General features: G+C 71.2%; 39 protein-coding genes (1 of these 39 only partly in view). 17 read left to right on the top strand and 22 right to left on the bottom strand.

Features of this window, described 5'->3' with window-relative positions:
- Positions 1–327: 327 nt before the first annotated feature.
- Both ACZ52C_RS37795 and ACZ52C_RS37790 read right to left on the bottom strand, forming a co-directional pair.
- The gene (locus ACZ52C_RS37795; RefSeq protein WP_469079064.1) at positions 328–2,424 is read right to left on the bottom strand and encodes a sulfatase; all 2,097 of its coding nucleotides are present in this window, start codon (positions 2,422–2,424) and stop codon (positions 328–330) included.
- 191 nt (positions 2,425–2,615) lie between these two features.
- On the bottom strand, positions 2,616–3,656 hold the full coding sequence (locus ACZ52C_RS37790; RefSeq protein WP_469079063.1) for a LacI family DNA-binding transcriptional regulator: 1,041 nt from the start codon (positions 3,654–3,656) through the stop codon (positions 2,616–2,618).
- Positions 3,657–3,958: 302 nt separating this feature from the next.
- On the opposite strand from ACZ52C_RS37790, the gene ACZ52C_RS37785 reads away from it, so the two are divergent.
- A complete protein-coding gene (locus ACZ52C_RS37785; protein WP_469079062.1) occupies positions 3,959–4,975 on the top strand; it encodes a trypsin-like serine peptidase in 1,017 nt (338 codons plus the stop codon).
- The gene (locus ACZ52C_RS37780; RefSeq protein WP_469079061.1) at positions 4,972–7,371 is read left to right on the top strand and encodes a TCP-1/cpn60 chaperonin family protein; all 2,400 of its coding nucleotides are present in this window, start codon (positions 4,972–4,974) and stop codon (positions 7,369–7,371) included. Before ACZ52C_RS37785 ends, ACZ52C_RS37780 begins: the two co-directional genes overlap by 4 nt.
- Positions 7,372–7,382: 11 nt before the next feature.
- Here the strand turns inward: ACZ52C_RS37780 and ACZ52C_RS37775 are convergent, their stop codons facing one another.
- The 6 genes from ACZ52C_RS37775 to ACZ52C_RS37750 all read right to left on the bottom strand — a co-directional run bounded on the left by ACZ52C_RS37775 (position 7,383) and on the right by ACZ52C_RS37750 (position 16,497).
- Positions 7,383–9,803 carry a hypothetical protein gene (locus tag ACZ52C_RS37775; protein ID WP_469079060.1) on the bottom strand — a complete coding sequence of 807 codons (2,421 nt, stop codon included), beginning with the start codon at positions 9,801–9,803 and terminating at the stop codon, positions 7,383–7,385.
- Positions 9,804–10,052: 249 nt separating this feature from the next.
- Positions 10,053–11,864, bottom strand: a complete 1,812-nt coding sequence (locus ACZ52C_RS37770; RefSeq protein ID WP_469079072.1) for a glycoside hydrolase family 43 protein — start codon at positions 11,862–11,864, stop codon at positions 10,053–10,055.
- A 20-nt stretch (positions 11,865–11,884) separates the two neighbouring features.
- On the bottom strand, positions 11,885–12,829 hold the full coding sequence (locus ACZ52C_RS37765; protein WP_469079059.1) for a carbohydrate ABC transporter permease: 945 nt from the start codon (positions 12,827–12,829) through the stop codon (positions 11,885–11,887).
- Complete coding sequence (locus tag ACZ52C_RS37760; protein ID WP_469079058.1) at positions 12,829–13,713, bottom strand: carbohydrate ABC transporter permease; 885 nt, start codon at positions 13,711–13,713, stop codon at positions 12,829–12,831. Before ACZ52C_RS37760 ends, ACZ52C_RS37765 begins: the two co-directional genes overlap by 1 nt.
- An 11-nt stretch (positions 13,714–13,724) precedes the next feature.
- The gene (locus ACZ52C_RS37755) at positions 13,725–15,065 is read right to left on the bottom strand and encodes an ABC transporter substrate-binding protein (RefSeq protein ID WP_469079057.1); all 1,341 of its coding nucleotides are present in this window, start codon (positions 15,063–15,065) and stop codon (positions 13,725–13,727) included.
- A 418-nt stretch (positions 15,066–15,483) separates the two neighbouring features.
- Entirely contained in the window at positions 15,484–16,497 is a 1,014-nt protein-coding gene (locus tag ACZ52C_RS37750; protein WP_469079056.1) for a hydroxyacid dehydrogenase, read from the bottom strand.
- Positions 16,498–17,129: 632 nt separating this feature from the next.
- Here ACZ52C_RS37750 and ACZ52C_RS37745 point away from each other — a divergent pair.
- The 7 genes from ACZ52C_RS37745 (at position 17,130) to ACZ52C_RS37715 (ending at position 28,629) form a co-directional block, all read left to right on the top strand.
- Positions 17,130–18,479, top strand: a complete 1,350-nt coding sequence (locus tag ACZ52C_RS37745; protein ID WP_469079055.1) for an extracellular solute-binding protein — start codon at positions 17,130–17,132, stop codon at positions 18,477–18,479.
- Positions 18,476–19,495: a carbohydrate ABC transporter permease gene (locus tag ACZ52C_RS37740; protein ID WP_469079054.1), complete on the top strand. Its 1,020-nt coding sequence runs from the start codon at positions 18,476–18,478 to the stop codon at positions 19,493–19,495. Before ACZ52C_RS37745 ends, ACZ52C_RS37740 begins: the two co-directional genes overlap by 4 nt.
- 14 nt (positions 19,496–19,509) lie before the next feature.
- The gene (locus ACZ52C_RS37735; protein ID WP_469079071.1) at positions 19,510–20,370 is read left to right on the top strand and encodes a carbohydrate ABC transporter permease; all 861 of its coding nucleotides are present in this window, start codon (positions 19,510–19,512) and stop codon (positions 20,368–20,370) included.
- Between the two features lie 68 nt (positions 20,371–20,438).
- Entirely contained in the window at positions 20,439–22,232 is a 1,794-nt protein-coding gene (locus ACZ52C_RS37730; RefSeq protein ID WP_469079053.1) for a putative Ig domain-containing protein, read from the top strand.
- 17 nt (positions 22,233–22,249) lie between these two features.
- Entirely contained in the window at positions 22,250–25,603 is a 3,354-nt protein-coding gene (locus ACZ52C_RS37725; protein ID WP_469079052.1) for an alginate lyase family protein, read from the top strand.
- Between the two features lie 55 nt (positions 25,604–25,658).
- Positions 25,659–26,912, top strand: coding sequence for an alginate lyase family protein (locus ACZ52C_RS37720; protein ID WP_469079051.1), 1,254 nt, complete (start codon positions 25,659–25,661; stop codon positions 26,910–26,912).
- Positions 26,913–27,045: 133 nt separating this feature from the next.
- Entirely contained in the window at positions 27,046–28,629 is a 1,584-nt protein-coding gene (locus tag ACZ52C_RS37715) for a carboxylesterase/lipase family protein (RefSeq protein WP_469079050.1), read from the top strand.
- 21 nt (positions 28,630–28,650) lie between these two features.
- Here the strand turns inward: ACZ52C_RS37715 and ACZ52C_RS37710 are convergent, their stop codons facing one another.
- On the bottom strand, positions 28,651–29,406 hold the full coding sequence (locus tag ACZ52C_RS37710; RefSeq protein ID WP_469079049.1) for a GbsR/MarR family transcriptional regulator: 756 nt from the start codon (positions 29,404–29,406) through the stop codon (positions 28,651–28,653).
- A 236-nt stretch (positions 29,407–29,642) separates the two neighbouring features.
- On the opposite strand from ACZ52C_RS37710, the gene ACZ52C_RS37705 reads away from it, so the two are divergent.
- From ACZ52C_RS37705 to ACZ52C_RS37695, 3 genes are read left to right on the top strand one after another with little or no spacing between them, the layout of a single operon-like run.
- Entirely contained in the window at positions 29,643–30,314 is a 672-nt protein-coding gene (locus ACZ52C_RS37705; RefSeq protein WP_469079048.1) for a DUF4097 family beta strand repeat-containing protein, read from the top strand.
- 41 nt (positions 30,315–30,355) lie between these two features.
- On the top strand, positions 30,356–31,324 hold the full coding sequence (locus ACZ52C_RS37700) for an ATP-binding cassette domain-containing protein (protein WP_469079047.1): 969 nt from the start codon (positions 30,356–30,358) through the stop codon (positions 31,322–31,324).
- Positions 31,321–32,133 (top strand): ABC transporter permease, encoded by an 813-nt coding sequence (locus tag ACZ52C_RS37695; RefSeq protein ID WP_469079046.1) that lies wholly within the window; start codon positions 31,321–31,323, stop codon positions 32,131–32,133. The genes ACZ52C_RS37700 and ACZ52C_RS37695 overlap by 4 nt, the downstream gene beginning before the upstream one ends.
- 85 nt (positions 32,134–32,218) lie before the next feature.
- Here the strand turns inward: ACZ52C_RS37695 and ACZ52C_RS37690 are convergent, their stop codons facing one another.
- Positions 32,219–33,295, bottom strand: a complete 1,077-nt coding sequence (locus tag ACZ52C_RS37690; RefSeq protein ID WP_469079045.1) for a LacI family DNA-binding transcriptional regulator — start codon at positions 33,293–33,295, stop codon at positions 32,219–32,221.
- A 93-nt stretch (positions 33,296–33,388) separates the two neighbouring features.
- Entirely contained in the window at positions 33,389–34,342 is a 954-nt protein-coding gene (gene mmuM / locus ACZ52C_RS37685) for a homocysteine S-methyltransferase (RefSeq protein ID WP_469079044.1), read from the bottom strand.
- A gap of 137 nt (positions 34,343–34,479) precedes the next feature.
- Here mmuM and ACZ52C_RS37680 point away from each other — a divergent pair, with 137 nt between their 5' ends.
- The gene (locus tag ACZ52C_RS37680) at positions 34,480–35,871 is read left to right on the top strand and encodes an amino acid permease (protein ID WP_469079043.1); all 1,392 of its coding nucleotides are present in this window, start codon (positions 34,480–34,482) and stop codon (positions 35,869–35,871) included.
- A 240-nt stretch (positions 35,872–36,111) separates the two neighbouring features.
- On the opposite strand, the gene ACZ52C_RS37675 is transcribed toward ACZ52C_RS37680, so the two are convergent.
- Positions 36,112–38,232 carry an autotransporter gene (locus ACZ52C_RS37675; RefSeq protein WP_469079042.1) on the bottom strand — a complete coding sequence of 707 codons (2,121 nt, stop codon included), beginning with the start codon at positions 38,230–38,232 and terminating at the stop codon, positions 36,112–36,114.
- A 253-nt stretch (positions 38,233–38,485) separates the two neighbouring features.
- On the opposite strand from ACZ52C_RS37675, the gene ACZ52C_RS37670 reads away from it, so the two are divergent.
- Both ACZ52C_RS37670 and ACZ52C_RS37665 read left to right on the top strand, forming a co-directional pair.
- Positions 38,486–39,559, top strand: coding sequence for a glycoside hydrolase family 43 protein (locus tag ACZ52C_RS37670; protein WP_469079041.1), 1,074 nt, complete (start codon positions 38,486–38,488; stop codon positions 39,557–39,559).
- Between the two features lie 11 nt (positions 39,560–39,570).
- Positions 39,571–40,983 (top strand): RICIN domain-containing protein, encoded by a 1,413-nt coding sequence (locus tag ACZ52C_RS37665; RefSeq protein WP_469079040.1) that lies wholly within the window; start codon positions 39,571–39,573, stop codon positions 40,981–40,983.
- A gap of 7 nt (positions 40,984–40,990) precedes the next feature.
- Here the strand turns inward: ACZ52C_RS37665 and ACZ52C_RS37660 are convergent, their stop codons facing one another.
- Positions 40,991–42,673, bottom strand: coding sequence for a rhamnogalacturonan lyase B N-terminal domain-containing protein (locus ACZ52C_RS37660; protein WP_469079039.1), 1,683 nt, complete (start codon positions 42,671–42,673; stop codon positions 40,991–40,993).
- A gap of 192 nt (positions 42,674–42,865) precedes the next feature.
- Between ACZ52C_RS37660 and ACZ52C_RS37655 the strand changes: the two genes are divergently transcribed.
- Entirely contained in the window at positions 42,866–43,912 is a 1,047-nt protein-coding gene (locus ACZ52C_RS37655) for a rhamnogalacturonan acetylesterase (RefSeq protein ID WP_469079038.1), read from the top strand.
- Between the two features lie 333 nt (positions 43,913–44,245).
- Complete coding sequence (locus tag ACZ52C_RS37650) at positions 44,246–46,003, top strand: DUF2264 domain-containing protein (protein ID WP_469079037.1); 1,758 nt, start codon at positions 44,246–44,248, stop codon at positions 46,001–46,003.
- Here the strand turns inward: ACZ52C_RS37650 and ACZ52C_RS37645 are convergent.
- The 9 genes from ACZ52C_RS37645 to ACZ52C_RS37605 form a co-directional block, all read right to left on the bottom strand.
- The gene (locus ACZ52C_RS37645) at positions 45,948–47,357 is read right to left on the bottom strand and encodes a hypothetical protein (protein ID WP_469079036.1); all 1,410 of its coding nucleotides are present in this window, start codon (positions 47,355–47,357) and stop codon (positions 45,948–45,950) included. The genes ACZ52C_RS37650 and ACZ52C_RS37645 overlap by 56 nt on opposite strands.
- 60 nt (positions 47,358–47,417) lie before the next feature.
- A complete protein-coding gene (locus tag ACZ52C_RS37640; protein WP_469079035.1) occupies positions 47,418–47,990 on the bottom strand; it encodes a TetR/AcrR family transcriptional regulator in 573 nt (190 codons plus the stop codon).
- A gap of 92 nt (positions 47,991–48,082) precedes the next feature.
- A complete protein-coding gene (locus tag ACZ52C_RS37635; protein WP_469079034.1) occupies positions 48,083–49,402 on the bottom strand; it encodes a jacalin-like lectin in 1,320 nt (439 codons plus the stop codon).
- A gap of 127 nt (positions 49,403–49,529) precedes the next feature.
- On the bottom strand, positions 49,530–50,114 hold the full coding sequence (locus ACZ52C_RS37630; protein WP_469079033.1) for a hypothetical protein: 585 nt from the start codon (positions 50,112–50,114) through the stop codon (positions 49,530–49,532).
- 90 nt (positions 50,115–50,204) lie between these two features.
- Complete coding sequence (locus tag ACZ52C_RS37625; RefSeq protein ID WP_469079032.1) at positions 50,205–53,111, bottom strand: glycoside hydrolase family 2 TIM barrel-domain containing protein; 2,907 nt, start codon at positions 53,109–53,111, stop codon at positions 50,205–50,207.
- A 19-nt stretch (positions 53,112–53,130) separates the two neighbouring features.
- Complete coding sequence (locus ACZ52C_RS37620; RefSeq protein WP_469079031.1) at positions 53,131–54,033, bottom strand: carbohydrate ABC transporter permease; 903 nt, start codon at positions 54,031–54,033, stop codon at positions 53,131–53,133.
- Positions 54,030–54,995, bottom strand: coding sequence for a carbohydrate ABC transporter permease (locus tag ACZ52C_RS37615; RefSeq protein ID WP_469079030.1), 966 nt, complete (start codon positions 54,993–54,995; stop codon positions 54,030–54,032). Before ACZ52C_RS37615 ends, ACZ52C_RS37620 begins: the two co-directional genes overlap by 4 nt.
- A 23-nt stretch (positions 54,996–55,018) precedes the next feature.
- On the bottom strand, positions 55,019–56,281 hold the full coding sequence (locus tag ACZ52C_RS37610) for an ABC transporter substrate-binding protein (protein ID WP_469079029.1): 1,263 nt from the start codon (positions 56,279–56,281) through the stop codon (positions 55,019–55,021).
- Positions 56,282–56,529: 248 nt separating this feature from the next.
- On the bottom strand, positions 56,530–57,671 hold the 3' portion of the coding sequence (locus tag ACZ52C_RS37605; RefSeq protein ID WP_469079028.1) for an ROK family transcriptional regulator. 154 nt of this gene lie beyond the right edge of the window; only the last 1,142 of its 1,296 coding nucleotides appear in the window; the start codon falls outside the window, past its right edge; the stop codon is at positions 56,530–56,532.

The following is a 57,671-nucleotide window of genomic DNA, read 5'->3' as shown; positions in this document are numbered from 1 at the left end:
GGGCGCGGGCGTGGTCCACGGTCCACGCGGATCCTCTGCCGGAACACCTCACCCCTCGGCCTCCGGGCCGCCCCGAGGCTCTCCTCGGGGCGGCCCGGAGGCCAAGGGCCGTGAGGTGACAGCTGCGGTCGCCGCAGACGCCGCCCTGCGACGACGGTCATGCTCGAATCAGCACAGGAAAGCAGGGCATCTCCAGGGTGGTGGACACGCCGTCACTGCGCGCCCGGCACTTCGAGAAGCAGCTGGGCCGGCAGGAGATGTTGGTCCCGGAGCTCGCACGGCGTCACACCGGGAAGTCGGCTTGCATTCGGTGCCTTTCCCGGGGGCTCAGGACGTACCGCCGGGCTGCTGCGGCCCGAACGCCGTCATGAAGCGGTCACGGAACTTGTCCATCCGCCATGTCGGCGTGGAGTCGGCGGGCTTGAGCCCGTCCGTCCAGCCCCAGTCGGCGATCTTCTCCAGCACCTCGGGGTCCTTCGCGACGATCGACACCGGCACGTCGTGGCTCGGATTGTCGCCGGTGACCGTCTTGTTGGGCTGGTGGTCGCCGAGGAAGACCAGCACGGTGTCCTCGGAGCCGTACTTCGCGACGAAGTCGACGATGCTGGTCACCGAGTACTGGATGGACTTGCGGTACTCGTCCCGGACGGCGAGCGGATCCTTCCAGACCTCCGTCGGGTCCTTGCCTTCGGCCTTCTGGAGGGAGTGGTAGACCGAGCCGTCGCCGATCTCCTTCTCGGGGATCGTGCTCGGGATCGGCGCCCACGGGTTGTGGCTGGAGGTCAGGATGATCTCCGCCATCATCGGCTCCCGGCCCTTCCTGCCGTGCTCCAGCTCCCGGAAGGCCTTCAGCGTGTACTGGTCGGGCATGGTGGACCAGCTGAACTTCGGCCCCTGATAGCCCAGTTGGTCGGAGTCGTAGATGTGGTCCAGGCCGAAGTACTTGCCCTCGGGCCACGCCATCTGGGTGCCCGGCACGATACCGACCGTGCGCCAGGCGCCCGTGCGGCGGAACGCCTCGGTGAGGGTGAGCCGGTCGCTCGCGACGAGGTTGTTGTACCGCGACTGGTTCTTGATCCACAGACCGGACAGGAAGGTGGAGTGCCCGAGCCAGCTGCCGGCGCCCGTGATGGGGGAGCGCAGCCAGCCGCTCCGCGAGGCGTATCCGGCGTCCTTCAGCTCCTGCGTCTTCTGCGCGAGGGTCTCACCGAGCGGTTCGCCCATCCGCGGGTCGTCGATCGCGGAACGGCCGTAGCTCTCGATGAACGTGATCAGTACGTCCTTGCCGCGCAGTCCCGTCAGCAGCTGGTCGGGCGGTACGTCGGCGAAGGCGTCCACCGCGGCCTGCTTACGGAACGCCTCGCCGTCCTTCAGGCCTTCGCTGACCGCCTCGATCCGGTTCTCCACAAGGGTGGCCGCGCTGTGCGAGGCGACGGGGACGTCGGATATCTCCAGCGTCAGCGTCGAGCAGGTGATCCACGCGGTGCCGAGGACGAGGAGCGTACGGCTCGTCGTGTGCCGGTTGCGCACCATCAGCCGGCTCAGCCGTACGACCGCGAGCGTCATCAGCACGGGCAGCGCCAGCGCGAGCACGATCACGCCGACGGTCGCGGCCTGGGCGGCCGCCCCACCGAGCGAGTCCTTCATGAACGACTGCGCGTCGTCCAGCAGGATCCAGTCCAGCACCAGGTCGAACGGCCGGTCCAGGGTCCAGTACGACCCCATGTCCAGAGCCTTGACGATCGTCAGCAGACCGAGCACCACGCCGACCACCACGACCGCGATCCGCCGCGCCCTCGCGGGCAGTACGAGCAGCAGACCCGCCGCGAGGATGCCCTCCGCCGGGATCCGCAGGAACCTGCCGGGGTCCAGCTCCGTGATGTCGTTCGGCACGACGAGCGCGAACAGCACGAGCAGGAGAGCCAGTCCGGTCCCGGCCCAGGCGCCCCCACGCGCGACCCGCGGATGCCGCGAACGCCAGCCGGGGGAGGGGGAGGCGGATGCGGTGAGCTGGGGTTCGGGGTCGCGCTCGGGCTTGGCCTCGGAATGCGGCTCGGGCTCCGACTTGGCCTCGGGATCGGGCTCGGGCTCGGCATCGGGCTCCCGGCCCGACGGGGGTTCGGGAGCGGCCGCTTCGGGGTCCGGGGTGGGCTCCTCGGACTTCTCCGGCTCCGGCTTCGACTCCGGCTCGGTCTCGGCCGTTTCCGCCTCCGGCTTCGTCACCTGGGCCCCGGCCCCGGCGCCGGACGTGCGCTCCTCGGGTCTCTCCGTCGCGGCCTCGGCCTCGGGCGTTCCCCCACCCGGTTCCTCCTGCTCGGTCTCCACGACCGCGTCCCGTTGCGGAGGGGCGACGTCCTTCGGGGCCTTGTCGTCGTCCGGTGTCGGAGTCGGTCCGGGAAGCTGTGGAGAGCGTATGTGCGACAACCCGAAGGTCCTTCCCTGTGGAGCATGTGGAGCTCAGTGCTGGTGGTGCGGAGTGGGCCGGGGGCCGCGGGACCGCCGGGACACCCGAGGGGACATCCCTATGCGTACGGTCCCACGACGCCAACCGTTCACCCGAACTCAGGTCCTCCGCAACCAGTTCACCGAACCCCGGCGCACCCGGCCCCACCGGCTCACGCCGAGCGCGGCGCCCCCGTGCTGGCCCGCTCCACCAGCCGCGTCGACAACTCGGTGCGCGTGCCCTCCGGCCGGTCGCCCTCCATCATCCGCACCAGCAGCCGTAGCGCGGTCTGGGCCATCTCCGAGAGCGGCTGACGGACCGTGGTCAGGCCGGGCGTCGTCCAGCGGGCCTCGGGAAGGTCGTCGAAACCGACCACGCTGATGTCGTCCGGCACCCGCAGCCCCCGCTCGGCCAGCGCCTCGTAGACCCCGAGGGCCATCTTGTCCGAGCAGACGAACACGGCGGTCGGCGGCTCGGGGAGGTCGAGCAGCTGGAGCATGCGGTGCCGGGCGGCGGCCTCCATGAAGTTGCCGTAGCGGACGTACTCCGGCCGGTACGGGATGCCCGCGGCCGTCAGCGCCGAGCGGTAGCCCGCGACCCGGGCGCTGCTGCACATCTTGCGCCGGTACCCGGCGATCACGGCGATCCGTTCGTGCCCCAGGGACAGCAGGTGGTCGGTGGCCGTCGTCCCGCCCTGCCAGTTGGCCGCGCCCACGGACACCACGCCGGGCGGGGGCTCCAGCACCGGGTCGATCAGCACGAACGGGATGCGGTGCTGGGTGAGCCAGGAGTACTGGGCGGGGGAGAGTTCGGCCAGGTTGAACAGGACGCCGGCCGAGCCGCGGGCGGTCAGCTTGTCGAACCAGCCGCGTTCGGGGCGGGCGCCCCGGGTACGGGTGAGGCCGGCCGAGACGACGACCTCCAGGCCGGCGTCGTGGGCGGCCTGTTCGACGCCGTGCAGGACGGCGCCCGACCAGGAGCTCTCCAGGGAGTGCACCACCAGGTCGACCATGCGCGGCGGCTTCGACGCCTCGAACCGGGGTCTGCGGACATAGCCGAGCCGGTCCAACGCCTCGGTGACCCGGCGCCTCGTCTCGGGGGCCACGTCCTCCCGGCCGTTGACGACCTTCGAGGCCGTGGGCACGGACACCCCGGCCTCGCGTGCCACCACCGCCAGCGTCGGCCCGGCCGTCGCGCTCCCGCCACGCACCATCGCGACTCCACCTCTCAGGGCCCGTCCCGAGGGCCGGTGAAATTTTCGAACAGCGCTCCGCACACGACCGGATCCCGAGCCGCGTAGCAAGCGCTTCCTACGTTAAGCCCAACTCAACACGGCGGGAAGAAGCGGGGATTCAGAGGACCGCCTCAGCCAAAACTTTCGAAACCTCGAACAAGCCGGGGCCTGTCGGGGCGTTCATGCCGCACGCTGGACCGTCGGGAGCGAACGGGACATAGCGCGCTCCCTCGGCCAGTAGCGTGGCTGTCCGACCGGTCCGGCACCAGGGGGAGTTCCACATGCTCTACACGCAGATCTTCGCCGACACTGAGGTGAGAGACGAATTCCTCGACCGCTTCGAGGAGATCAGGGACGCGTACGCGGCCTCGGGGGGCCTGGAGAGCGTGGGAGGGCTGGAGGGCCTCCTGAGCGTGGACCGGGCCGCCGCCGGCGTCCAGCGGATGATCGAGGGCACGTGGCAGCGCGACGACAGCGGCTTGGAGGCGATCGTCAGACGGTTCGGCCGCCCCGTCTACCTGGTCCAGCGCGACACCGTGGCGGCGAACGCGGACGCACCCGACGGCCGCGCGGAGAGCCAGGTGGTCGCCGCCCGGGTGAAGGCCGCCCGGGACCGGCTGGGCGGCGTCCTGCCCAGCGTCGGGAGGGTCGATCTGCGCAACCACCGCCTGGACTGGGTGGGAACCGCGTGGATGGTGGCGGAAGGACTCCTCGTCACCAATCGCCACGTGGCGCGGGAGTTCGCGGAGCCGAGCCAGGGCGGCTTCGCGTTCCGGGCGAGCCCCATGGCGCGGGTGCACGCCTATGTCGACTGGTACCACGAGCACGGCCGGCAGCAGGAGTCCCGGTTCAAGGTGACCGAAGTGGTCTGGATCGAACCGGACTCGTCACCGTGCGACGCCGCCCTGCTGCGCGTCGCCCCCAAGGGCGAGGAGGGCGAGTCCCTGCCCGCGCCGATCCCCCTGACGAGCGGTGACGACGGTCTGACCCTGGGGCGTTGGGTGGGAGTCGTCGGCTACCCCGACACCGGCCGGCACGACGACCCCGAGGACCGGCTGCGGATCTTCGACGGCATCTTCGAGTGCAAGCGGATGGCACCCGGGCAGCTCATCTCGTTCCAGGGTGAGCGCTGGATCCACCACGACGCGACGACACTCGGCGGCAACTCCGGATCCGTCGTCGTCGACCTGGACACGGGCCAGGCACTGGGCCTGCACTTCGCGGGCCTGCCGAAGAAGCGCAACTACGCGGTGCGCGCCCGGGACGTGGCCCGGCTCGTGCGCGAGCGCGCTTCGTGAACGGGGCGCGGCCCGCTCCGGACGCCGGGCTCCAGGCCATCACCGAGCCCACCTCCGGAATGCAGTCGGTCCAGCAGTCCAAGGCGATTCTCACCGAGGCCGAGCAGCAGGTCGCCCGGCTGGAGCACCGTGGGGTCCCGGTGGCCACCGGATTCCTGGTCGGGCCCGGCCTCCTGCTCACCGCGGGACACGCCGTACGGCTCGGCCTCGGGGCGTGCGGCGCCGAACCGGTGAGCGGAATGGTGGCTGTCTTCGACCACGGTGCCGACACGGGGCACCCCCTCGCGCGGCACGGTGTGCGGATCGCGCTGGCCGCGCTGCTCGACTCCAGTCCACCCGCCATGGACGACCCGGTGCCGGACGGCGTACCCACCGAGGAGGACGGCCTCGACTTCGCCCTCGTCCGGCTGGAGCGGCACCCGCCCGACGTGCTGGACCCGGTCGGCGTCCGGCGGCCGAGGGGCTACTACGGGCTGTCCCCGGACGAGTACACCTTCGGCAGCGGCACCCTGAACGTGTTCCACCACTCCCTGCGGTCGGACCCCGACCACGGGCGCAGCAGACGGGAACGTCTCAGCGCGGACGGCCGGCGCCTCCGGTACCAGGGCGCGAACACGCTCGAAGGCTCCTCGGGCAGCCCCGTCGTCACCGGCGACGGCCGCCTCGTGGCCCTGCACCACGGCTACCGGGGCAACGAGAACGAGGCCGTCCCGACCCGCCTCATCGCCGAACGCGTCCTGGCCGGACCGCATGCCGCGTTGCTGCGCCGCGCCCTCGACGCGCTGCGGCACCACGCCCGGCCGCAGTACCCCGCCGCAGCCGGTGCCACGGCTGTCGGTGGGGCCATGGGTGCCCTGCTCGGCCCCTGGCCCGCGCGCGCGACCGCGGTCGGCCTCGACGGAGAGCCCGTGCGCGCGGCCGACGCCCGGGAGACGGCCGAGCACTTCCGGACGGCCGACCCACGACGCGCCCTCGGCGTCGAGCCGGTCGTGGAGGCCGCCCGGGCGATGGACAGGACCGCCGGGGACGGGGCGGCCACCGCGGCCGTGCTGGCCGCGGCCCTGATCCGGGAGGCCGCCGACCGCTGTACGGCGGGCGCCGACCCAAGAGAGGTCGCCCGCGGTGCGGTCGAGGCGCTGGCACGGGCCCGTGAGGCGTTGTCCGGCCTCGTCGAACCCTGCACCCGACTCGGCGCCGTCACCCGCGCGGCGACCGCGGACCGGCACCTGGCCGACGCCGTCTCGGCCGCCGCGTCGCTGGCGGGTCCGAACGGCATCCTCGTCTGTGAGCCCGGTGTGACCCGCACGGTCGAGACGCCCGTCGTCCGCCAGGGCCTGCGGTTGCCGGCCGGACACGCGTTCCCGTACACCACCGTCGCGGGAGCCGATCCCTGGACGCGCCGGATCCGGCTCGTGCGGCCGTACGTCCTGCTGCTCGACTGTGTGACGGGCGACGGGGAGGCATTCGCCAGGCTGCGCGGCCGGATCGGTGCCGAGGGCAGTCCGCTGCTGATCCTGACCACCGCCGACACCTCTGATCCCCGAGCCGATCTGCTGCGTGCGCTGGGCGACCCGGCGGACGGTCCCGTGCCGACGGTCGTCCGCGTCGCCTCCGTCGCGAACCGCCACCACCGGCTGCGCGCGCTGGCTCTGCTGACCGGGGCCACCGCCCTCACCGAGGACTCCCAAGTGCTCCCGGGCACCGCCTGGTTCGACGTCCTGGGCCGCATCGACCTGGCGCTGGTCTCCGCGCGGGAGACGGTACTCGTGGGCGGCCAACGGGATCCGGCGGTACTGGACCGATGGATCGCCGCCGCTCCCGCGCGGCGCGCCATGGCCGACTCCGACGAGGAACGGGAGGCCCTGGACGAACAACTCGCCTGGCTGACCTCGCGCGCCGTGACCCTCGCCGTCGGCGCGGAGACGGCCGATGAACTGGCACCGCGTGCGGCCGCCGCGCAGCGGGCCGCCCGGGCGGCCCAGGCCGCGCTGCGCTCGGGCACCGTGCCCGGCGGCGGACACGCGCTGCTCTGTGTCCGTGCAGCGCTCCCGTCCGATTCCGGGTCGGCCGGCACGGACGTCGTACGGGCCGCGCTCGCCGCTCCGTTCCGGCTGCTGGCGTCGCGAGCCGGGGTCGACCCGGTCGAGATCGAACGGCTGTGCGCCGAGCCCGATCCCGGTCGACTCGCCCGCGAGCGGCCGTTCGCCGACCTCGACGGAGACCGACCGTATGGGGACGACCTCGACGGAGTCCGTCCGCACGGGGCCGACCTCGACGGGGAGGGCCCGGACGGAAACGGCCCGGACGGGGACGGCCCACGGGACGCCGTCGAGATCCTGGATCTCGCCCTGGAGACGGCGGCGAAGGCCCTGGTGGTCTTCCTCGACACCGCCTGACGCCTCGTCGGCTACGGCCGGGCCCTCGCGTCGGCGTAGACCCGGCTGAGGTGTTCCTGCACGTCCTTGTGCCGGAACTGGTAGACACCGCCCACCTGCCGCAGCGCCGACACCCGGTGGGCGTGTTCCAGGAACCCCATGAGATCGCGGGGCAGGTCGCCGCGCAGCCACAGCCAGGCCCGCGCGACGAGGTAACGGGGCCAGGTACGGACGGCGATGGGCACCCACAGCGTCAGGACCACGAAGAGCACGGTGCCCTCGACGACCTGTCCGGGCGCGTACGGGAAGGTCGCCATGACCCAGGCCATGCCCAGGCCGAACAGGCCCGCGATCACCAGCCCCCACCCCGCGACCAGCCTCCGGTCCCCTCGCAACAGGATTCTCGGTGACGTGGCGTCGTCGGCGGGAGCCGGTGCCTGGAGCCACTTCAGGAAGCCCGACAGGGCCCCCAGGAGCAGCCCCGGCAGTGCGAAGGCGAGCATCGCGGCCAGCACATAGGTGGGCCGGTTGAGCCGCTCCCAGTTCGACGAGGCCGGCGAGCTGGTGGCCCGGTACGAAGCCCAGTACAGCAGCCCGAGGACGGCTCCGGCTCCGAGACCGATCGCCGTCCCGCCTCCGATCCGGCGGAGGAACCCGGTACCCCGGCGGAACCAGCGTGGCCCGCGCACCGGCCCGCCCGCACCGAGCAGCCCGGCGGGAACGCCGACGATCAGACCGAAGATGATGGCGACGAGGAACCCGACAGCGGGCCCTTCCGTGAGGGCGGCGAGAAATCCGATGGCTCCGCCCATCGGTACCCCGACGGCGAGAGCCGTGGAGGTCCGCCCGAAGCGCGGTTCCGCCGGGCCGCTTCCCGGCTCGTCCGGAGCGGACCTCGCCGACGCGGCGAGCGCGTGGAGAGAGCGGTCCAGCCACGCCGCCACCCGGTCCGGCCCCCACCAGGACAGGAGCATCCCGCCGACCAGACCCGCCACGCCCAGCTGGAGCGCCGCCTGCGCGCCGGTGCTCGCGTTCACGGCGGACGCGGTGGCGACCCCGCCGGCCACCGCCGCCAGCAGCCCGAGAAGCAGGCCGTAGACGGCGTGGTGGAGCGCCCCGCTCAACTCCCACCAAGCCAGGTCGGTCCGGTCGCGGCTCTCCAGATGGTGGGCCAGGAAGGACAGATGCCGCCGGGCCTCCGGCCATACGTCGGGTGCCAGACGGTGGTCGAAGAGGACCCGCACCGCGTTGTCCAGGATCGTGGTGCGCACCTCGGCCGGGTCGGACCGCAGCAGCCTGACGAACGGTGTCTCCTCGTCCGTGTCCGCGTGACTGTACAAGTCGGTGAAGAGAGTCGCCGTCAGGGGTGAGGCCAATGCCTCGCCGAGTGCCGCCAGCAGCTGGGGGCTGGCCTCCCGGGCCGAACCGGTGAGAGCCGCCGCCTCCACCTGCACGGTCCAGCGCCTGCCCACCTGGGCGGCGGCGACCTGACCGGCCGCGGCCCCGGGCGTGAGCAGGGACCAGCTCGGCCCGTCCAGCGGGGCGGCCCGTGTCCGCGCCGCACGCACCTCGTCCTCCAGCACGCCCCAGCCGTGCTCCAACCGGTCGAAGAGGTCGGCCCATTGCTCGCGGCCCGGCCCCCCGCGTCCCAGACTGTCCCGCAGGTACGCCATGACATGGGGGAAGGCCAGTTCGCGCGCCTCGGTGACCGACGCCCCGTACAGCACCGGGCCGCTGCTCAGAGCACGCTCGTAGGCTTCGGTGCGGCAGGCGAGGATCACCGGCAGGTCGCCGGAGAACGCTCGGCGGATCCGGCCCAGCACGCGCACGAGCCGCTGTCGCGGAATCTCGTCGAGCCCGTCGAGGCAGGGCAGCACATGACCCGTGCGCAGCAGATCGCGGGCGGACCCCGCGGAACCCACCTCCGGATACTCGGCGGCCAGCCGCCCGGCCAGCCAGTCCAACAGCTCGTACCGGCGTGGATCGTAGGAACTCAGCGAGAACAGGACGGGGACGGGATCGACGGCTCCCGCCGGGCTCGGGTTCTGCTCGCGCACTCGGCACAGCTCCAGCAGGAACAGCAGGAGCAACGTCGACTTGCCCGAACCGGCGGGCCCGACGACCACCAGCCGCTGCGGGGCGAGCGCGGTGAAGGACTCGACGAGTCCGGCCATGTCCGCCGTGCTGCCGGTGAGTCCGCGGGTCCGGCCGTCCGACAGCCGGGGCGGGGCGGGCGCCCACTGGGTGTGCAGCAGCCGGGGCCGCCCCGGGTCGGGAGTGAGGCCGCGCTTGTCGGCCTCCGCCGCCCAGTCGCGCCGCACGGAGGCCTGGAGCCGCTCCAGCAGCTCCGCGCGCCGCTGGTCGGTGAGGTGACCGTCCCGGCCCCAGCCCAGCAGGCGCCCCAGCAGAAGCAGGCCCCCGACCCCGAGGACCAGGACGAGCAACAGTTCCATGTCTGCCGGTGCCTCCCGCTTCGTCCCGCCGGTGGGCTGCGGAGACGCCCCAAGGACACTACTGGCGATATCAAGGCGTTGTCCGCCTCTCGGGCATCTGTGACGTACACACCTACGGCAGTTGTATGACAAGCGGCTGAGCATCACGGCCGAGGTGGGGAGGTGGGGTCCGTCTTGCCTACACCTGCGCTGCGTGGGCGCGCTCGGGGAAGCGCCCACGAGGAACCCCCGTACCCGCGTCCCCGCCTGTCACTCCGCCCCGCACACCAACCGGAACCCGCTGAAGTCGGCCGTGAACTCCGCCGCGACCAGGTCCTGGGCGTGGATGCCGGCCAGGGTGCCGGTGAAGCGGAGCCTGGAGCCGTAGTCGTCGGAGAGGTGGGTGAAGTCGAGGGGCGGGCCTATGGGGGTGCGCAGGCCGTCGCTGAGGTACCAGAAGCGGGCCTCCGTGCCGTCGATGCTCGCCCCCAGGGTGATCGGCCGGCCCGGTTCGACCTCGACGACGGCCATCTGCCGGGCACCGTCCTCGTCGCGCTCCAGGAGACTGAGCACCGTACGGCCCTCGCCCCGCCACTGCTGGCCGCGCTGCCGTTCGCCCTCGGGCTCGGCCCAGGTCAGGTCGAGGCTGAGGTAGGACGCGGTGTTGTACCGCAGGGTCAGGCCCGCCGCCTCGCCGAAGGTGCGCGGCCGGGCCTCCAGGGTGACCTCCACCTCCGCCCGGTGCTCGGTGAGCCGCTGCGCCAACACACTCTGGTCCCACAGCGACTCGGGCCCCTGCCGGCCCCGCAGCCGTATCCAGCCGGGACGGGCACCCGTGTCGACCCACGAGACATCCGCCTCGGCCCGCAGAGTGCTCCAGGGCCAGGCAATGGCAGCGGAGGCCGCAACGGAAGCCGAAGCCACAGCCGGAGCGGGAGTTGCAGCCGGAGCGGGGGTCGGAGCGGGGGCCGGAGTTGAAGCCGGAGCAGTCGCCGCAGCCGCAGCGGAGGTCGAAGCCGAAGCCGGAGCCCCAGCCGGAGCCGCAGTCACCGCCCCAGCCCCAGCCCCAGCCGGAGCCGCAGTCACCGCCGCAGCCCCAGCCCCAGCCGGAGCCGCAGTCACCGCCGCAGCCCCAGCCGCAGGCGCACTCGCGGCCGGTATCCTCACCTCCACCTCCGGGTGCCAACCCCCCTGCCGCAGCCGGGGCCAGCCCTGCGCGTCCCAGGTCACCGCCTGGATCGCGGTCTCGCGGCCCAGCGTGCAGCGGATGCCCCGGTCGGTGTGGAGGGGGCGGGCGGTGAGGTGGCTCAGGAACCACTCGCCCGTCGGGGTCCGGACCAGTTCGGCGTGTCCGGCCTTCTGCAACGGCACCTTCGGGTCGTCCCGCGTCGTCAGCAGGGGCACGTCGTCGAGTACGTACGGCCCGGTGAGCGCGCGGCTGCGCGCCACCCGGACCCCGTGCTCGACCCCGGTGCCGCCCTCGGCGAGGACCAGATAGAACCAGCCGTCGCGGATCAGGAGCTTCGGACCCTCGATCAACCGGTCGTGCTGGAGCAGCAGATGAGTGTGGCCGACGGACCGAAGCGTGGTGCGGTCCAGCTCCGTCAGGACGATCCCGGCGAACCGCTCGCCGCCGGGACGGTGGTCGCTCTGCATGTTGAGCAGCCAGAGCCGGCCCTCGTGGTGGAACAGGGCGGGGTCGAAGCCATGGCTGGCGACCCGCCGCGGAGCGGTCCACTCACCGTCCACCGTCGCCGCCGTGCTGACGTACGTGTCCAGGTCGAAGTAGCGCGTACCGACCGACCGCACGACCGTGTAGACCACCCAGAAGCGCTCGCCGTCCCAGCTCAGCGAGGGCGCCCAGATGCCCGCCGAGTCGGGGACCCCGCGCAGCGAGCCGCCGGGGGCCGCGCCGCGCACATGACCGGCGTACTCCCAGTGCGCCAGATCCCTGGAGCGGTGCAGGGGGATCGTCGGGAACCACTCGAACGAACTGGTGGCCACGTAGTACCACTCGCCGACCCTGATCAGGGAGGGGTCGGGCGCGAAGCCACGGATGACCGGATTGCGGGCCACGGTCACGGCCCGCTCGGCGTCGGCGGTCACTTGAGCGCCCCCAGGGTGACGCCCGTGCGCCAGTAGCGGCGCATCGCCGTCATCATGATCGCCAGCGGGACGATGGACAGGAGCGCGCCCGTCAGGACGAGGCTGGTCACGTCGATGCCGGACTCGGCACGCTTGCCCGACCAGTTGTAGAGGCCGAGGTTGAGGGTCCAGTTCTCCTCGCCGCGCAGGACGGTGAGGGGCAGGAAGAAGGCGTTCCAGGTGTTGACGAAGGCCAGCAGGAAGACCGTCGCACCGCCCGTGGTCATCATCCGCAGCACGATGCTGAAGAAGATCCGCAGCTCGCCGGCGCCGTCGATCCGGGCCGCCTCCAGCAGTTCGAAGGGGATCGTCGCCTCGGTGTAGACCTTCGCCAGATACACGCTGAAGGGGTTGATCAGGCAGGGGATCAGCATCGCCCAGGGAGTGTCGACCAGGCCGATCTTCGAGAACATCAGATACAGCGGGAGCGTGAGCAGGGCGATGGGGATGAGGAAGGAGCCCACCACGGCCCCGAAGACCACGCCCCGGCCGGGGAAGTCGAAGCGGGCCAGCCCGTAACCGGTCGCCAGGGCGATGAGCGTGCCGCCGAGGGAGCCGACACCGGCGTACAGGAACGAGTTGGCGGTCCACCGCAGGAAGATGCCGTCCTCGTAGGTGAACAGCTGATGCAGGTTGTCCCACAGGTGCATGCCGGAGAACCACAGGCCGTTGCTCTGGTACAGCCCGACCTGGTCCTTCGTGGCGGCGACGATCAGCCACCACACGGGGAACAGGCTGTAGACGCTGGCCAGGATCAGGCCGAGCAGGATGAAACGCTGGCCGCCGCGCCCGCGCGAGGCGGGGTCGGGGCCGGCGATCCGCCGTACGGGAGGCGGCCCGGACTTCCCTGACGCGGCCGACTTCGCCGATGTGCTGGGGGAGTCGGTGGTGGTCGTGGCCATCAGTCGACCTCCTTCGAGGTCAGCCGGTAGAAGACGAGGGAGGCGGCGCCGAGGATCAGGGCGAGGAGCACCGACAGGGCGGCGGCGTACTGGTAGTTGCCCGCGTTGAACGCCTGGTTGTAGATGATCATGATGGGGGTGAAGCTGCCGTCGACGGTCTCGGGGGTGATGTTCCGGAACAGCGCCGGCTCGTTGAAGAGCTGCAGCATCTGGATGATCGACAGCAGACCGGTCAGGACCAACGCGGCCCGTACGAACGGGATCTTGATGCTCAGCGCGATCCGGGTCTCGGAGGCGCCGTCGAGACGGGCCGCCTCGAACAACTCGCGGGGCACGCCCTGGAGCGCCGAGTAGATGATCACCATGTTGTAGCCGATGCCGTGCCAGGTGAGCAGATTGCCGATGGACGGCCACACCATGGAGGGCGCGAAGAAGTTCCAGTCGAACCCGAGGAAGTCACCCATCGGCGTCAGCGGCCCGACGGCGGGGCTGTACAGATTGATCCACACGATCGCCGCGACCACGCCGGGGATCATGTACGGCACCAGCAGCACGATCCGGAACCGGTTCGCGGCCTTCGCGGTGAGCGCGTCCAGGAACAGCGCCAGGACCAGGCTGACCAGCAGCATGAACGGGATCTGCACGCAGGCGAACAGCACCACCCGCAGGATCGAGCCCATGAACGCCGAGTCGGACAGCCCCAGTTGGTAGTTGTCGAGCCCGGTGAACTCCCGGGTCGCGCCCCCGAGGCCGAGCCCGGACCGTTTCTCCTGGAACAGCGACTCGTAGACGGCGTACGCGATGGGCAGCAGATAGAGGAAGACGAATCCGAGCTGGAAGGGCACCGTGAACGCGGCACCCTTCCAGCGCTGGGAGCGAATCATCGAAAGATGCCTCAGCCCTTGACGTTGATGCCGCGTGACTTCAGGTCCTTGACCGTCCACTCCTGCATGTGGGCGAGCAGGTCGGTGACCTTCTGCTCCTTGCTGACCACCTTGCCCCACTCGCTCTGCAACTCGGTGAACATGGCGGTCCAGTTGGGGCCGTAGACCCAGTCGGTGGTCACGGTGCCCAGGCTGTCCGTGACGATCTTCTCGGCCGGTTCGTAGTTGTCGCCGAGCAGCTTCTCGGAGATCGCCTCCGCCACGAACGAGTCGCTGTCGGCCAGACCCGGCATCACACCGCTACCGGTCTCCGGGCTCGCCATCGACTTCACCGCGCCGGGGTCGGTGGACAGCCACAGTGCCGCCTCCGCCGCCTGCTTCTTGTGCGCGCAACTCTCGGTGACCAGGTTCATGCCACCGCTCTGGTTGGTGCCGGCCGGAGTCTTCGCGGCCTCCCCCTGGTAGGTCGGCCACGGCGAGAGCGCCCACTTGCCGAAGGAGTCGGTGAAGTTCTGCACCATGCCGGCCATCTGCCAGGTGGAGATCTGCCGGGTGACCGTGCCGCCCTTGTCGTAGTTGCGCTGCACGGCCGCGTAGTCGGCGAAGGAGAGCTTGGAGTTGAGGCCGCCGTCGATGATCTGCTGGATCACGTCGGCCGCCTTCAGGCTCCCTTCGTCCTGGAAGTTCACCTTCCAGGAGTCGCCGTCGATGGCGTACCAGTGGGCGCCGGCCTGCATGGCCAGCACCTCCAGGGTGCTCGGGTCCTCACCGGCGTAGTTGGTGATGTGGATGCCGTGCTTCTTCAGGACCTTGCCGGCGGCTATGAAGTCGTCCCAGGTGGCAGGTGCCTTCAGCCCGTACTTCTGGAACACGTCGGTGCGGTAGATCGTGAAGGCCGGCGCCGAGCTGGTGGGCACGCCGTAGACCTTGCCCTGCACCTGGACACCGGCCCACGCGCCGGCGTTGAACTTGTCCGCGCTCGACCCGACGTACTCGGTGATGTCGGCGAGCGCGCCCTGCGACACCCAGGTCGTCACGTACTCGGCGGTGTTCTGCACCAGACAGGGGGCGTTGCCCGCCTTCACCGCGTTGCTGAGCTGCTTCTGCATGGTCAGCTGGTCGGTGACCTTGGTGTACTTGAGCTGGACGTCCTTGTGGGCGGCGTTGAACGACTTGACGAGGGCCTCCTGGCCGTTGGCCCAGCCCCAGAAGGGGAGCGTGACCGGGCCGGTTGCGCCGGAGGAACCGTCGTCACCCGAGTCCGAACCGCCGCACGCGGCGAGCAGGCCTGTCAGCGCCACACTCGCGACGGCGATGCGGGCGAACCTTCTCCGGGGGCTGCTGGAGTTCATCGAACGGTCATCCTTCGAGACGTAGACGATCGCGGAAGTGGGGGAGCGAGGGGCGGCTCGGTGGGGCGACTACGAGCGAGGCGGACCGTCAGCTCGGGTCTCGGGACCCCTGCGGAACGTGTAGTAAACGGTTGCTGTGAAACGTAGGTCGCCTGCTCGGCTCACGCAAGAGCGCGACGGCAAATTGTTACGCCGGATGGTCGACGGGGTTGCCGGAAGCTGTCGTCCGGTGGCCGTCGGGTGACGGTGAGTGTGCAGGTCAGGTGCGCGACGGCCTGGCGTTCGGCCGCAGTGAGGGAGGGCATCACGTGGCCCGGATACGCGAAAACGTTTACGCAACGGGAGACGGCGTGGGGTGGTCGCTCCTCGTCCCCGGCGGCCCCGTGGGCTGCCGTACGACCCGTACGTGGGGGCCGGGTCAGGCGACCCGGGCCAGGTCGGTGTGGCGTACCTCGTGGGCCGGCGGCAGTCCGGAGGCCAGACGCTCCAGCTCCTCGACGACCGTCCGGCCGAGCCGCTCCAGCTCGTTGCCGAGGGAGCCGGCGATGTGCGGGGTGAGGAAGACGTTGGGGAGGTGGTAGAGCGGGGAGCCGACCGGCAGCGGCTCGGGTTCGGTCACGTCCAGGACCGCGCTGAGCCGGCCGGAGAGCAGTTCGTCGGTGAGCGCCTCGGGGTCGACGAGGGCGCCCCGGGAGGTGTTGATGAGGACGCCGCCGTCCCGGATGAGCGCCAGTCTGCCGCGGTCGAGCATGCGGTAGGTCTCGGGGATGTCGGGGGCGTGCAGGCTGACGATGTCGCTGGTCCGCAGCAGGTCGTCGAGGGCCATGGGCTGGGCGCCCAGCGCGGCGGCCCCGGCCGTGTCGACGTACGGGTCGTACAGCGAGACGGCGAAGTCGAACGGCCTCAGCAGTTCCAGGAGCCGGCGGCCGACGCGCGAGGCGCCGATGACGCCGACCCGGCGGCCGACGTTGCCGATGGCGGCGGTCTCGGCGGGGGAGGGGTAGGTGTGGGTCTGCCGGAAGCGTTCGCGCTGGTCGAAGGCGTCCTTTCCGGCCAGCAGGATCATCGCCAGGGTGTACTCGGCGACCGGCAGCGCGTTGCCGGCCACCGCGCTGGAGACGGTCACCCCGCGCTGCCAGAGGGCTTCGCCGACCAGCGCGCGGACCGAGCCGGCGGCGTGCAGGACGCCGCGCAGCCGGGGCGCCGCCGCCAGCACCTCCGCGTCGAGGTGCGGGCAGCCCCAACCGGTGATCAGCACCTCGGCGCCGGCCAGCGCGGAGGCGGCCGCCGGATCGGTGAAGTCCCGCACCACGACCTCGGGATCGATCTCGACCACCTCCCGGAGCCGTGCCATGAGCGGCGGCGGGAAGAGCAGGGGCAGATGCACCGGATCCATGGCGAACACGGCTCGCGTCGACTGGGCGCTGGGCATGACTCTCCTGGAGAGCAGGGGGTGGACTCAGGGACTGCTGCGGGAAACAGTTCCAGAAAACGTCTTCTACCGTAGATCCGGGTCCGACGGCCGGTCAATCGTCGTGATGCGGGTGTCGTGCTCCGGAGGCCGCCTGAGATCGGCTGCATCTGTGCTGGTCGTGGGGGTGTGGCGTGGGGTGTGGGGTGGGTGGCCGGACGATCTCGGCGGTTTCTGGACAGGCGAGAGGTGACTGTGTGTCGGAAGAGGCCGTTGAGGTCCCCGTCCGGCCGTAATCGATTACCCCTTCGAGTCGGGTGCTGAACCGGGCCGCGAGGAGCGCGCTCCGGAAGTGGATCAGAGGTCCGGGCGGCAAGGCAACCGGTTCCCGCCAGGTGACGGATCGCGAGCCGGAGGCCGACCTCGCATGCGACCGGAAACCACCCCTCGATCCGGCGGATCCGCCCTGGTCGGACTGGGGATCACCGCCAACCGGGGCGGCATTCGGCCATGTCCCAGGGGTTACGCGGAGTTTTCGAAAACTGGTCGAGCCTCTTGACGCGGTTTGCGGTCAGGAACAAGCTCTGCCCCGTTAACCGATAGAAACCGGTTGTCCCCGAGAGGTGGTTCCCGCTCGTGAAGGTGAGGTGTCCATGCGTACCCCTGCCGGTGGCCCCCTGAGCCGCCGTCGGTTTCTCGCCCTCTCGGCGGCCGGTGCCACGGCCGGCGGGGCGGCCCTGAACGGCTGTGCGCTCCCCGTGGCCGGCGGTGCCGATGGCTCGGGCGAGACCGTCACGCTGATGGTGAAGGCCGAGGACATCTCCCCGGAGCTGATCAGGCAGGCGCGGCGTGACCTCGGCATCCGCATCGTCACGGTGAAGTACGACATCACCAAGCTGATCGCGATGCTGACCAGCGGAAACCCGCCGGATCTGGTGCGTGGCGTGGGCGCCGTGGACACGCCGTACTACGCGGCGCGTGACGTGGCCGAGGAACTGGACCCGTACTTCGCCGGCAGCTCCGTGCTGAGGGCCGACGACCTCGACCCGGTCAACGACCTGTGGCGCTACGACGGCCGCACCCAGGGGAAGGGACCGCGCTACGGCATGGTGAAGGACTTCTCCCAGGACTCCATGTACTGGTACAACACCGCGCACTTCGACGAGGCGGGCATCGCGTATCCGCACGCCTCCGAGCCGGTCACATACGAGGAGTGGCTGGAGCGCGCCCAGCGGCTCACCCGGCGGCGGAACGGCCGGACCCTGGTCTTCGGCGGCAGCTACAACGGTCTCTACGAGGCCACCAACCTCGCGACCCTGACGGCGGCCGCCGGCGGCAGTCTCTTCCACGACGACCTCGCCCGGATCGACTTCACCACCCCGGAGGCCCGCAGGGCGCTGGGCTGGTACATCGACTACTGCCGGACCAGGGTGGGCCCGAGCGCGATCCAGCCCGACCCCAACGCCTGGGACGGGCCCACCTATCAGGCGGGCCGCATGGCCATGACCAACAGCGGCTACTGGCTCGGCGGAATGATCAACACCGACGAGAAGCTGGCGAAGGTGTCCCGGCTGGCCCCCGCCCCGGTCTTCGCGGGCGGCGCCCGGGTCAGCCCCTGCCAGGGCGGCACCGGGTTCTGGATGCCGAGGAAGGCACGGAACAAGGACGCCGCCTGGCGGGTCTTCGAGTGGTTCTTCGGCGAGGCCCCGGCCGAGGCCCGCGCGGGCGGCGGCTGGGGCATCCCGAGCCTGAAGTCCCTGCGGCCGCTGATGCCGGCCGAACACGACTACCAGCGCCGGGTGCTGGCGGCCCAGGAGGCAGAGCTGGAGCACTTCTCGGTGATCTCCTTCACCCCCTACATCACGGCGGAGGGCTTCAAGGCCCTCTTCAACCAGGTGGCCCCGGCGGCGATGAAGGGCGAGATCTCCGTCGACACCCTCGCCGGGCGCCTCAACTCCACCATCAACGAACAGCTCGACCGCGGAAAGGAGCAGGTCGGATGACGGCCGAGCGCACGACCGCCGCGGTGCGGCGCGGGACGACCGGGGTCCGGACGGCACCCCCAGCCGCCACCCGGCCGGCCGGCCGGGCCGGGACCCGCCCGCCCCCCTCCATGTCCACCCGCAGGCACCGGGCGTTCTACCTGTTCGCCTCGCCCTGGATCATCGGCTTCCTGCTGCTCACCGTCGTGCCGATGGCGTACGCGCTGTGGCTGAGCCTCACCACCTACGACGGGATCTCGCCGCACTGGCGGTTCGTCGGCCTCGCCAACTACCGCGAGCTGCTGGCCGATCCGGTGACCTGGGACTCCCTCGGCCGCGCCGGGCTGTTCGCGCTGACCTCGGTACCGCTGTCGATCGTCGCCGGACTCGGGCTCGCCGTGCTGATCAACCGGCCGCTCCGGGCCCGGGGCCTGTTCCGCACCCTGCTCTATCTGCCGGCCGTCGTACCGCCGGTGGGCGCCGGGCTCGCCTTCAAGACGCTGTTCGACCAGAACTCCGGCGCCGCCAACGGGGTGCTGAACGTCTTCGGCGTCGACGCCCTCGGCTGGCTCGCGGATCCGTACGCCCGCTATGTGCTGCTGATGACGGTGCTGTGGACCGCCGGCAACGTCATGATCATCTCGCTGGCCGGGCTCCAGGACGTGCCCCGTGAACTGCACGAGGCGGCCCGGATCGACGGGGCGAGTGCCTGGCGGACGTTCCGCAGTGTGACCGTGCCGCTGCTGTCGCCGGTGCTGCTGTTCCAGACGGTGACCGGGGTGATCGCCTCGGTGCAGACCGTGATGCCGCTGCTGCTGGCGGCCGAGCCCACCACGGGCGGCGTCACCGCGATCCCGCAGTCCAACTACATGTACATGATGCATGTGTTCGCCGAGTACTTCGCGCTCGGCCGCTACGGCTACGCCTCCGCGCTGCTGTGGGTGCTCTTCGTCCTGATCCTCGTCGTCACCGGTCTCCTCTTCCGGTTCACGTCGGGCGTGGTGTTCTACAACGTCGACCCGGAGGCGAAGAAGTGACCGTCACGAGCGACATCGCCCGTGCCCCGGGCGGCTCCTCTCCGGCCGGCGGACGGCTGCGCACCGGCCGGCTCGTCCTCTACACCGTGCTCGTCGTCGTCACCGGGCTCTTCCTCGGGCCCTTCGGCTGGCTGCTGCTCACCGGGCTGAAGACCTCCGCCGAGACGGCCGCGGCGCCGGTGCACTGGCTGCCCGCGGACTTCCAGTGGCACAACTTCGCCGACGCGTTCCATCTGATCGACTTCCTCGGCTACGCCCGCAACTCCCTGATCATCGCCTTCCTCTACGCCACCCTGGTCACCCTGAGTTCGGCCTGGGTCGGCTACGGCTTCGCCCGGCTGGAGGCGCCCGGGAAGAAGACCCTGTTCGGCGTGCTGCTCGGCTCGATGATGCTGCCCCAGATGATCACCCTGCTGCCGACCTATCTGATCTTCGCCAGGCTCGGCATGGTCGACACCTACTGGCCCTGGGTGCTGTGGGGCCTCGCGGCGGCGCCGTATCTCGTCTTCCTCTTCCGGCAGTTCTTCGCCGGGCTGCCCCGGGAGCTGGAGGAGGCCGCGATCGTCGACGGCTGCGGCTACGCCACCATCTTCTGGCGGATCTTCCTGCCGCAGTCCTGGCCGGTGCTCTCCGCCAGCTTCGTGATCGCCTTCACCTGGACCTGGGGCGACTACATCGCACCCCAGCTCCTGCTGTCCACGGACCGTTCCACCCTCGCGGTCGCCGTGATGTCCAGCTACGTCACCTCCGCCGGGACCCCCGTCACCCACCTCCAGGCCGCCGCCTCGGTGATGTACGTCGTCCCGATCCTGCTGATCTTCCTCGTCGCCCAACGCGGCTTCGTCGCCGGGATGTCCACCTCCGGACTCAAGTGAGTCCCGCCCCCGCCACGGCAGTCGCCCACCGATCCCCCCGACTCCCCTCGTACACAAGGACGTTGCTCATGACCGAAACCCAGGGTCCGGGTCTGTCCCGGCGCACCCTCCTCCAGACCGCCGGCGCCGCGGCCGCCGCGTACACCCTGCTCGGGGCCACCCCGGGCACCGCCAACGCGGCCGAGGGGGAGAGCGCCGACAAGCTGGTGGTGCACCCCGTCCCGACCGGGCTGCCCCTGAACACCAGCTTCTCCGTCAAGGCCCGTACACCGGGCGGCGCGTGGCAGCCGGTCCCCGTCGTCCGGGCGCGCACCAAGACCATCAACGAGAAGACCGGCGCGGGCGTCGTCCGCAGCTCCTCGGTGGCCAGCCTCGACTTCCGCGGCACCGTGGAGGTCCAGGTGACCTCCTCGAAGGGCGCCATCCCCTCCGCACGGATCCGCCCCCTGTCGTACGACATCGCCCACGAGGTGAGCGGGGACACGGTCACCTTCAGCCTCACCGAGCCGCGCAACCTCTCCATCGAACTCGGCGACGCCGACGGAGCCGCCTTCGACCTCTACGACAACCTCCAGCTGCACGCCAACCCGGTCGAGAAGTGGCGGCCCGAGGAGGACGACCCGGACGTCATCTACTTCGGCCCCGGCATCCACACCGTCCCCGACAACGTGGTCAAGGTGCCCAGCGGCAAGACCGTGTACCTGGCCGGCGGCGCGGTTCTCAAGGCCCGTGTGGAGTTCAGCCACGTGGAGAACGCCCGGCTGCTCGGCCGGGGCATCATCCACGACTCGGACGCCGCCACGCTGGTCGCCTTCTCCAAGAACATCGAGATCGACGGCATCCTCGCCCTCAACCCGAAGACCGGCTACTCCTGCACCATCGGCCAGTCGCAGCAGGTCACCGTCCGGAACCTGCACTCCTACAGCTTCGGCCAGTGGGGCGACGGCATCGACGTCTTCAGCAGCGAGGACGTGCTCATCGAGGGCGTCTTCATGCGCAACAGCGACGACTGCATCGCCATCTACGCCCACCGCTGGGACTACTACGGCGACTGCCGCAACATCACCGTCCGGAACTCCACCCTGTGGGCCGACGTCGCCCACCCGGTCAACATCGGCACCCACGGCAACCCCGAGAAGCCCGAGACCATCGAGAACATCGTCTTCAGCGACATCGACGTCCTCCAGCACCGCGAGCCGCAGGTCCTCTACCAGGGCTGCTTCGCCCTCAACCCCGGCGACAGCAACCTCATACGCAACGTCCGCATCCAGGACGTCCGCGTGGAGGACTTCACCTGGGGCCAGTTGCTCAACATGCGGGTGATGGCCAACCGGTACAACGCCGCCCCGGGACGCGGCATCGAGGACGTGTACGTGCGCGACCTGACCTACGACGGCACCCACGCCTCCATGGCGATCCTGACCGGGTACGACGCGGACCGCCCGATCAAGAACCTGACCTTCCAGAACCTGACGGTCAACGGGACGGTCGTGCACGACAAGATGAAGAAGCCCGGCTGGTACCTGACCACCGACATGGTGCCGATGTTCGCCAACGAACACGTCCAGAACCTCCGCTTCCTGGACGCCGGCACCCCGGCCGCCACCACCGCGCCGGAGATCACCAGCGCGGGCGAGGTCACGGCCGTCGCCAAGCGGGTCTTCAACCACCTGGTCACGGCGAGCGGGCTGCCCACGTCCTTCGCCGCCGAGGGACTGCCCGGGGGTCTGTCGTTCGACACGAGGACGGGTCTGATCTCCGGTGTCCCGTTCCGCCCCGGCTCCTGGACGGTCACCGTGTCGGCCACCAACAGCGCCGGTACGGCCACCCAGTCCCTCCAGCTCACCGTGCGGCACCCGTAGGACCAGGAGAGACATCCGTGCATCCCCTCAGCAGACGGTCGTTCCTCGGCGCGGCCGGCCTCACGGCCGCGGCCGGCACCGGAATCCTGACGGCCGCCGCCTCCGCCTCAGCCGCCCCGGCATCCGCCGCGTGGGCGCGCTCCACCGGGGCGACCCGCACCTTCAGCCACCCCGGCCTCCTGCACAGCGCGGCCGATCTGGACCGGCTGAAAAGCGCGGTCGCCGCGAAGGAGGCGCCGATCCACGACGGCTTCACCGTCCTCGCGGCCCACGCCCGGTCCAAGGCCACGTACACCGCGCAGAACACGGGCCAGATCACCTCCTGGGGACGCGGCCCCACCAACTTCATGAGCCAGGCCGTCGCCGACTCCGCCGCCGCCTACCAGAACGCGCTGATGTGGTGCGTGACGGGCGAGCGGGCCCATGCCGACAAGGCGCGGGACATCCTCGACGCCTGGTCCGCCTCCCTCACCGTGATCACGGGTGCCGACGGCCCGCTCGGCGCCGGTCTTCAGGCCTTCAAGTTCGTCAACGCCGCCGAACTGCTGCGGCACACCGGGTACGACGGCTGGGCGGAGGCGGACATCGCCCGCTGCGAGCGGTCGTTCCTCGACGTCTGGTACCCGGCGGTCTCCGGCTACATGCTCTACGCCAACGGCAACTGGGACCTGACGGCCATTCAGACCGTCCTGGCCATCGGCGTGTTCTGCGAGGAGCCCGTCCTCTTCGAGGACGCCCTGCGGTTCGCCGCGGCCGGCGCCGGCAACGGCAGCGTCCCCGGCCGTGTCGTCACGGCCGCCGGCCAGGGCCAGGAGTCCGGCCGCGACCAGGGGCACGAGCAGCTCGCGGTCGGCCTGATGGGCGACGCGGCGCAGGTGGCCTGGAACCAGGGCGTGGACCTGTGGGGCTTCGACGGCAACCGGCTCCTCGCGAACGCCGAGTACGCCGCGCGCTACAACCTCGGCGGCGACGTCCCCTTCACCCCCGACCTGGACCGCACCGGCAAGTACATCAAGAAGACCGTCTCCGCCGTCGGCCGCGGCACCCTCCCGCCGATCTACGAGATGTACCTCGCCCACTACGCCGGGGTGCGCGGTCTCGACGCCCCCGCGACGAAGGCGGCGGTCTTCCGGGGCACCGGAGGCGCCCGCGTCGTCGAGGGCACCAACGACGACCTCCCGAGCTTCGGCACCTTCGCCTATGCCGGGGCCACCGCCCCCGCGTCGACACCCGTACCGGAGCCTCCGGCCGGGGTCACGGCGGTGGGCGACCCCGGGGCCGTGACCGTGGCGTGGCTGCCGTCGGCCTGGGCCACCGGCTACACCGTCCGGCGGTCCGCCCGCCCCGAGGGCCCGTACGAGGAGGTCGCCAGCGGCCTCGACGAGCCGGTGTACACCGACCGGGAGGTAAGCCGGGGACGTACGTACCACTACATCGTCGCCGCCACCAACTCCCGGGGGAGCAGCGGAAGTTCGAGCCCCGCGGCCGCCTCTGCGGGCCTGCCCGGGCCGTGGGACGCCCGGGACCTGGGGACGGTGCGGATCCCGGGTGCGGCCCTGTTCGACGGCGAGCGGTTCGTGCTCCGGGCGAGCGGCACGGCGGACACGTACCACCTGGCCCATCTGCCGCTGCGGGGCGACGGCACGGTCACCGCCCGGATCGTGTGGCCGCTCAGCTCCCAGTACTCCAAGATCGGCGTCACCCTCCGCGACGCCCTCGACCCGGACGCCGCGCACGCCTCGATGCTGATCCAGGGGCTGCCGCTGCACACCTGGAGCGGGGTGTGGAGCGTTCGGAAGGCGGCCGGGGCCGCCGTCTCGGCGACCGGCAGCACCCCCGTGCCGCCCACCCAGCAGCAGGGGATCACCACCGCCGCCGCGTTCCCGATCTCCGGCCTGGGCGCTCTCCCGGAGTCGGCGACCCCGCTCCAGGCCCCGTACGTCGAGGGTGCGGGCGACGGCTACCGGCTGCGGGCCCCGTACTGGGTGCGGGTGACCCGGGAGGGCCGCCGCTGCACCGGGGCGATCTCGCCGGACGGCGTCCGGTGGACCGAGGTCGGCAGCTCCGAGGTCGACCTGGGGCGGACCGTGCACGCCGGACTGGTCCTCACGTCCTGTCTGGGCGTCGACGAGGAGTACGCCGACACCGGCACCGGCGCCTTCGACAACGTCACCGTGGTCTCCGCCACCGGGGGAGAGGTCTGGTCGGTGCCCCGCCCCGCCCGACGGGCCACCGACCTCAGGGCCACCACCGGGGCCGACGCGGTGGAGCTGACCTGGACCGATCCCGACCTCTCCGCCCGCTACCGGGTGCGGCGCGCCACCCGCGCCGACGGCACCTACCGGACGATCGCGACCGGCGTCGCCCCGGTCGGCTTCGGCGCCCGCCTCCGGTACACGGACGCCACCGGCACCCCCGGCACGACGTACCACTACGTCGTCACGAAGAGCAACGAGGGCGGACAAGGCCCCCGCTCGAAGCCGGCCGCCGCACGCATGCCGTCCCCGACCACGCCGCAACTCCCCTCCGCCGCAACGGCGTTCGCCAACCTGGGTGCTCCCTTCCAGTACTTGATCCGTGCCTCGCACGCTCCCGTGCGCTTCGGCGCGAGCGGACTCCCCGCGGGCCTGCGCGTCGACGGACGCACGGGTCTGATCTCCGGAACCCCCACCCGGACCGGCGAGTTCACCGTCACCACCACCGCGGGCAACGCGGCGGGCGAGGCGTCCGGCACCCTCACCCTGACCGTCGGCACACCGCCGCCCGACCCCTGGACGTACGGCGATCTCGGCGACGTCGTCCTCGACGAGCGCGCCGTCGGGACCCTGGGCGTGGTCGCGGTCCGCACCCCCGGCAGTACGGCGTACGAGGAGGGCGGGACCTTCGTCGTGCGGGGCGCGGGTGTCGACCTGTCCGTCAACAACCAGGGGATGACGGGGCAGTTCACGCGGCGGCCGGTCTCCGGCGACTGCGAGATCACCGCCCGGCTGGTCTCCCGCACCGGCGCGGTCGCCGACCGGGTCGGGCTGTTGATGGCCAAGTCGCTGTCGCCGTTCGACCAGGCGGCCGGGGCGATCGTCAGCGGCGGGACGAGCGCCCAGCTGATGCTCCGCACGACCGTGGCCGGACGGTCGACGTTCACGGGCGGTGCCACCGTCGCCGCCCCCTGCCTGCTGCGGTTGAGACGCGTCGGGACCGCGTTCTCCGCGGCGGTGTCCACAGACGGAGGAGTCACCTTCACCCCCCTCGCCGACGGAGAGATCCCCGGCTTCGGTGACGCCCCCTACCACGTGGGCCTGGTGGTCTGCTCCCGCGACCCCCTGGCCCACGTCACCGCGCGATTCAGCGAGGTGAGCATCACCCCCCTCTAGCGCCTGGCGGGTCCCTCGGGGCCCGCGAGGCTCCTCCATGGAATGGAGACAAGCAATGAGCCGCACTTCCCCCCACACGAGCCCCGAAGGGCTCGCCCCCGAGGGCGAGTTGAGCCGCAGAGGTCTGCTGCGGACCGCCGGCGGACTCACCGCCGCCCTCGCGCTGGGCGCCGCCTCCTCCGTAGCGACGACGGCGGAGGCGGCCCCGGCCGCCTTCACCCATCCCGGCATGCTGCACGCCTACGGCGAACTCAACCGCGCCAAGGTGCGGGTGGCCGCCGGCGACGACCCGTGGCTGTCCGGCTGGAACCGGCTGACCGCCAACGCCCACTCCGCGAGCACCTGGACGCCCAACCCGCAGGCCACGATCATCCGTGGTGGAACGGGCGAGAACTACGGCATCCTCTACAACGACATCCACGCTGCCTACCAGAACGCGCTGCGCTGGAAGATCGCCGGCACCACCGCCCACGGCGACGCGGCCGTCCGCATCCTCAACGCCTGGTCGTCGACGCTCACCACCGTCACCGGCAACGCGGACCGGTTCCTGGCCGCCGGGATCTACGGCTACCAGTTCGCGAACGTCGCCGAGCTGATGCGCGGCTACGCCGGGTTCGACCTGAACCGGTTCAAGACGATGATGCTCAACGTCTTCTACCCGCTCAACAACCAGTTCCTGAACAACCACAACGACGCCTGCATCACCAACTACTGGGCCAACTGGGACCTGTGCACCATGAACTCGATCCTCGCGATCGGGATCCTGTGCGACGACGGCGCCAAGTACGACCAGGCCGTGAACTACTTCAAGAACGGCGCGGGCAACGGCGCGATCCGCAAGGCCGTGCCGTTCCTGTACGACAGCCAGGGCCTCGCCCAGTGGCAGGAGTCCGGCCGTGACCAGGGCCACACGATGATGGGCATGGGCCAGATGGGCGCCTTCTGCGAGATGGCCTGGTCCCAGGGCGAGGACCTCTACGGCTACGACAACAACCGGTTCATGAAGGCCGCCCAGTACGTCGCCAAGTACAACCTGGGCGAGGACGTGCCCTTCACCGCCTACACCTGGGGCACCGGGCAGAACTGCGCCCAGCAGACCCACACCGTGATCTCCTCCAGCGGCCGGGGCCAGGTCCGCCCCGTGTGGGACCTCCTCCACTACCACTACGCGCGGCGGCGGGGCCTGTCCGTCCCGTACATCACCCGCATGGCGGAGAGCGTCCGCCCCGAGGGCGGCGGCGGGGACTACGGCCCCACCAGCGGCGGCTACGACCAGCTGGGCTTCGGCACCCTGATGTACGCCAGGTAGCCACCGCCCCCGAGCGGCCGCCGTCGCCCGAACGGCCGCTCGGGACCCGGCACGACCGGAATACCGCGAAGGGATGTGGTGCTCTGAGGTGGACGACGGTTCACGAGCGGGCGGCGTGAGGAGCTGGTGCGCGATGACGGCAGACCGGCAGGGGCCCGTGGTCAGGACGCCGTACGGCGACGTGCGCGGCAGCTACGAGGCCGCGGACGGCGACGGGGCGCGGATCGCGGTGTTCCGGGGCGTCCCGTACGCGGCCCCGCCCTTCGGCCCCCGCCGGTTCCGCCCGCCCTCCCCGCCCGAGCCCTGGCCGGGGGTGCGGGACGCCGTCGCCTTCGGGCCGACGCCTCCGAAGCCGCCGTACTCCGAGGCGTTCGCCCGCTATCTGTCGGACCCCGTCGTCGCGGGCGACGACTGCCTCAACCTGAACGTGTGGACGCCGGAGCCGGGCCCCGGGGCCCGGCTGCCGGTCCTGGTCTGGATCCACGGCGGCGCCCTCACCCGGGGCTCGTCGGCGGTCCCCGTCTACGACGGTGCCGCCTTCGCCCGGTCCGGGGTGGTACTGGTCTCCCTCAACTACCGCCTTGGCGTGGAGGGTTACGGCCTCTTCCCGGACGCCCCGGCCAACCTGGGGCTGCGTGACCAGCTGGCCGCGCTCAAGTGGGTGCGGGAGTCGATCGGGGCGTTCGGCGGTGATCCGGACCGGGTGACCCTGGCCGGTCAGTCGGCCGGCGCCATCAGTGTCGGCGCCCTGCTGGCGATGCCCCGCGCCCGGGGGCTGTTTTGCCGTGCCGTGCTGCAGAGCGGGCCGCCGGAGGCCCTGGACCGGGACAAGGTGCGCCGGATGGTCCGCCGGATGGCGAACCGGCTCAAGGTCCCGGCGACCGCCGCGGCCTTCGCCGCCGTGGACCGCTCCGCGCTCGCCGAGGCGCAGGCCGAGGTCGGCCGTCTCAGCAGCCCGGTGCTCGGCGGTCCCGCCTTCGGCATCGTCGTCGACGGCGACCTGCTGCCCACCGACCCGCTTCAGGCGCTCACCGAGCACGGCGCGGCTCCGGGGACCGACCTGCTGATGGGCTGGACCCGCGACGAGCACCGGCTCTGGCTCGTCCCCGGCGGCCTCCAGGAACGCGTCGACCGCCTCGGCACGGTCGCGCTGGCCGGTGCCCGGGCCCGCTGCCACTGCGGCCCCGAGGTCCCGCGCGCCTACCGCGACCTGCACCCGGACAAGGGCACTGCCGACCTGGTCGGTCGCCTCGTCACCGACCACCTCCTCCGGGTCCCGCTGCACCGGGTGGCGGACGCCCGCCTCGACCAGGCCAGGTCCTACGTCTACGAGTTCGCCTGGTCCTCCGGCGTCCCCGCCCTCGGCGCCTGCCACGCCCTCGAACTCGGCTTCGTCTTCGACACCGGCCACACCCCCGCCTCCGCCAAGCTCGCCGGCGAGCACCCCCCGCGCGACCTGGCCACCGCCCTGCACACCGCCTGGGTCGGCTTCGTGACGGAGGGCACGCCCGGCTGGCCGGCCTGGGACCGCACCCATCCGGTCCGCGTCTTCGACTCCCCGGACGCCGAGACCGTCGTCCTCGGCCCCTACGACCCCGAACTCGCCCTGTGGGAGGCGGACGCGCGGCGACCGCGCCGGGTCCAGGGCGCCGGCACCTTCGTCACCTCGGGCGGAGGCCCGCTCCCTGCCCTGCGCCGCTTCCGGCGCAGTCCCTGAGGCCGGGCCGCCGGTGCCTGCCTACTCCTGGTCCGCGTCGGGTGCGGCGGTGCCGTCCGTGGGTGTCGGCGGTTTCGTGTGCAGGACCGCGCGGGCCTGCTCGGCGGCGCGGGCGGTGTTCTCGCCGACGAAGTCCAGGAAGCGGGCGACGTTCTCCAGGCGGGCGGCGGCGGGAGTGCCGGTGCCGAGGACGCCGACGCCCTGGCGGGCGATCTCGACGACCTGGGCGATGGCGCGGGCGCTGGCGATCGTCGACCGGTACCAGACGTCGTCGTCGACGACATAGCGCTCCCGGCGGCGCTCGCCCTGCTCCCGGCGGATCATGCCCTGGCCGTCGAGGAAGGTGATCGCCTTCGAGACGGACGCCGGGCTCACCTGGAGCCGCTGGGCCAGTTCGGAGGCGGTGAGGCTGCCGCTGTCGGTGAGGGTGAGGCAGGCCATCACCCGGGCCATCATCGCGGGCATGCCCGAGGCGATCATGACGTTGGTGAACGTCTCCTCGTACTCGCGCACGGCCTCGGCGTCCCGGCCGTGAGCCTGCTCGGGGGCCTGTGCCGCCCGGGGCGTGGTCCCGCGGCGCCGGTGGGCGCGGCGTTCGGTGGCGCGGTGGGCCAGGTCGGCGCGGTAGGAGGTGGGGCCGCCGTTGCGCATCACCTCGCGCGTGATCGTCGAGGTCGGGCGTTCCAGGCGCCGGGCGATCTCCGCGTAGGCGAGGCCGTCGGCCAGCCCCAGCGCGATCTGCTGGCGTTCCTGCTGAGTGAGCCTGCCTCCCGGCATCGCTGTTCTCCTTCGTGCTCGGTGGAGCGCCCACCATAGCGTTCGCACCCAATCCATTGCAACGCAACTCACTAGAGCTGTTGCGTTAGTTCTCTGCTCGTTGCAATGATTTCACTGCCCTGGCCTGCATGTTTGATGTTACTCCGCAACGAGTATGTTGCTCGATCCTCGAACGCAACGTAGCTTTTCCGTTGTCGGAAACGAAACGCCGAACGAAGAGCCGAAGGAGACACACCATGCAGAAGTTCGACACCCCCGCCCCGATCTCCACCGTCCTGAACATCCCCGGCGGGCGCGTGCGGCTCATCGCCGCCGACCGGGCCGACACCACCGTCGAGGTCCGGCCCGCCGACGCCGCCAAGGGCCGGGACGTCCGGGCCGCCGAGCGGACCACCGTCGACTACAGCGACGGGGTCCTGCGGATCCAGGCCCCGGCCGCGAAGAGCGAGATCCTCGGCCCCTCCGGCAGCCTGGAGGTGACCGTCCAGCTGCCCGCCGGCTCCCATGTCGAGGCCAAGGCGGCCGCCGCCGAGTTCCGCGGCGTCGGACGGCTGGGCGACGTGGCCATCGACGGCGCGCACGGCCTGGTCAAGCTCGACGAGGTGGCCGGCGCCCGGCTGAACCTCCTGGCCGGCGACGCGCTGGTCGGACGCCTGGGCGGCCCCGCCGAGATCACCAGCGGCAAGGGCGACCTGCGCATCACCGAGGCCGTCCGCGGCACCGTCACCCTGCACACCGGGTACGGCGAGATCTCCGTCGGAGCCGCCGCCGACGCCTCGGCCTCCCTGGACGCCGGCACCTCTCACGGGCGGATCCACAACTCGCTCAGGAACAGCGGGGACACCGACGCCCGGCTCGACATCCACGCCACCACCGGCTACGGCGACATCACCGCCCGCAGCCTCTGACCCACGACCTCCGCCCCGCAGCCCGAAGGAGCACTCCCACCATGACCAGCCCGGCCATCGCGGCGAACGGACTGCGCAAGTCCTACGGAGACAAGGTCGTGCTCGACGGCGTCGACCTGACCGTCCCCGAGGGAACGATCTTCTCCCTGCTCGGCCCGAACGGCGCCGGCAAGACCACCGCCGTCAAGATCCTCTCCACGCTCGTCCCGCCCGGCCCCGGCTCCGGCGGGATCCGGGTCGGCGGCCACGACCTCGCCGCCGACCCGCAGGCGGTCCGCGCCGCGATCGGTGTCACCGGGCAGTTCTCCGCCGTCGACGGGCTGATCACCGGTGAGGAGAACATGCTCCTCATGGCGGACCTGCACCACCTGCCCAGGAGGGAGGGGCGGCGGGTCGCCGCCGAACTGCTGGAGCGCTTCGACCTCACCGAGGCCGCCGGGAAGCCCGCCTCCACCTACTCGGGCGGCATGAAGCGCAGGCTCGACATCGCCATGACCCTGGTCGGCGGCCCGCGCATCATCTTCCTCGACGAGCCGACCACCGGCCTCGACCCACGCAGCCGCCACAACATGTGGCAGATCATCCGTGAACTGGTCTCCGACGGGGTCACCGTCTTCCTCACCACCCAGTACCTGGAGGAGGCCGACGAACTCGCCGACCGCATCGCGGTCCTGAACAACGGAAGGATCGCCGCCGAAGGCACCGCCGACGAACTGAAACGGCAGATCCCCGGTGGGCACGTCCGCCTCCGCTTCACCGACCCGGGCGCCTACCGCTCCGCCGCCTCCGCGCTGCGCGAGGTCACCCGGGACGACGAGGCCCTCGCCCTGCAGATCCCCAGCGGCGGCACCCAGCGCGAACTGCGCGCCGTCCTCGACCGGTTGGACACCGCCGGCATCGAGGCCGACGAACTCACCGTGCACACCCCCGACCTCGACGACGTGTTCTTCGCCCTGACCGGCACCGACGTCCCCGCCCAGCCGAACCAGTCCGAGGAGACCGTCCGATGAGCGCCCCCCAGGCCACCGCCCGCCCGAACTCCCTCGCCCTCGCCGTCCGCGACTCCTCCACGATGCTGCGCCGCAACCTCCTGCACGCGCGCCGCTACCCCTCCCTCACCCTCAACCTGCTGCTGACCCCGATCATGCTGCTGCTGCTCTTCGTCTACATCTTCGGCGACGTGATGAGCGCGGGCATCGGCGGCAGCGACCGCTCCGACTACATCGCCTACATCGTCCCGGGCATCCTGATGATGACCATCGGCGGCACCGTCGTCGGGACCGCGGTCTCGGTCGCCACCGACATGAACGAGGGCATCATCGCCCGCTTCCGCACGATGGCGATCCACCGCGGCTCCGTCCTCGTCGGGCACGTCGCCGGCAGCGTGCTGAGCTGCGTCGCCAGCGTGGTGCTCGTCGGCGCCGTGGGCGTCGCCATCGGCTTCCGCTCCGTCGACGCCACCGCCCTGGAGTGGCTGGCGGCGCTCGGCCTGCTCGCCCTGTTCTCCCTGGCGCTCACCTGGATCGCGGTCGGCATGGGCCTGGTCAGTCCGAACGCCGAGGCCGCCGCCAACAGCGCCCAGCCCCTGATCCTCCTGCCCCTCGTCTCCAGCGCCTTCATCCCGGCCGACACCATGCCGGGCTGGTTCCGGCCCATCGCCGAGTACCAGCCGTTCACCCCCGCCATCGAGACCCTGCGCGGCCTCCTCCTCGGCACCGAGATCGGCCACAACGGCTGGCTCGCCGTCGCCTGGTGCGTGGGCCTCACGGCCCTCGGCTACTTCTGGGCGACCTCGAAGTACGACAACGACGCGAAGTAGACATCGAGTCCCCGCACCCCGCGCCCCTCAGGGGCGCGGGGAACCGCGCGATCAGCCCCCATGCACCCGCACCCGGCCAACCACCTCACCCGGCGGACGCGACCCCGCCCGCGCCCACCGCCCCCACCGATTCACGCACCACCACATGCGTCCCCAACAACAGGTGCGAGTCCCCAGCGGAGCGCCCCCGCTCCAACGCCGTCCGCACGGCCAGCCGCCCCAACTCCTCGTACGGCACCCGCACCGTCGTGAGCGGCGGACACAGGTCACGCGCGAACGGGATGTCGTCGTAGCCCACGAGGGACACGTCGCCGGGCACCGACACCCCCGCCTCGCGCAGCGCGGTCAGCGCGCCCGCCGCGACCATGTCGGTCGACGCCATCACCGCGGTGAAGTCGAGCCCCTCCTCCAGCGCCCGCCGCATCGACCGGTACCCGGAGTCCCGGGTGAAGTCCCCGGTCAGCCGCAGCGCGGGATCCGTCTCCACGCCCCGCGCCCGATGGGCCGCCAGATAGCCACGCTCACGCCCCTGCGCGGTCGTGTGCTCCGGCTTCCCGCCGAGGAAGAGGATCCGCCGGTGCCCCTGGGACAGGACGTGCGCGCACAGGGCGTACGCGCCGCCCTCGTTGTCGTACTCGATGACCGTGACCGGCGCTCCCGGGTCCAGCGGCGGCCGTCCGCACAGCACGAGCCGGGACCCGGCGGCCGCCAGCCCGTCGGCGACCCGCGTCGTGCGCGCCCGGTACTCGGGGGTGTCCGCGCCGCCGCCGACCAGGATGACGGCGGCGGCCCGCTGCGCCCGCATCGTCTCGATGAAGTCCGCCTCGTGGGCCGCGTCCCCGTCGGTGCTGCACACCAGACAGAGATGGCCGAGCCGGGTCGCCTCGCGCTCCACACCGTGCGCCATCAGCGCGAACGAGGGGCCGGTGATGTCGTCCAGGACGAAGCCGAGGGTGGGGGTGCCGGCCCCGGCGATCGCCTTGGCGCGGGCGTCGGCGACGTAGTCCAGTTCACGGACGGCACGCAGCACCTGCGAGCGGGTCGCGGTGCTCACGGGGTAGACCCCGCCGAGCACCCGCGACACCGTGGCCGCCGAGACACCGGCCCGCGCGGCAACGTCCCGGATCGTGCTGCGGCCGCCGTCCGCGTTCTTCCTCGTCATGCGCCACCCCACCCAGCCACTCGGCACCCCCTCGGTAACCGGTTTCCCCGGAGGGAGGCTAGCAGCGGGCGGCCGGCCGGCGCCCCGGGTCCGTCAGGCCAGGGACTTGGCGATGGCCGCGATCGCCTCCGGGCCCACCCGGCAGCACCCGCCGATCAGCCGGGCCCCGGCCGCCCGCCACCCCTCGACCTGTTCGGTGGTGAACGTCGACCGCCCGGTCCAGGCCCGCGCCGACGCGTCCCAGGTCTCCCCGCTGTTCGGATACACCACGACGGGCTTGCCGGTGACCCGGACGGCCGTCTCGATCGCGCCGTCCACGTCGTCGGGGGAGCAGCAGTTCACGCCCACCGCGACGACCTCCTCGGCGTCGGCGGCGAGCGCGAAGGCCTCCTCCAGCGGCTGCCCGGCGCGGGTGCGGTCACCGGCGATGGTGTACGACAGCCAGGCGGGCACCTCCAGGCCCCGGACCGCCCGCAGCAGCGCCTCGGCCTCGTCGGTGTCGGGGATCGTCTCCAGCGCGAGGACATCGGGGCCTGCGGCGGCCAGTGCCTCCAGGCGCGGCCGGTGGAACCGTTCCAACTCGGCCCCGCTCAGCCCGTACCGGCCCCGGTACTCGGAGCCGTCCGCGAGCATCGCCCCGTACGGGCCGACGGAGGCGGCGCTCAGCAGCGGGCGCGTGACGCCCCGCGCCGTGGCCTCCACCGCCGCGTCGACGGCCAACTCGACGCTCAGCGCCATGAGTTCGGCCGCCCGCTCGCGCCTGATGCCGCGCTTCGCGAAGCCCTCGAAGGTGGCCTGGTAGCTGGAGGTGATCGCCACGCTCGCGCCCGCCTCGTAGTAGGCGAGATGGGCCTCGGTGATCGCCTCCGGCTGCTCCGCGAGCAGCCGCGCCGACCACAGCTCGTCGCTCAGGTCGTGCCCGGCCGACTCCAGCTGGTTGGACATGCCGCCGTCGAGGACGAGGACATCGGCGGCGAGGGCCGCCGCGAAGGGGCCGACGCGGGGGCCGGGGACGTGGGGAAGGCTGCCGGGTGCGTTGCTGGTCATGCCGACGACGGTAGTCGAGTACGGGGCGGGCCCACCCGAGTGTGTCCAGTACATGAACAGATTGACCACCATGTGGACCGCGGCGGTACGATCACGCCCTCCCCGTCCCCACCCCGCCGCATCCCCCGGGAACCGCCATGACCACGACCAGCACCCCAGAGGCCGCCGAGCCCGAACCGACCTCGCCCGCCGGCGCGACCGCCCCGGGCCGTAAGTTCGGGCTCGGCGCGGCCACCGCCCTCGTCATGGGCAACATCATCGGCGGTGGCATCTTCACCCTCCCCGCCGCCGTCGCCCCCTACGGCACGGTCAGCCTGCTCGCCTTCGTCATCCTCTCCGTGGCCGCCGTCCTGCTCGCGCTGCTCTTCGGCAAGCTGGCCCGGCGCAGCCCGGTCACCGGCGGCCTCTACGTCTACCCGCGCGACGCCTTCGGCCCCTTCGCGGGCTTCCTGTCGGCCTGGTCGTACTGGACGATGTGCTGGGTCAGCATCGCCGCGCTCGCCGTCGGTGTCGTCGGCTACGTCGACGTGCTGATACCCCTGGGCGACAGCAAGGTCGTCCTGGCGCTGGCGGCCCTGGCCGCGCTGTGGCTGCCCGCCGCCGCGAACTTCGCGGGCACCCGCTACGTGGGCGCCGTGCAGATCGTCTCCACCGTGCTGAAGTTCGTGCCGCTGCTGCTGGTCGCGACCGTCGGCCTGTTCTTCGTCGACGCCGACAACTTCGGCCCGTTCAACGCCTCCGGCGAGAGCGCCCCGGGCGCGATCGCCGCCGCGGCCGCGCTGCTGCTCTACAGCTTCCTGGGCGTCGAGTCGGCCGCCGTCAGCGCCGGCGAGGTCCGCGACCCGGAGCGCAACGTCGGACGCGCCAGCGTCCTCGGCACCCTCGCCTCCGCCGTCGTCTACATCCTCGGCACGATCGCCGTCTTCGGCCTCGTCCCGCACCAGGAACTCGTCGAGTCCGGGGCCCCCTTCGCCGACGCCGTGAACTCGATGGCCGGCGGCAGCTGGGGCGGCACGGTGATCGCGCTGGTCGCGGTGGCCTCGATCGTCGGCTGCCTCAACGGCTGGGTCCTGCTCAGCGCCCAGATGCCGTACGCCGCCGCCCGCGACGGCCTCTTCCCGAAGCCGTTCGCCCGGATCGGCAAGGGCGGCGTCCCCTCCTTCGGCGTCCTCGCCACCGCCGTCCTCGGCACGCTCCTCATCGTCGTCAACTACGCGGACGACCCGGACACCGCGTTCCGTGTCCTCGTCCTCATCACCACGTTCACCGGCTGCGTCCCCTACCTGCTGTCCGCCGCCGCGCAGCTGTACTGGCTGGCCCGCGGCACCCGGGAGCGGGTCCGCCCCGCCGGTCTGGTCCGCGACCTGATCGTCGCCGCCCTCTCCTTCGCCTTCTCCTTCTGGCTGATCGCCGGCGCCGGCTACGCGGCCGTCTACCAGGGCGCCCTGTTCCTCTTCGCGGGCATCCCGGTGTACGTGTGGCTGCGGGGACGGCAGGAGGGCACCGAGGCGGACGGCGCCACGACCTAGGTGTATTGATCACGAGCGCCTGTCGTCACATTCCCGTCTGCCCCGCGACGCCATGCACGCTCCCCCAGTCTCGGCTTCGCTCGACCGGGAGGTACCCCCACGACGCCGCGGGGCCGCCCTCCGGGCGACGACGGGAATGTGACGACAGGCCCTGGCCCGCCGCCCGGCGGGCGGTCACCGACCCCCGTACGGTGACCGCCCGATCGGGCCCGCGGCCCACGGGGCGCGGCGGCCCCGGGCTCAGCCCGTGGCCGCGTGCTGGCCGCCGCCGCGCCGGTGGTTCCTGCGCCGCCTGGTGACCGGCACCAGCAGCCCGGTGAGGCCGACGAGGGCGAGTGCGTACGGCCACCAGCCGAGGCCGCTGTCGGCGGAGGCGCTCGCGTTCTGGGTACGGGGGTCCTGTGCGCCGGGACCGGAGGCGGAGCCCGCGGCGGCCTTCACGGACGGCGACGGGCCGCCCTTCGCCCGGGTGAGGACGACGTCGTTGCCGTCGCCGCCCCTGTACCCGATCCGGTAGGTGGTGTCGGCCAGCTTCACCCTGGCGCCCTCCCGGAGCCCGGTGAACCTCCCGGTGGTCGCGCCCTTGCCGCGGTGGTCGATCACGGTGATCGTCTCGCCGGGTCCGCCGACGTCGGCCAGGGCCGCGAAGTCCAGCCCACCGGCCAGCCGCACCGCCCCGCTGACCTTCAACGGCCGCTCCCGCAGCACCAGTTGGCCCCGGGCGGTCTGGGTGTAGCCGCCGGTCACGGTGAGGCCGGCGACGACCACGCCCGCGTTGGTCACCGCGCCCCGGACCGTGCCCCTGCCGGACAGCGACCTGGTCACCTTCAGCCCGGAGCCGCCCACGTCGAGCGTCGCGCCAGCGGTGGTGAGCCGGACGGTCCTGCTGTGGGCGAGGGTCGCCCCCGAACGCAGTGCCAGCGTGCCCTTGGTGACGTTGGTCGCCCCGGTGTAGTTCACCGCCGTGCCCGTCAGGGTCGTGGTGGCCTTGCCCGACTGGGTGAGCGAGCCGCTGCCGCCGATCCGTGCCAGCGTCACCGGCTTCGCGACGTTGCGGACGATCAGGGAACCGTCGTTGACCACCCTGGCGAGGGCCCCCTTGGTGTAGAGCCCGCCGTCGCCCCCGGCCCTGCCGCTGCCCAGCCGCAGCACCGCGCCCTTCTCGACCGTCGTCGAGCCGTCGTAGTACTGCACGGCGGCGAAGGTGACGTCGTTGCCCTCGGTCCCCGCGATGACGACGTCCCCGGCACCGGGCGCGGCGAGCGTGTCGTGGAAGCGGCCGCCGCCGATGGGGGCGCCCAGGGTGACCGGTCCGTTGTAGTCGAGGGTGAGCAGGGAACGGGAGCGGGCCGCCAGGAGGTTGATGTAGACCGTCTCGGCCGTGCCCGGCATGAAGATCCTGTTCGTGGTCCCGTCGCCCCACTGGACGTTCGCGCCCTTGATGTTGGTGCCGCGCTTGTTGACGTTCTTGCGCGCGGGCGTCCAGTTCAGGGCGGGGTCGCTCAGCGAGGGGTTCGTGTCACCGCCCCGGTCGGACCAGCTGTACTGGCCGGTGAGGATCACCTTGCCGCCGGGCCGCGACTGGACGTTGATGTCGCTGCCGTACTCGCGCTGGTAGAAGTCCATGCCCTGGGTGACGGTCCGGCCGAGCGGGGTGTCCACGGTCCAGGTGCCCTGGTTGAGCACCTTGCGCGCGTTCGGCAGCGAGGTCGCGAACTCCGGGCGCCCGGCGTTGACCTGGGTGCCGTTGTCGATGACGCCGCTGAAGGGGTGGGTGCCCGACAGGTCCCAGGTGGCCCACAGGAACCTCGGCTGGGTGACCAGGCCGGAGCCGCTGATGGTGCCCAGGTTGTACGGGACGTCCTTCAGCGCGAGCCGCAGGGTGCCGTCGACCCGGATGTTGTTCTGGTTGAGCCGGAACGCCGGGGTGCCGTACGGGTAGTGGCCGATCACCCCGGTCGGGCCGCTGTCGCCGTACTGCAGGGTGGCGCCCTCGGCGACGGTCACGGCGGGCGGGTCCGGGCGGGTGACGGTGACGTAGGGGTGGTTCCCGCCGAGGATCCGCACGCTCTGCCGCTGCCGGGACTTGGGCAGGGTGAAGTCGCTGTCCTTGGTGAGGACCAGCGTCCCGGTGCCGCGCACGGTGAGGGTGCCGGTGCCGCTGAACACACCGTCGTACGTGGTCTTCCCGGACGGCACGGTCACCACCGTGTCCCCGGTGAGGGTGACGTTCCGTCCGGCCAGGACGTCGGCGGTCACATCGCGGGGGCCGGCGGCGGTCGCGGTCGGGGCGCCGAGCAGCAGGGCGGTGACCGCCAGGGCTCCGGCGGCCGACGCTGTCTTGTGGAGGGGGGTGCGCACGTCATGGGGGACGGTCCGGGTGCCGCGCCGATAACAGAAATCTCGTGCGGACCCCCGACCAGGAACCCCGATCCGGGCTTCGGATCCGGGCTTCGGACCCCGGTTCCGTTCCTGTGAGCCCGTGTTCGTCTCGCCCAACCCGTTGACCTCCCCGTAACACGCCCTTACCTTTTCGGCGTTCGGAATGAAAGATCTTGTGCGGTATGTCGAACATTTCTGTTTCCTTTTGTTCCCCCCTCCGAGAGGAAGCCACATGGGCCGCGACCACTCCGTCCCCGAACCCCCGAACCGCCGACTGCTCCTGAAGGGCGCCCTGGCCGCCGGCGCCCTCACGGCGATGCCCGCGACCGCCGCCCACGCGGCCGGTTCCCGGCCGCCCTTCGTCAACCCGCTGGTCCGCAACCGCGCCGACCCGCACATCAACCGGCACACCGACGGCTTCTACTACTTCACGGCGACCGCGCCCGAGTACGACCGGATCATCCTGCGCAGGTCCCGCACCCTGCGCGGGCTGTCGACGGCCGCCGAGTCCGTGATCTGGCGCAAGCACGCCACGGGTGTGATGGGCGCGCACATCTGGGCGCCCGAGATCCACCGCATCGACGGCAAGTGGTACATCTACTTCGCCTCCGCGCCCGCCGAGGACATCTGGGCGATCCGCATCTGGGTCCTGGAGAACTCCCACCGGGACCCGTTCAAGGGCACCTGGGTCGAGCGCGGACAGCTGAAGACGGCCTGGGAGACCTTCTCCCTGGACGCCACCACCTTCACCCACCGGGGCTCCCGCTATCTCGCGTGGGCGCAGCACGAGCCCGGGATGAACAACAACACCGCGGTCTGGCTCTCGAAGATGGCCGACCCGCTGACCCTGACGGGGCCGCAGGTACGGCTCACCACACCGGAGCTGGACTGGGAGGTCATCGGCTTCAAGGTCAACGAGGGCCCGTCGGTCATCAAGCGCAACGGCCGCCTCTTCATGACCTACTCGGCGAGTGCCACCGACTTCAACTACTGCATGGGCCTGCTGACGATCGACGCGGACGCGGACCTCATGGACCCGGCCAACTGGTCGAAGTCCCCGACGCCGGTCTTCACCAGCAACGACACCACCAAGCAGTACGGGCCGGGCCACAACAGCTTCACGGTCGCCGAGGACGGCCGCACCGACGTCCTCGTCTACCACGCCCGCCAGTACAAGGACATCGTCGGCGACCCCCTCAACGACCCCAACCGCCACACCCGGATCCAGCGCCTGGGCTGGAAGCCCGACGGCACCCCCGACTTCGGCGTCCCCGTCGCCGACTCGCCCACCTCGAACGCCCGGTAAGGAGAGCTGAGATGAGACGTGCGTACGCGACACTCCTCGCGCTCTGTCTGGCGCTGGCAGGCGCCCTCGTCACGGCCGGCCCCGCCCAGGCGGCGCCGCAGACCATCACCAACGGCACCCAGTTCACCGACAGCGGCGGCAACCCCCTGCACGCCCACGGCGGCGGCGTCATCAAGGTCGGCACCTACTACTACTGGTTCGGCGAGAACCGCAACGCCGACAACACCTTCCGGTACGTCTCGGCCTACCGCTCCACGGACCTGAAGAACTGGGAGTTCCGCAACCACGTCCTGACCGAGGCCACCGACCCGGAACTGGCGACCGCCAACATCGAGCGCCCGAAGGTCATCTACAACGCGGCCACCGGCAAGTTCGTGATGTGGATGCACAAGGAGAACGGCGTCGACTACAGCGAGGCCCGCGCGGCCGTCGCCGTCTCCGACACCGTCGACGGGAACTACACCTGGCGGGGCAGCTTCCGCCCGCTGGGCCAGCACATGTCCCGTGACATCACCACGTTCGTGGACAGCGACGGCACCGGCTACATGATCTCGGCGGCCCGCGAGAACTACGACCTCCAGATCTACCGCCTCACCGCCGACTACACCGGTGTCGCCGCTCTCGTCGCCGACCCCTGGCACGGCGGCCACCGCGAGGCCCCGGCCCTGTTCAAGCGCAACGGCGTGTACTTCATGCTCACTTCGGGCGCCACGGGCTGGAACCCCAACCAGCAGCAGTACGCCACCGCCACCAACATCGCGGGCCCCTGGACCGCCATGGCCAACGTCGGCGACGCGACGGCCTTCGGCTCGCAGACCGCCTACGTCCTGCCCGTGCAGGGCACGTCGACGACCTCCTATCTCTACATGGGCGACCGCTGGGGCAACTCCATAGGCGGCACGGTCAACGACTCCCGCTACGTCTGGCTGCCGCTGACCTTCCCGACCTCCACCACGATGTCCATGTCCTGGTCCCCCGAGGTCACGATCGACACGGCCACCGGCACGGTCAACGGCACCAGTGCCACGTACAGCACGCTGATCGCCCGCCACTCGTCCAAGTGCGCCGACGTCACCAGCCAGTCGCAGTGGGCGGGAGCCCAGATCAAGCAGTACGCCTGCAACGGCGGCAACAACCAGAAGTACTGGTTCAAGTCCGTCGGCGGCGGCTACTACCAGCTGATGACCCGGCACAGCTCCCTGTGCGTCCAGGAGAACGCCAACACGGTCACCCAGGAGAACTGCAACTCCTCCAACACCGCCCAGCAGTTCTCGCTCACCACCACCGGCTCCTACGTGAACGTCAAGTCCCGCGCGAGCGGCGAATGCCTGGACGTCAACGGCGCGTCCACCGCCGACGGCGCCGCGATCATCACGTACACGTGCAACAGCGGCACCAACCAGCAGTGGACGCGCGGGACATGACGAAACGTCAGTTCAACAGGTCGATCGCGTCGATCGCCGTCCCCGCACTGAGGTAGGAGGTCGTCCCCGAACCGCTCACCACGTTGATCTTCAGCACGTTGTACTGACTCGTGTCCGTCAGCCAGGCGGACGCCGGGACGCTGTAGGTGAACGTGTGGTTGTTGCCCCGGTAGGACCCGTTGGTCAGGGACCGCGTGTTCGGCTGGGTGGGCGGGGAGGGGATCGCCGAAGTCCAGGTGTCGTTCACGACGACCTGCGGCCGGCCGTTGGCGTAGGCCGTCGTCACCCCGATGCGCAGGGTGTGGGCGGCGGCGGCCTGCGCGGCGGTCAGCCGGAAGTAGACGAGGAGACCGCTGTTCACGTCCTTCCAGAGGTAGCAGGGGAAGGCCGAGGTCTCGGTCCCGCTGCCGATCACCACGTTGCCGGTCCAGGCGGCCGCCCGGGTGTCCGACGGATGCGCGTACGTCATCAGGTCGGCGTTCTTGAAGCCGCTCGGCGTGCCGTTCCAGTCGTTGATCCGCCAGATCGCGGACGCGTTCGACGGGTCGTTGGTGGACGGGATCGCGATCGAGTTCAGCGTCGTCGTCCCGCCCGCCGTGACCGTCACCGAGGTCGTGTACACCGCCAGCTCACCCTTGAAGACCGTGAGGGTGTACGTCCCCGGGAGCACCCCGGAGATGGAGAACCAGCCGTCCGACGCCCGTGCCGAACCCCAGTACTGCGCCGCCGAGTTGGCGAGCCCCACCGTGTACGCGTACGCCGTGTTCCGCCCGGTGATGCCGACGCCCGCCACCCGGCCCCGGCCGCTCGCGGACACGTACCCGGACAGGCCCAGCGAGTCCGCCCACGGGGTGCTCAGGGTGCCCGGGAACAGCGAGGAGGAGGGTGCCCCGCCGTCCGTGAAGGCGATGACGTACGGGCCCTGGAGGCCGAACCGCTGCTCCTCGGTCTGGTTCTGGCCGTAGTAGAGGATCTCGTAGAGGCCGCCGCCGTCCGCGCTCTGGTGGCGCAGCAGGGAGCGGTAGAAGGGGCCGCCGGAGGCCTTCTCGTGGTTGCTGCGGACCACCCACAGACCGACGCCGTTCGCCGACCAGCCCACGTAGTCGTAGTCCATGACGCGGAGTCTGGAGAAGTGCTTCGAGCGGGTCTGGCCGTCGGACTTGCTGAACACGTCCGAGGCTTCGATGGTGGTGGGCGCGTAGGTGTAGGAGTCGGGCTGGTCGTTGAGGAACAGGCCCGCCTTCACCCGCACGATGAAGCGGGTCGCGGAGACCGAGGTGTCGGCCTTGTTGGTCCACAGGTAGACGTTGTTCTCGCCGCTGCGGGCCGCGTAGTAGTGCCTGAGCGTGCCGTAGGCGACGGAGACGAGGATCGTCGAGCCGGACTGCCTGATGGTGACGGTGGAGGTGCCGAGGCCGGACTCGATGTGCGAGTTCATGCCGCCGTAGCCCTGGTACTCCACGCCCCGGTAGACCAGCGAGGACAGGTCGCCGTTGCTCTTCCTGACCTTGAACACCAGGTTCGCGCCGGTGTCGATCACGTAGTTGGTGCCGTCGTCGGTGTAGCCGAAGGTCGCGGCGCGGGCGGTGCCGGCCAGCGGCCCGGCGAGCGCGGCGCCGGCGGCGGTGGCGGCGGTGCCGACGACGAAGCCGCGTCGGCCGAGCGTCGGGCGGTCGGGGGATTCGGACATGGGGGGCCTCCTCGGAGGTGCGTGGGGGGAGTGCGGGTGATTCGGAAGAGTGACAGTTGAATCGTTTTCGCGAAAGGGCTTTCGCGAGGAGGAAGTTGACAATCTTGTGAAAGTGCACCGACATCTAGAAAGCGCTTGCCAAACGATGTACCGTCCAGCCGCCGGGTCATGTCACCCCTCCGAGGAGCCGCAATGAGACGTTTCACCGTCGCCGCACTGACGGCGGCCGCGACCCTGGGCACCGTCCTGGCGGCCGCGCCGGCCGAGGCGCACCGGGGCCGCCCCGCGCTGGGCCTGGAGAACTGCGCCGCGAACGCCTGCCACTTCGACGTCCCGGACGGCACGTACGACGTGACGGTCCGCCTCGGCGGGCAGGACGCGGCGAGCACGAAGATCACCGGCGAGACGCGCCGCACGCTGCTCGCCGAGACGGGCACGGACGCCGGGCGGTCCGTCCTCCGTAGCTTCACCGTGAACGTCCGCACCCCCGAGGGCGAGCCGACCGGCCCCGCCGGCACGCCCGGCCTCGACCTGGTCGTCGGCGGTTCCGCGCCCGCGCTGGCCGACATCCGGGTGACCCCCGCGAAGCGGGCCCGCCAGATCTTCCTCGTCGGCGACTCCACGGTCTGCGACCAGCCCGGCGACCCCTACTCCGGCTGGGGCCAGCAGCTCCCGCAGTACCTGCGGAAGGGCGTCTCGGTCGCCAACTACGCCGACTCCGGCGAGAGCACGGTGTCCTACCTGGCCGACTCCCGGCTGTGGGCCACCGTCCAGCCGCAGATCCGCCGGGGCGACCTGGTGCTGATCCAGCTGGCCCACAACGACAAGCAGACCGACGAGGCCACCTACCGGGCCAACCTGGAGACGCTGGTCGCGGGTGTCCGCGAGAAGGGCGGCCGCCCCGTCCTGGTCACCCCGATCGTCCGCCGCTGGTTCAACTCCGACGGCACGCTCAACAACGGCACGGCCCTGCTGGTGAACGGGCTGGGCGTGGACCACCCGGCGGTCACGCGGGCGGTCGCCGCGGCCCACGACGTGCCGTTGATCGATCTCACCGCCGGGACGAAGGCGCTGGTGGAGTCGCTGGGGACGGAGGGGTCCAAGGCGCTGTACCTGTACAACGAGAAGCGCGACAACACCCATACCTCCGTGCACGGGGCGACGGTCTACGCCGGGCTCGTCCGTGACGGACTCGTCGCCCTGGGGCTGGTGCCGGAGGGGAAGACCAGGGTGGGATAAGACGCCTGGGGCGCCCCGACCGGAACCGGGGCGCCTCAGGTTCTGCCGGAACGGGAGGTGGGTTGTCGGGTGCGGCTCCGGCGGGGCTTCTCGCGCAGTTCCCCGCGCCCCTGAAAAGCAGAGGCTGCGCCCCGTGCTTTTCAGGCCCGCAGGGCCGTGGTCTTTGAGGCCCGCAGGGGCCTGGTCTTCCAGGCCCGCAGGGGCCTGATGCCTTCAGGGGCGCGGGGAACTGCGCGAGAAGCCCCACCGACCCGCACCCGACAACCCACCCCGGCCTCCCCCCTCCCTCTCCCTCCCCCGAAAAAACACACCCCGGCCAGAAAGCGCAGCGCCATGCACTCCCAGCCCCAGGACGACCGCACCCTCAGCCCGTACACCGGCTACACCCGCGCCCACTGGGAGTCCGCGGCCGACTCCCTGCTGGCCGCCGTGGAGCCGTACTCCACGGCCGACGGGGCCCTGTACGACCTGCCCGGCGACCGCACCAGCTGGTCCGGCCGGCTCTCCGACGGTCTGGAGGGATACGCCCGCACCCTCCTCCTCGCCGCGTTCCGCCGGGACGAGACCGCGCTGGCCCGCTACGCCGACGGCCTGGCGGCCGGCGTGTCCGGCGTCTGGCCACGCATCGAGGACCGCGGGCAGCCCCTCGTCGAGGCCGCGTCGATCGCCTTCGCGCTGCGCGTGACCCGGGAGCTGCTCTGGGACCGCCTCGACGACGGCGTCCGACAGCGCGCGGCGGCCTGGCTCGGCGACGCGCTCACCGCCGAACCCTGGCCCTGCAACTGGGAGTTGTTCCCGGTGACCGTCGGCGGCTTCCTCGAAGAGATCGGGTACGAACCGGAGCTGTCCCGCCGTGTCGTCGAGCAGCGCCTCGACCGGATCGAGCAGTGGTACCTCGGCGACGGCTGGTACACCGACGGCGACGGCCGCAAGTTCGACTACTACAACGGCTGGGCCATGCACCTCTACCCGGTGCTGCACGCCTGGCTCGCCCAGGACGACCACCTCCTCGCCCGCTACGGCGACCGTCTCGCCACCCATCTCGACGACTACGCCCGCCTGTTCGGCGGCGACGGCGCCCACCTCCACCAGGGCCGCTCCCTCACCTACCGCTTCGCGACGACCGTCCCGCTCTGGCTGGGCGCCCTCACCGGCCGTACGCCGCTGTCGCCGGGGCAGACGCGACGGCTGGCCTCGGGCGCGCTGAAGTACTTCCTCGACCGGGGCGCGGTCGACGACCGGGGCCTGCTGTCGCTGGGCTGGCACGGCCCGGACCCCGACGTCCTCCAGGGCTATTCGGGCCCCGCCTCCCCGTACTGGGCCAGCAAGGGCTTCCTCGGCCTGCTCCTGCCGCCCGACCACGAGGTGTGGACGGCGACGGAGGAGCCGGGACCGGTGGAACAGGAGGACGAGCTGCGTCCCCTCGGCCCGCCCAACTGGCTCCTGCAGTCCACCCGTACGGACGGCCTGGTCCGCCTCCACAACCACGGCAGCGAGGACGTCCGCTACGACCCCTTCTACACCCGGCTCGCCTACTCGACCGTGACGCGGCCCGTGCCCCTGGCGGCGCCGGCGGAGACGTACGACAACAGCGTGATCGTCGGCGGCGACGCGAGCCGTGTCGACATCGAGCCGCTGGGCGTGGGGGAGGGGTGGGCCGCGTCCCGGCACGCGGTCGGCGACAGCGGTGTCCGGGTCACCGCCCTCGTCGTGGCCCGGGGCGCGGTCGAGGTCCGTGCCCAGCTGGTGAGCGGCGCGGTGCCCGGCACCCCGGTGCGGATCACGGGCTGGGCGGCGGCGGAGGGCGTACGGGTGGAACTCGCGCCCGCGCACGGCCTGTCGGAGACCGGCGGCCCCGGATGCGAGGGCACGACGGCCGGGGACGCCACCCTCTTCGTCGCGCTCGCCCGCCTCACCGCCGACCCCGACCCCGTGCCGCTCACGAAGCTGGTCTCCGTGACGGTGGAGGGCGGTCACGACCTGGTCGTGACCTGGGCCGACGGCGAGCGGGCGGCGTTCCGGTTCGACCGCGGCGCTACGGCTTCAGACGGGCGATCCGCAGTGTCTTCGTGGTCGGTGACGCCCCGGTGAGGGCGGTCGTGTAGGACGGGGTGACGGGCGCGTAGGCCCAGGTCAGCGTCCCGTCCTTCAGGACGGCGATGTCACCGGAGATACGCGCCTTCACCACCTTGTCCGCGCCCTGGAGCTTGCCGTTCCAGTCGACGAGACGGAAGTGGGTGCCGGTGAAGGTGCCGGTGCAGGTACCGCTCGCGCACTTGGCGTTCTTCAGGGTCTCGTAGGAGACGAGGAGCCGGTCCTCGCCGTACGGGGCGACGCGCACGTTGACGTGCTCGGTGCCCTTGGCGGAGGTCAGGTAGACCGGCTTGCCCGAGGGGGTGTTCCTGTTCTTGAGGAACGCGAGGGCGACCTGGTGGGTGCTGGTCTTCGGCTCGACCGTCCAGCCCCGCCCGCTGGAGTCGTCCGGGTTCTTCTTGGCGGACGCCGCGCCCCGTGAGGCGAAGGCGGTGGCGTAACGGCCGGTCGTGGACTTCACCAGGTCGCCGGTGCGGCTCGCGAAGGTGCCGCCGCAGTAACCGGCCCAGCACTGCTCGCGCTGGACGACGGGCGCGTTGTCGGGCGCGCCTATGCCGGTGGAGACGAAGAGCCCCGAGCGCCAGTCGTCGAAGCAGAGGGAGGTGAAGTTCCCGCTGGTCTCGGCGCGCAGGGCTATGCCCTCGTTGTGGGAGCAGCCCCAGCCCCAGCCGCCGCTCAGCTTCTTGCCGGTGGAGCCGACGTAGGCGAGCTTGTCGCCGAAGTGGCCGTCGGCGAAGCCGCCCGCGCCGTGCACCACGAAGTAGGCGCCGTACTTCTTGCCGTTCCAGGCGAGCTGGCCGTCGAGCAGCGGGGCCGTGTCGTCGGAGGAGGCCCCGGTGAGCTTGGTCCGCCAGGCCTGCTTGCCGTTCTTGTAGCGGACGAGCGCGGCGGCGGTCTCCTTCCACTTGTTGGTGTCGGCGACCCGGGTCAGCAGAGCGAACCCGTCGTTGTGCGCGACGAGCCCCCCGACCTCCTTCGTCCCCTTGACGACCGTGTCGGCGCCGGAGCGCTTGCCGACCGCCGTCAGCGGCGTGACATGGATGCCGTCCGAGGCCGGCCAGGCGACCCGCAGGGTCCCGTTCGGCGCGACGGCCGTCGCCGTCCGCGTCCACTCCCGGCTGTTGTTGTAGCCCGCCGAGAGATAGGGGAACTTCGCCGGCAGGCTCACGGTCGTGTTCGTGACGGTGAGACCACCGGCCGCCGAGGGGGCCGAGGGCGCCGCCCCGGCGGTCGCGTACCAGGCCCCCGCCAGCACGGACGCGGCCACGAGCGACCCGATGACGGGCTTGCGCGCGAGGTGGCGCCGACGGTGTCTGGGCGGGGCGGAGGGGGACGGTGTTGCAGGTGTCATGCCTTGAGGTCGCCACCGAAGAGCACGGGGTTGCCGTCCGAGGGCACATCATGTGAGATCTCAAGAGCCGGCGGGCCAGTGTGTCAGCGCCACGTGCAGGGCCTCGACGGCCTTCGACCACGACAGGCCCACGTCCCGCGCCGCGCCGAAGCTCCCGCCGGCCTCCAGGGCGCAGTAGCCGTGGAACGTGCTGCGCAGCAGGCGTACGGCGTCCGTGAGGTCGGGTTCGTCGAGGCCGTAGGCGCGGAGCATGCCGTAGGTGATCTCGGCGGTGCGGCGCAGCGCGGGGGAGTCGGTGACGAGGGCCTGGTCCATGGGGAGTTGCGTGGCCGCGTACCGGCCGGGGTGCCGGAGGGCGTACTCCCGGTAGGCCCCGGCGAAGGCGGCCAGCGCGTCCCGGCCCGCGCGCCCGGCCACCGCGTCGGCGATCCGGTCGATCATCTCGCCGCCCGCCAGCAGGGCGACCCGGGTGCGCAGGTCCTGGAGGTTCTTGACGTGCGAGTACAGACTCGCGTCCTTCACCCCGAAGTGCCGCGCCAGCGCGGACAGGGTGACCTTCTCGAACCCGATCTCGTCCGCGAGATCGGCCGCGGCCTCCACGACCCGGTCGACGGTGAGCCCGGCACGGGCCATGGAGACCACCTCTTCACCTCGGGGACCAGGAACGCCAAGGCTACCGCCCGGTGATCAAGGGTCCGGAGGCCGTGCGACGGCTGGGGCGCAGGTCAGCCGATCGGCGCGTACAGGACGCCCAGCTTGTCGATCTCGTCGCCCGAGCGGCCGGTGAAGCCCACGATCTGCCAGCCCGAGGGCGCCGTGAAGGTCTTCGTGTCCGACGTGGCCGTACCGGAGGCGAGGGAGCGGCCCCTGTCCGTGCCGAACGCGGCGGAGAAGATCCGGGTGCGCCCGTCCTTCTGGCCCTGCGACAGCTTCACGGAGGTCAGGTGCTCGCCGGCGGCCAGAGTGAGTGAGGTCGCCGTGCCGCCGGTGCCGCCGTGGGTCAGCGTCGTACCGCCGTCGTGCGTGAGCGAGACCGCGTCGAGGCGGGAGCCGCCGCGCAGGGTCAGGGTGCGCGGCGAGAGGGTCGAGGGCAGGTCGTCGGCGTCGGTGTACGCCGTGCCGTGCGGGCCGCCGAGGAAGTCGCTGGCCCGGAGCCGCGGGTTGAGGGTCCAGGAGAAGTCGACCGTGTGCGGGAAGTGGTCGGAGAGGTTGGCGCCCGTGGAGTCGAGGAACTTGGCCCAGTCGTTGTTGTAGCGGGTGGCGGTCAGGTCCACCACGTTGCTGTCGCGGAAGAAGACCTTGTCGACGACCTCGCAGTCGTTGGCCGGGGCGGTCGTCGGGCAGACCAGCGCGTCGCTGCCGAGGGCGGGGGCGACACCGCCCTTGACCAGTTGCACCCACGGGTCCGTGAGCCCGTTCTCGGACGCGAGTGAGCGGATGTTGTCGCCGGTGCGGGTGTAGCGGGTGTTGGTGTCCCCCATGACGATCACCGCGTTGCCCGCCGAGTTCGCCTGGATGAACTGCGAGAGCTGGGTGACGTTGGCGCGGCGGGCGGCGAGGGCCGCGTCGTCGGAGTCGGCGTTGGTGTGCACGTTGTAGAGGTCGACGTAGACGCCCTCGTCGAGCCGCACCCGGGCCAGCGAGAAGCCCTTCGGGGTGAGGCAGTTGGTGCCGGTGCAGTTGTTCCACTTCACCCGCTGGAAGTCGTCGAACGCGTAGTCCGACAGCGTGTTGAGGCCGTCGCCGAAGGGCACACCGCCACTGGTGGCGGTGCGGTACGGGTGGTTGTCACCCGCGTACAGCGCCGCGTGGTAGTTGAAGTCCTCCTGCACGTTCACGATGTCGTACGCCCCGAGGCGCGGCGATATCAGCGGGGTGTTCTTCTCCGGGCTCCCGGAGCTCAGCCCCTCCGGGAGGCCCGCGACGTTGTACGTCAGCACGTTGAACGTGCCGGTGGTGGCGGCCGCGGCCGGTGTGGCGCCGGTGGTGGCGAGGCCGGCGACGGCGATCGCACCGGCGGTGAGGGCGCCGAGAAGTCTTCTCATGGTGGGGGTGTCTCTCCGGTCGGGGAGCGGGTGTAACCGCGAGTAAGTCGAACTGTGCTCAGGTTCGAGGTTCACGGGTGTGACGCGCAAGGCCCGGTGGGGAAAGAGTGAAAGACGTGCCGCCCCGTCAGCCAGACGCACACCCGCACGCCGTGTTCAGCGCCTCCAGGGCCGACCACGCCGCCGCGTCCTCCCGCGCGTCGAAGACCAGCGGGGCGAAGGCGCGGTCGTGGGCGAGGACGACGTAGGCCTCGGCGAGATACGACAGTCCGCCCCACTCCTCGCGCCGGTGCGACCGGGCCAGCGTCCGGCCGCAGGGCGGACAGGCGATCCAGGGGACGAGCTCCGAGGTCGGGGAGGGGGGCTCCGCCAGGACCTCACGGCCGGGGATCGTGTCCTCCGCGCCGTCCTCGAAGACCCGTAGCCGCGCGGGCCGTTCGGGGCTCCGCGCCAGGTGCGCGATCTCCGGCCCGTGCCGGTCCCACACGGTCCACTCCTCCGCCAGCACCGCGATCCGGGTCCGGGTGGTGTCGTCGACGGGCAGGCGCAGTTCGGTGAGCCGCTCCACCAGTGTGCTCAGCCCCGCCTCCTGCTCCCCGATGTCCCAGCAGTCCTGGACGAGTTCGACGTCCTCCGGGTCGGGCAGCAGCGTGGCGAGACGGGACCAGATGGCGGCCGAGGCGGCGTACGCGGCGGCACGATCGTCGTTCATCGGGCGAGGGTATCCGGCCTCCGCCGGTGGCCCTCGACGGACAGCGGCCGGCCGGCGTACGAGCCGGCCGGCCGCTGTTCACCGGTCTACCTATGCCTCCGTCGTCGAGAACACGAAGGAGAACTCCGCGGGTCCCGCCGTCAGGTGGTACTGGGGCAGGGGGCCCGGGCCGCAGGACTGGGAGCCGACGCCCATCTCGGCGTGGTCCAGGTTGACCCACACGGTGTCACCGGCCTGAAGATCCGTCAGATGCGCGGCGGCGTCGAGCTGTTCGGTGGTCCAGCGGCGGGCCGTGAACCAGAACTCCGGGTCCCCGTCGATCCGCAGACCGCCCAGCTCCGCCCAGCGGACGTCGGGCCGGGCGCCGTTCTCCTGCGGGCGGAGGTACGGGGTCTGCAGGTCGTCCACGGTGGAGTGGTGACGGGTCACCAGGGAGGCCGACCTGCTGTCGGGGTAGCCCTCGCCGGGGCCGCCGCCGTACCAGGTCACCGCGTCCGCCGACGGCAGACCGAAGCGGATGCCGAGCCTGGGGAGCGGGACGGTCCAGTCACCCTCGGGCTCCACCGACACGGTCAGCCTCAGCCGGGTGTCGTCGGCGGTCCACCGGTACGTCGTGCGCAGCCCGACCTCCCGGGCGGCCGGTGCCACCCGCGTCCGTACGGTCAGCGCTTCCTCGCCCAACTCCACCCCGTCCAGGCGGTGTTGCACGCGGTGCAGACCGAGGTCCCGCCACAGCCTGCTGTAGCAGGTGTTGCCGTTCCAGGCGCCCTCGTCGTTGTCGGTGGTCGCCCGCCAGACGTCCAGCCGCAGCCCCGTCACCTCGACGCCGCCGATGGTCTTGAGCACACCCGTGCGGACGTCGAAGGAGGCCGGGCCGAGATGGATCAGCTTCTCGCTCGCCGTGGGACCGCCACCCGGCGTCACCGTCGGCAACGGGCGCTCCACGACGGGCAGTTGGGCCCACGCCACCTGGTGGTCCTTCTTGCCCCAGGCGGTGTCCGCGGCCAGCAGCGCCCGTACGGTCCACAGCGCCTCGCCCGCCGGGCCGCCGGTCGGCGGCTGCGGCAGCTTCACCTCGGCCGACTCACCGGGCTTCAGGGCGGGCACCGAGAGGGTCCCGGCCTCGACCGTCTTCCCGTCCACCTCGTAGGCCCACTCGAAGGCCAGCGAGGACAGGTCCTGGAAGTCGAACGCGTTGCGCACCCGGACCGTCCCGGCCGAGCCGTCGCCGTCGATCCGGACCGGCTCGATGACCTTCTTGAACTCCAGCAGACCGGGCGACGGCGTCCGGTCGGGGAAGACCAGCCCGTCGCACACGAAGTTGCCGTCGTGCAGCTCCTCCCCGAAGTCGCCGCCGTAGGCGTAGCCCAGCGTGGGGTGCTGCACGCCGTGGTCGATCCACTCCCAGATGAAGCCGCCCTGGATGCGCTCGTGCGCCTCGAAGATGCGCTGGTAGTCGGCGATGCCGCCGGGGCCGTTGCCCATGGCGTGCCCGTACTCGCACTGGATGAAGGGCAGCTGCCGGCGCTTGTGGGTGCCGCCGTCCAGGCGCTGTCCGATGCGCTCGGTCTCGGCGTGGTCGGCGTACATCCGGGAGTAGATGTCGGTGTCCCGGCAGTCCCAGTCGCCCTCGTAGTGCACCAGGCGCGAGCCGTCGCGGCCGTGGATCCACTCGGCCATGGCGGTCAGGCCGCGGCCGGTGCCGGCCTCGTTGCCGAGGGACCAGATGACGACCGAGGGGTGGTTCTTGTCGCGCTCGACCATCCGGGCCGCGCGGTCCAGCAGGGCCGGCGTCCAGCGGTCGTCGTCGACGGGGTTGTCCCGCCAGTTCTGCTCGGTGAAGCCGTGGGTCTCCAGGTCGCACTCGTCGATCACCCAGAGGCCGTACTCGTCGCAGAGGTCGAGGAAGGCCGGGTGCGGCGGGTAGTGCGAGGTGCGCACGGCGTTGATGTTGTGCCGCTTCATCAGCAGCACGTCCTCGCGCATGGTCTCCAGGTCGAGGGAGCGGCCCTTGACGGGGTGCCACTCGTGCCGGTTGACGCCCTTGAAGAGGATCGCCTTCCCGTTGACCTTGAGCTGGCCGTCCGCCAGCTCCACCGTGCGGAAACCGATCCGCAGCGGGACGCGCTCGCCCGCCGTGACCAGCTCGCCGTCGTAAAGTCGGGGCGTCTCGGCGGTCCACGGCTCGACCGGGACCGTGACCGGCTCGCCGGTCGCGACATCGATGTCGAGGGCGGGCACGAGCACCCGGCCGTCGACGTCGGAGTCGACACGCAGGGTCCCGATGCCGCCGACATGGTCGTAGGAGGCGTGCACGAAGAAGTCGAGGGCGCTGCCCGCCGGGCGGTGCAGCAGGGTGACGTCCCGGAAGATGCCGGGCAGCCACCACTGGTCCTGGTCCTCCAGATAGGAGCCGGCGGACCACTGGTGGACCCGGACGGCGAGGACGTTCCCCGCCGGCTTCAGCAGATGCCCGACCGCGAACTCGTGCGGCAGCCGGGAGCCCTTGAACTCACCGATGTCCGTGCCGTTCAGCCACACACGGGCGCACGACTCCACACCGTCGAAGCGCAGCACCGCCCCGCCCTCGTCGAGAGCGGGCCACCCCTCCGGCAGGTCGAAGTACCGCAGGTGGTCACCGGTCGGGTTCTCCGACGGCACCCTCGGCGGGTCGACCGGGAACGGGTACAGGTGGTTGGTGTAGATCGGCGCCCCGTAGGTCCCGTGGCCCTGCATCACCCAGTGACCCGGGACGGCCACCCGGCCCCAGCCCCCGGCGTCGTACCCCTCGGCGGCGAACGAGTCGTCCTCCGCGTCGGCGGTCGGCGACAGCCGGAAGCGCCAGACGCCGTTCAGCGACAGGGTCCGGGCGTCGGAGGACGCGTACCAGGCGCGGGGCGGGAGGGCGCCGCGGCCCGGCGAGACGTCCTCGACGTAGTCGACGGACCCGGTGGCGATGCCGGTCGGGCCGGTGGTGCCGGTGGTGCGGAAAGACATCGGTCTCCTTGCTGATTTCCTAGCCCTTGATGCCAGTCTGCGCGATGCCCTGCACCAGCCAGCGCTGGAGGAAGAGGAAGACGAACACCAGGGGCAGGATGGAAATGGCCGTGGCCATGAAGATCAGGTGGAAGTTGACGGTCTGGCCGGTCATGTAGTTCGACAGCGCGACCTGGACGGTCCACGCGCTCGGGTCCTGGCCGATGACCAGGGGCCACAGGAAGGAGTTCCATCCGCTGATGAACGTGATCGTCGCCATCGCGGCGAAGAAGTTCAGCGAGTTCGGTACGACGACCCGCCAGTACGCGCCCATGTAACCGAGCCCGTCCACCCGTGCCGCCTCCTCCAGCTCCTTGGGGAACCCCAGGAAGTACTGCCGGAACAGGAAGCAGGTGAAACCACTGAAGAGTCCCGGAATGATGAGACCCCGGTAGGTGTCGATCCAGCCGAGGGACGACACGAGCACGAAGCTGGGCACGAAGGTCACGGCGGTCGGGACCATCAGGGTGCCGAGGACGGCGTAGAAGACCTTGTTGGCGTGCTTGTACGGGATGCGGGCCAGGCCGTAGCCGGCGAGCGAGCAGACCAGCAGGGTGCCGACGGTGTGCAGGACACCGACGACCGCCGAGTTCCACAGGGAGCGCGCGAAGTCGACCGACGGGTCGTCGAACGGTTCGCTGATGTTGCCCCACTGGATGTCGGTGGGGAACCACTTCCATTCCTCGCCCGTGATCTCCGGGTCCGTCATCAGCGCGTTGCGCACGATCAGATAGAACGGGATGAGGAAGAGGAGCGCGGCGAAGCCGGTGGCGATGTACAGCCCGGTCGAGCCGAGCACGCTGCCGGAGCGGACGCGGCGCGGCTTGGCCGATATGTCGACCGGGTCCACCCGGTCCGCCGGAGGTGTCGTGGTGGTGGTCACTTGGACTCCTCACCCCTTCCGAATCCCATGAACTTGCCCTGGAGCAGCGTCACGAGGCAGATCAGTACGGTGAGGATCAGCGCGCCCGCGCTGCCCGCGCCGTAGTCCTGGCTCTCACCGAGCGCCTTGTAGTACAGCTCCACGAGAGGTGGCCTGCCCCAGGTGGTCTTGTTCAGCAGGTTGAAGAACTCGTCGAACGCCTGGTACGCCGCCACGAGCAGCAGCAGGATCACGGCGGTGGAGGTCGCCCGCAGCTGCGGCAGGGTGATGTGCCAGAAGGTCTGCCAGCCGGGCTTGGCGCCGTCGATCGAGGCGGCCTCGTACAGCTCCTGCGGGATGTTCTGCAGGGCCGCGATGAAGAGGATCATGTAGAAGCCGGCCTGCAGCCACAGACGTACGGTCAGGATGACCAGCCAGTACCACGGCGGGTCGGGGGTGGCGAGCCACGCGGTGTTCTCGATGCCGAACAGGCCCAGGAAGGTGTTCGCGAGACCGAAGCGGACACCGTTGAAGATGGACATCTTCCAGACCAGCGAGGCGGCGACGTAGCTGACCGCCGTCGGCAGGAAGAAGACCGAGCGGAAGAACGCCCGCATGAACCGCAGCCGGTTCACCATCAGCGCGAGACCCAGCGAGGTTCCCCAGGTCAGCGGCACGATGAAGAGGGCGAAGAGGGAGAAGGTGACGAGGGAGCGGATGAAATCCTCGTCGGTCAGCATCGTCACGTAGTTGTCGACGCCGATGAATTCGCTCGGCGTGACCGTGAAGCGGGCCTCGAAGAACGACAGGTAGAGGCTCCACAGGATCGGCAGATAGACGAAGATCGCCAGGCCGATCAGGAACGGCCCGGTGAAGAGCCAGAAGTTGAAGGTGGGGGAGCCCCGCAGCCCCCGCCGCGGCTTGGCCGGGGAGGCCTTCGCCGGGGCGGGGCTGGAGACGCCGTCCTTGGTGATGGTCGACATGTCGTGAGTACCTGTCCGTCGGCCTAGCCGAAGAGCTTCTTCAGTTCCTTGTTGACCTTCGCGTCGGCCTTGGTCAGTTCCTTGTCCGGGTCGTTGCCCTTGCGGACGGAGTTGGCGAGGACGTCCTCCAGGGCGGTGATGCTCGCCTGGGTCCAGCCGATGTTGTCGAAGTGGCCGAACTCGTTGAAGAGCTTGACGCCCTCAGCGGGCAGGCCCGACTTCAGCTTGTCGGCGGACTCGGCGATCGACTTGCGCGGCGGGATGTGGAAGCCGTAGGAGAGCGCCCAGTCCTCCTGGTACTCCTTCTGGTCGATCCACAGCCACTTCACGTATTCCTTGGTCTCTTCGAGGTTCTTGCCCTTGGCGTTGACGAACATCGACCAGCCGCCGTTGTAGACGGACTGCTTGCCGGCGCTGCCGACCTTCGGGAACGGGAAGATGCCGAGGTCGTCGCCGAGGGCCTCCTGCATCTGCGGCATGGCCCACATGCCGCACCACTGGATGGCGGTCAGGCCCTGGTTGAGCGCGGAGGGGTCCCAGAAGTCGGTCGGCGCGTCGAGCAGCAGGTCGCCGCTGGTGAACAGCTTGCGCAGCTGCTTGAAGCCGTCGACGACCGCGTCCGTGTGGTAGGCGATCTGGTTCTTCTCGTCCAGGTGCTGCGCGCCGGCCGACCAGATCAGCGGGTTGACCATCGAGTGCAGGGTGTTGCCGAGGTAGGCGCCCTTGACCTTGCTGGTGGTCAGCTTGGCGGCGGCCTCCGCCAGCTCCTCCAGCGTCTGCGGAACCTCGACACCGGCCTTCTCGAACATCGACTTGCGGTAGAAGAAGAACTGCGGGTCGTCGATCATCCGGATGCCGTAGATCTTGCCGTCGACCGTGTGCGAGGCGATGTCGGCCGGGTTGAAGTCGTCCTTGACCGGGTCTATCAGGTCGGTCAGGTCGGCGACCTGCCCACTCTCGATCATCTGCAGCTGCGGGTGGAACTCGAAGCAGTCGGGGGCCTTGTCCGTGAGCAGCGAGGCGAACAGCTTGCTCTCGAAGTTGGAGCCGGTGATCCACTGCGTGGTGACGTTGGACTTCTTGTAGGCCTTCGCGTACCGCTTGATGGCCTGCTCGGTGCCCGCCTCGCCGTACGCGTGGAAGTACTGCGTGAGGCCGGCGCCACCGCCGCTGCTGCTCCTGCCGGTGTTGCTGCCGCACGCGGCCAGTCCGCCGGCGGCGGCCAGACCCAGCGCGGCCCGCAGAGCGGTGCGGCGGTCGAAGTTGCTGTTCCTGAATGCCGACATGCTGACGTCCTTGTCTCGAGTACGGCTGCGGCTCTGGGCCCATGGCTCAGTGGCTCAGGGCCGGATGACTCAGTGGCTCAAAGAGGCTTGCGGTGCGGGACGTTAACCTTCGGCTAAGGCTTCGGCAAGGGGTTGGACGAAGTCTGTTCGAAGCGTTGTATTCGGTTCGGTGTTCCGAACGTCCGTGCGGCGCAAAGGGTTTGACGTGGGGGAGAGGGCCGCCGGGTCAGGGTCCGGCGGCCCTCGGCTCAGGGGTGTTCGCGCAGGCTGTCGCGCTCTTCGGACCGCCCTCGGCGGCGTACGGCGGGCCGGCCGCGCACCGGGGCGGCGCGCGTCCCCGGCTTCTGTCCCACGGACTGCAACGCCCCCTCGAGCGCGAACGTCGCCGCGCCCAGGCACGCCGGATCGCTCGGGATCTGGGAGAGCACGATCTCGGTGGCGGCCATCGGACGCGGCAGCGCGTGCCGGGCGACGGCCTCGCGCACCTCCGCGACCAGGGGCTCGCCCAGGGCGGCCGCGACCCAACTGCTGAGCACGACCACCTCGGGGTTGAACAGATTGACCAGGTCGGCGATCCCCGCCCCGAGATATCGGGCCGTGTCCCGCACCACCTTGACCGCCACCGGGTCGTGCCGGGCCGCGCCCCGCGCGAGGGCCGCGATGGTGGCCGTCTGGTCCTCGGGGTGCAGCAGGGTGCTGCGCGGGCTCAGCTCCCGGAGGTTCAGCATGATCCCCGGGGCGCCCACGTACGTCTCCACGCAGCCGTGGTTGCCGCAGTGGCACAGCCGGCCGTCCAGCACGATCGTCGTGTGGCCCCACTCGCCGGCGCTGTTGCTCACCCCCCGGTGCAGCCCGCCGTCCAGGACGAGCCCGGCGCCCACGCCGGTCCCGAGGGTGATCACCGCGGCGTCCCCGCGTCCGCGGGCCGCCCCGAACCACAGCTCGGCCACGGCGACGGCGCGCAGCGGATTGTCCAGGTAGAGGGGGTAGGCGATGTGCTCGGTGAGCAGATCGAGCAGCGGTACGTCGTGCCAGTCCCAGTTGGGCGCGTACTCCGAGATGCCGGTGGCGCGGTCGACCTGCCCCGGCACGCTCACCCCGACGCCGAGCACCCGGGCGCCCTCGGTGCCGGCCTGCGCGACCACGGAGCCGACGGCGGCGGCGACGTGCCCCACCATCTGCTCGGGCAGGCTCTCACCCGGGCGGACGTTCTCCTCGGCGCGGGCCAGGACGTTCAGCGCCAGGTCGAACAGTTCGACGTGGACATACGTCTCCGCGATGTCGACGCCGATCAGCGCGCCCCCCGACGCGTTGACGGCCACCAGCCCGCGGGGGCGGCCGCCCGCCGAGTCCTCGAACCCGACCTCGGTGATCATGCGGAGGTCGAGCA

The organism is Streptomyces sp. NPDC034049, from assembly GCF_055575575.1.
The sequence above is the reverse complement of the archived record's forward strand: the minus strand, read 5'-3'. Positions and strand labels throughout refer to the sequence as shown.

Excerpts from the sequence above, each read along its gene's own strand:
- ACZ52C_RS37760 (WP_469079058.1), bottom strand. The coding sequence starts at position 13,713 with ATGATTCGCTCCCAGCGCTGGAAGGGTGCCGCGTTCACGGTGCCCTTC.
- ACZ52C_RS37655 (WP_469079038.1), top strand. The coding sequence starts at position 42,866 with ATGAGACGTTTCACCGTCGCCGCACTGACGGCGGCCGCGACCCTGGGC.
- ACZ52C_RS37640 (WP_469079035.1), bottom strand. The coding sequence starts at position 47,990 with ATGGCCCGTGCCGGGCTCACCGTCGACCGGGTCGTGGAGGCCGCGGCC.
- ACZ52C_RS37765 (WP_469079059.1), bottom strand. The coding sequence starts at position 12,829 with ATGGCCACGACCACCACCGACTCCCCCAGCACATCGGCGAAGTCGGCC.
- ACZ52C_RS37705 (WP_469079048.1), top strand. The coding sequence starts at position 29,643 with ATGCAGAAGTTCGACACCCCCGCCCCGATCTCCACCGTCCTGAACATC.
- ACZ52C_RS37645 (WP_469079036.1), bottom strand. The coding sequence starts at position 47,357 with ATGACACCTGCAACACCGTCCCCCTCCGCCCCGCCCAGACACCGTCGG.
- ACZ52C_RS37715 (WP_469079050.1), top strand. The coding sequence starts at position 27,046 with ATGACGGCAGACCGGCAGGGGCCCGTGGTCAGGACGCCGTACGGCGAC.
- ACZ52C_RS37625 (WP_469079032.1), bottom strand. The coding sequence starts at position 53,111 with ATGTCTTTCCGCACCACCGGCACCACCGGCCCGACCGGCATCGCCACC.
- ACZ52C_RS37635 (WP_469079034.1), bottom strand. The coding sequence starts at position 49,402 with ATGAGAAGACTTCTCGGCGCCCTCACCGCCGGTGCGATCGCCGTCGCC.
- mmuM (WP_469079044.1), bottom strand. The coding sequence starts at position 34,342 with ATGACCAGCAACGCACCCGGCAGCCTTCCCCACGTCCCCGGCCCCCGC.
- ACZ52C_RS37650 (WP_469079037.1), top strand. The coding sequence starts at position 44,246 with ATGCACTCCCAGCCCCAGGACGACCGCACCCTCAGCCCGTACACCGGC.
- ACZ52C_RS37700 (WP_469079047.1), top strand. The coding sequence starts at position 30,356 with ATGACCAGCCCGGCCATCGCGGCGAACGGACTGCGCAAGTCCTACGGA.
- ACZ52C_RS37630 (WP_469079033.1), bottom strand. The coding sequence starts at position 50,114 with ATGAACGACGATCGTGCCGCCGCGTACGCCGCCTCGGCCGCCATCTGG.
- ACZ52C_RS37690 (WP_469079045.1), bottom strand. The coding sequence starts at position 33,295 with ATGACGAGGAAGAACGCGGACGGCGGCCGCAGCACGATCCGGGACGTT.
- ACZ52C_RS37660 (WP_469079039.1), bottom strand. The coding sequence starts at position 42,673 with ATGTCCGAATCCCCCGACCGCCCGACGCTCGGCCGACGCGGCTTCGTC.
- ACZ52C_RS37665 (WP_469079040.1), top strand. The coding sequence starts at position 39,571 with ATGAGACGTGCGTACGCGACACTCCTCGCGCTCTGTCTGGCGCTGGCA.
- ACZ52C_RS37775 (WP_469079060.1), bottom strand. The coding sequence starts at position 9,803 with ATGGAACTGTTGCTCGTCCTGGTCCTCGGGGTCGGGGGCCTGCTTCTG.
- ACZ52C_RS37670 (WP_469079041.1), top strand. The coding sequence starts at position 38,486 with ATGGGCCGCGACCACTCCGTCCCCGAACCCCCGAACCGCCGACTGCTC.
- ACZ52C_RS37610 (WP_469079029.1), bottom strand. The coding sequence starts at position 56,281 with ATGTCGGCATTCAGGAACAGCAACTTCGACCGCCGCACCGCTCTGCGG.
- ACZ52C_RS37750 (WP_469079056.1), bottom strand. The coding sequence starts at position 16,497 with ATGCCCAGCGCCCAGTCGACGCGAGCCGTGTTCGCCATGGATCCGGTG.
- ACZ52C_RS37745 (WP_469079055.1), top strand. The coding sequence starts at position 17,130 with ATGCGTACCCCTGCCGGTGGCCCCCTGAGCCGCCGTCGGTTTCTCGCC.
- ACZ52C_RS37710 (WP_469079049.1), bottom strand. The coding sequence starts at position 29,406 with ATGCCGGGAGGCAGGCTCACTCAGCAGGAACGCCAGCAGATCGCGCTG.
- ACZ52C_RS37615 (WP_469079030.1), bottom strand. The coding sequence starts at position 54,995 with ATGTCGACCATCACCAAGGACGGCGTCTCCAGCCCCGCCCCGGCGAAG.
- ACZ52C_RS37755 (WP_469079057.1), bottom strand. The coding sequence starts at position 15,065 with ATGAACTCCAGCAGCCCCCGGAGAAGGTTCGCCCGCATCGCCGTCGCG.
- ACZ52C_RS37790 (WP_469079063.1), bottom strand. The coding sequence starts at position 3,656 with ATGGTGCGTGGCGGGAGCGCGACGGCCGGGCCGACGCTGGCGGTGGTG.
- ACZ52C_RS37695 (WP_469079046.1), top strand. The coding sequence starts at position 31,321 with ATGAGCGCCCCCCAGGCCACCGCCCGCCCGAACTCCCTCGCCCTCGCC.
- ACZ52C_RS37680 (WP_469079043.1), top strand. The coding sequence starts at position 34,480 with ATGACCACGACCAGCACCCCAGAGGCCGCCGAGCCCGAACCGACCTCG.
- ACZ52C_RS37720 (WP_469079051.1), top strand. The coding sequence starts at position 25,659 with ATGAGCCGCACTTCCCCCCACACGAGCCCCGAAGGGCTCGCCCCCGAG.
- ACZ52C_RS37740 (WP_469079054.1), top strand. The coding sequence starts at position 18,476 with ATGACGGCCGAGCGCACGACCGCCGCGGTGCGGCGCGGGACGACCGGG.
- ACZ52C_RS37785 (WP_469079062.1), top strand. The coding sequence starts at position 3,959 with ATGCTCTACACGCAGATCTTCGCCGACACTGAGGTGAGAGACGAATTC.
- ACZ52C_RS37730 (WP_469079053.1), top strand. The coding sequence starts at position 20,439 with ATGACCGAAACCCAGGGTCCGGGTCTGTCCCGGCGCACCCTCCTCCAG.